The organism is Actinoallomurus oryzae, from assembly GCF_039541955.1.
GTDB classification, from domain to species: Bacteria; Actinomycetota; Actinomycetes; order Streptosporangiales; family Streptosporangiaceae; genus Actinoallomurus; species Actinoallomurus oryzae.
This window is the reverse complement of record NZ_BAABHF010000009.1, coordinates 394,696-450,313: the sequence shown is the minus strand read 5'-3', so window position 1 is coordinate 450,313 and position 55,618 is coordinate 394,696. Positions and strand designations below refer to the sequence as shown.

The following is a 55,618-nucleotide window of genomic DNA, read 5'->3' as shown; positions in this document are numbered from 1 at the left end:
ACATCGGCCGGTTTCGCGCCCATCAGGTGCCGGGTCAGCGCGGCGGCGTCTTCGAAGGCCTGGCTGGCGCCCTGACCGAGGTCGGGTGGCATGGCGTGCGCGGCGTCGCCGAGGAGCGCGACCCTGCCGGCCACGAACGAGGGCAGGGGTTCGGCCAGGCGGGTGACCGGGTCGACGTAAATGTCGGCGGGCGGGGTGGCCTCGATCAGCTCGGTGACGACGGGGTGCCAGTCGGCCATCAGGGACAGCATCTGCCGGCGTGCCTCGTCCGCGTCGGGCGGCGTGCCGTCCAAGGGGGAGTCGGTGAACCAGTACAGACGGTCCTCGCCGACCGGGAACAGGCCGAACATCGCGCCGCTGCGGCGGTCGACCAACTGACTGACGAGCAGGTCCGGTGCCATGCCGGGAGGGCGGGGCAGCATGCCGCGCAGGTCCATCCGGCCGGTCCGCCGCAGCCCGGGGTGATCGGGGAAGAGCCGCCCGCGCAGCTTGCTGCCGATGCCGTCGGCCGCGATCACGGCGTCCGCTCTCGCGACCGGCTCGCCATCACTGATCACGGTCACCCCGGTGAGGTCGGGTTCCAGGCGTTCGACCGGGGTCGTGGTTCGCACCAGGTCGGCGGGCAGCGGCGCGCGTAGCGCCCGGTGTAGTTCCGCCCGGTCGATCATGGCGGGCATCCCGACCACCTGCTGCGCTTGGGCCAGGTCGGTGACCAGCAGCGGCCGTCCGAGCCGGTCCCGCAGTCCCCAGCGGGCGGTCTGCGTATCGTGCCCGTGGACGGCCTGCATATCGTGTCCGCGGACGTCCTCAGCCAGTCCCAGCGCGTCGAGCGCGCGAAGCCCGTTGGGCATGACCACGATCCCGGTGCCCGCTTCCCGCAGCTCGGCGGCCCGTTCGAGCAGTGTCACCTCGTGGCCCGTGCGATGTAGCCCCACCGCGGCCGCAACTCCTCCGAGCCCGGCGCCGACCACCACGATCCTCATGGGACCTCCTCGCACATTCAATACGATCGTACTAGTACGGCTATTGGTATCATTGGCCCATGCCGCCCACGAATCCGGCCCGTCGCCGAGCACTGGCCGATGCCGCCATCGAGCTGCTGGCGTCCTCGGGCGTGCATGGAGTGACCCATCGCGCGGTGGAGAGGGAAGCGGACCTGCCGCCGGGAACGGCCTCGAACTACTTTCGCAGCCGGGAAGCGCTGCTGGTGGCCGCCGCGGAGCGCATCGTCGAGCTCCATCACGCCGACACCGACCGTGCCACCGAGCAGCCCGCGCCCCTGGTCGACCTGCTGACGGCTTCACTGCTCACAGCGGCGACCACCCTGCGCAACCGCTATCTGGCGATCTTCGAACTACAACTGGAGGCCACCCGCCGACCGGCGCTCGCCTCAGCGCTCGAGAGCCTGCAGGACGCCGCGCTGCAGATCACCGCCGGCCACCACGACAAACTCGGCCTCACCACCCCCCGCTCGACGATCTCCACTCTGATCGCGTTGTACGCGAGCGCCCTGTTCACCCTGGTCACCTCGCCGCCAGGGAGCGTCAGCAGGGACGTCGTCCAGGAGATGGTCCAGGTCATCATGCGGGGCTGTGGCGTACACGATGAGGGTCCCGGCCTTGGGGGACATCGGTACAGCGATCACCGGTGAGAACAGGTCGGCTAGAGCTCAGCGGCGCTGTGCGCTCCGTCGAGCTCCGACAAAAGCCTCCGAACTGTGGTGAGGCTGCGGCCTCTCCGCCGTCTTCCGGCTGCGCCCGTACTACTGGCCAGAGTTGCGGTATATATCGCGTAACGTCATATTGGGTCTTGTGGAGCCTAAGCCGATGCGGGAGCAGAGTTATCTGATCCTGCTCGCGCTCGCGCCCGAACCCCTCTACGGCTACAGCATCATCACCACCGTCGAGGAGCTGTCGGACGGCCGGGTCAGGCTCGGGCCCGGCACGCTGTACGGCGCCTTGGACCGCCTGGCCGATGAGGGCCTCATCACGCGCGACCGCGAAGAGGTCGTCCGGGGCAGGTTCCGCCGTTACTACTGCCTCACCGGTGCTGGCCGCGAGGCTCTGGCGGCCGAGACCCAGAGGCTGACCGCGTTGGCGGCGCGGGCTCGCCGGCGGCTGGCCGGCCCGAGGATCTCTGGGAGCCCTGCATGACGACACCGTACGAGCGACGCTGCCTCACGCTGCTGCGCGCCTACCCTCCGCGCTACCGCGCCGCCCGCGGGGACGAGTTGCTCGGCACCCTGCTGGACGTCGCGATGCCGGGCCGGGAGACACCCTCGATCCGTGAGTCCTGGGACGTCGTCCGCGGGGGACTGCGGACGCGCTGGCGCGCCCACCCTCCTGTGGGGCGCTGGCTGCTCTACCGCGGGTTCGGCGCCCGATTGCCCTACGCCTACCGCTGGTGGGCCCGTGATGACATCCTCGGCCGCTGGTTCGCCGTGCGCAACGGTCTCGGCTTCTTCCTGCTCGGGGGCCCTGTCCTAGTCGCCGGGGAAACCGGCGGCACGGTACTGGCGCACATCGTGGACGGCGTCCCCCTCGGATCGAACTTGCCGTTTCTCGGCGGCGGTCTGTGGTGGATGGTGGCCACGATCGTACTGATGTCGGTCATCTCGACCATGGGCAAGCGCCACCGGGCGCTGAAGAAGCATGAGTTTCACCCGGACGGCACCCCGTTCGAGGCGGCCCCGACGTGGGGGCGGCCCTGGCCGCCGCACGTCCGGCAGGGGCCCGTCGCCACGTCGGCGTATCCGCCGGTGCCCCCGCACGCTCCAGCCTCCTGGCCGCCTCTGGTGCCGCCCGTGGCCGCCCTTGCACGACGCCCAGAGTGGCTACGGGACGACTCACTCTGGCCATCAGGCCCCTGGCAGCCACCGAAGTGACGCCCCGCGCCGAGCCGCCCGCCGGCTGATTGTCCCCGCCGTGGTGCCAGAACTTCAGGTCGCGGTCGAGGTTTCCGGTGCGGGTGACCGTGATCTTGAGCGGGTACGGCGGCAGGCCGCGCGCCTCGCGCTCGTCTGCGCTGTTGCGAAGACAGCCCTCCTCCGGCAACAACCAGTGGGGGGCGTGGGGGGCGGAGCCCCTCACAGCGGGGGTTCCAGGGGGTCGCCCCCTGGGCCAGCACGAGCGGGTGACGGGAATCGAACCCGCACTACCAGCTTGGGAATCAAATGGAAATCGGCTTTCGGCGCCGCTGACCTGTGGATGCGCATGCCCGCGAGTGCCCCTTATTGACCCCTGTTCACCCCGGCTAGTTGCAGGCTAATTGCGCGCCGCGAGGTTCCCTCACGTGGGCGCGGATCACCGATCGGGGCATGGGCAAGCCGGCAGCGGGTGAGCCTTCCGACGGTGTCGTCCTACGGCAGCCCTAAAACATCGGGTGGCCTCGGGGACGCTCTGGCAATCTCGTGGGTGTGGATATACCGGGAGCGTCAGACCAGTTGGACAGGCTGGTTGGTGCAGCCAGATCGTCGTCTTGGGAGGAACGTGCCGCAGCCGGGCGGCAATTGGCGCTCCTGGCCGGTGACTATGGAGCGGACGTCGTCTTGGGCCGTCTCCTCCTAGACTCGGACACGGCGGTCACCTACGACACGGCCTTCGCTCTCCTTCGACGTGGTGACCTCCACGCCATGCGCCTTGTCCTGCTTGCGTATGGTGACGCAGACGCCGAGCATGCCGACGAAATATCCGGCGCGATCTTCCCCATCACTCGGAAGCGGGCCATTCCTCGGCCAGGATCGCGTATGAGAGACCGTCGAGCCATCCCCTGGTGCGGTGGAGAGAGTCTTTCACCGTGTGCTGTTCGCGGCGCATCCCAACCCGCTCCATGAGCCGCCACGAAGGTTCGTTGTCGTAGAAACAGTCCGCCTGCAGGCGGCGCAGGCCAAGACTCCCGAAGGCGACGTCGATGAGGGCGCGTACCGCTTCGGTGGCGTAGCCCTTGCCTCCGTAGGAGGGATCCAACGTCCACCCGAGCTCTCCTTGGACGCCTTTCGCCTGGTCAGCGACCTCCTCCTGGGCCCAAGCGTCCTGGATCTGCAGCGTCAGATCGCCGATCACCCGGCCGTCCAGCTCGACGATGAGCAGGTCTGCGAGCTGCTCATCGCGGAGAAAACGCTCACGGTAGTCGTCGTACGTCACCGTGGCGGCCCGGACCCATTCGTGAGTCTCCGGTAGTTGCCGGTAGGCCCAGGTCGCGTCCAGGTCGTCGGGGGCAGCCCGGCGCAACAGCAGTCGGTCGGTGGAAATCGGCCAGTCCAGCGTGTCAAGAGGGTGGCGCATGGGCGTCATGCTGACAGAGCCGTGGTGACACACAAAACGGATTACTGCGGGCGACGTCCCAGCAACGATGCGGCGATCGCCCTACAGGAACTGACAGACCGCTATGACTCGGCTCCCCGCCATCCGGTCCGCCGTGACTCCCTCGTCGGCGCCCTGCTTGATCTGACGTTCGAGCGGCGGGCGCCTCCGATCCTGGTCCGGTGGCTCTACGCTCTGGCCCTCGTCATGATCGGCTTCGGGACGCTGTTCGGGCTGCTGAGCACGTAGGGGCGCGTGGTCATGTCCGGGATGTCCTGTCCTTCTCTCATGGGAAGGCACGGTCCGACGGTGCGGAATCCAACCACTTCGGGGACACGCTGCCACTGTGTTAGCTGGGTGTCCATGTGGGAGAGTTCTTCACTGGTCCTGCCCGACTCAACCACGGCCGCGGCGGCAGAGCAGCGGGGCCGCTGATCCCTGGCCACAAGTCCGCGCTGGGTCGGCGGACGGTGAACACCCGGCATCGGCCCTTCCGGAAATCCGAGCTCCTGAAGGAGGCTCGCTCTAGCGACGAAGACGACGGCGGCATGGCGGGGACGATGGCCCCCGATGTGCCCAATTGCCCGCTAATAGCCCGGCGGGCGGAGGCGAAGCAGGCTGAGCGCTAGAAGGCCGAGAAACGTGCGAGCGGGCGTCAAAACGAAACGAGCCCTCCTCCGGCAACAACCAGTGGGGGGCGTGGGGGCGGAGCCCCTCACATCGGGGGTTCCAGGGGGTCGCCCCCCTGGGCCAGCGCGAGCGGGTGACGGGAATCGAACCCGCACTACCAGCTTGGGAATTAAATGGAAACTGGCCTTCAGCGGCCCTGGCCTGCGGCTGCGATGGTCCGTGAGTGACCCCTATTGGTCCCTGTTCACCCTGGCTAGTTGCACGCTAAGTGCACGCCACGAGGGTCGCCCCGCCTGGGTGCCGGCCACCGATAGCGGGCCTGTTAGCAACTCGTGTACCGGGCTATTGCCATCGAGAGCGACGCCGTGTTGGGGGTGTATCGGCTACGAGTTCGGTGGTCCATTGGCGGATGAGGTAGACGAAGCCGCGGAGCCGTTTCTGGCGGCTGCTGGAGAGCAGAGGCCAGGCGAGGACGGCGGGCAGGAGAGCGATAACGACGATGAGTGGGATGGCCAGGGCGGCAAGAAGGATGAGCCCGCGGCCTACTAGCGGGAGTAGGGGCCAGCCCATGTGAGGTTCTCCTTGTCGTGGCCAGGGGTGTTGAGTCCTGCTCGACCGTGATCCAACGCCAAACCTAATCCCTCCACGCCTGGCCACTTATCTCCGCCGCATCCACGACGACCAGAGTACGTCGAGTGTCCGAGGGCAAGCGGACCCGCAGCGCAGCCACGGCCTGAGCGCCGGAAGCCGCGCGGCAGCGATCGCCCCAACCCCAACGGCGAGAGTTATCACCGGCGATCGTCTTAGACGATAGCTGGCAAGCCCTGACCACCTAGATGCGAACTACACGCAGTCCCAGGTACGGGACGTCATTGCCGAGGTTGGACGTGTTCCGGAGGAAGCAGCTGACGGTGTCTGTGCGGCGGCGTTGCTGTACTTGTGAGCTGTACAGCAGACGACCTCAGCCGCAGTAGCACGGGACATCGGGCCGGGTGGGTCCACGCATCGGCTGTGCGACCTTCCGCTTATAAGGAAGAGCAACCACCCTGATCACGATGTCCCGCCGAGGCCGGCGCTGGTCGACTTCATGGCAGGCGGTGGTTGCTGTAGTTACTGTCAACCATACCCCACTACGCGACTCAACGTAATCGCCCGCCCTGACTCATAGGAACCGGGAACGAACCGACAACGTCGCAGCTTGTAGTGCTGTCGCAGCCGTCAGGTATTCTGAGTCCAGAGTCTCGGGCGAACCAGTCTCCGCTCTGGAGCATCTCACAACGATTAATCCGGGTAATCGAAAGGAGGCCACCTACCAACCGACGCGCGCGGCCACTGCCCGAGACGTAGATGGCCGAAGAGCGACCGGCCACAGAACAGGAGCAGTTTTCCTGCCGCCGCGTTGGTAGCTAGTAGGTGGCGCTTCTGTGCTCGAGTGCCTAGCGAGGCTTCTCGATCGCCTCATTCTGTCTGTGCAGCAGATGCACATGATCATGGCGAAAGTGGAAGTCCTGTATGCGGAGATCAAACGGCTGGCTGATGGTAGCCGAGAACGGCGGGCTGCCACCAGAAGAGCTCGACGATTCGTGGTCGGCCTCATCCGGTGGCTCGGGTGGCTGCTCTGCTGGCCTGATATCTGGCATCTGCTGCGCTGATTTAGTGTGATTAGAACTCCTGACGCAGCGCGCATTTTCCCGCTGCCGAGATTTCCCCTCCGCCGTCGTCCCACCCACCGGGAAGAGGGCCTGGCCTGCTTGGCCTTGCCTGAGACGTCGGCGGAGGGGAGATTCCGGCTTCCGTCTCAACCACCGATGGACCGCATGCCCCGAGAGAAATCGGGTCATCCCCGAGGCCCCCGCCGGAGGTACATTGTTCTGCTGCCCTATCCAAGGTCGACGGGGCCTCCCGCTCGCCCTCGCCGGGTGAACCGCAGGTCAGCGGCGGCAGAGACGTTCTGCAGCGGCTCCGCCGGCACTGCACAGGAACGAGAGGCCGCGAGGCCCCCGCCCAGGTGCTCAGGCTGCGGCTTCGCCGGGGTCCTCGTCCTCCGAGGAGTCGCTCGGGAAGAACCACCGGCGGACCAAGGTGTAGCCAGGGGGGAGGTCGTTGCCCGTCAGTTCCTTGTACCTCGCCCTGGCCTCCTCGCTGGCGTGCTGACCGGGGGGGAGCCTCCGTAGGAAGGGGTCGCGGTCAGGGTCAAGGGAGGACCGACGAGGCTCATCCGTCGTTTCAGGGTCGGAGACCGGCTCGGAATCCGCGATGTCCTCGGCGTCGTACCTCTCGGCGAGATAGGCGACCACGGCCAGGCCCACGACCAGAGTCACGCCGCCGACGGCGCGGATCTTCGGCTTGTGCTTCTCGTACCAGTTCTTCGTCTTCTCAGCGAAGGAGGTGGGCTCGCCGTCCTCGGGGGTGGGCTCGCTGGGCGTGTCGTCACTCACGCGCACACATCTACCGGACGCATCCCTCACCTGTCAGGCAATCGCCCGACATAGCCCGATCAAGTTCAGTAGCTACCTACCGGGGGCGGGTAAATCTCCGCGACTTACGGCACAGGGGACCCGGCCCCTATGGCCGCACACATCGCTGCGAAATTGTTGCGGGGGGGTCTACTGCCTAAGGGCTGTCCCGTAACTGCTGGGCATCTCCGACGGGAGACTGCGTGCGGCGGTCAGCCGAAGATGAGCTCCACGTCCTTGTCCAGGCAGAGCCGCATGACGGCGACCAGCTGGCGAGCGTCGTCGATGCGTCGTCGGAGAATGGAGTCACTGCCATCGTGCTGCCGCTGGTCGATGATTGCTTCCAGCCGGGGCAGCATCGCCGCGCATTGAGCGGGCGTGAGGTCGGGGCCGCCATCGTCCGGATGGTCGAGTAGCGGTGCCAGCGGGGTGGAAACGCTACCGACGTTTACCGAGGCCAGGCAGCCCACCCGACACGATCTGGACAGGTGCCACATGCATCCGCCGTTTCGGCGGGTCCGGGCTGGGTGTCCGCGAGCCCTTGGCGAGTTGAGGCGCCGGGTCCCCGTTGACAGGCGGCGGGGGCTTCCGCCTGACCTTGGGCGTGGACAGCTTCTTACGCGCTACCATCTGAGCCCGCTTGCGCCTCGGCGACGCCTTCCGGGGCGCGGGTGGCAGCGACGGAACTTTCTTCGGCGCCGGTGGCGGCGCGTCGTACAGCAAGTCCGGGGGCGGGGCCTCGAGTAGGTGGCTCAGCAGGCCAATCAGCTCGGCGTCCGCCGGGAACATTGCCCGCGAGAATCCCTGTGCGCCGAGCACGACGACGGGCAGGTCACCCGACCGGGGAATCACCCGGTAGGCCAGCACGGGGCGAGGGTGGGTCTCAGAAGACACCCATAAGGCCGCCTCTGCCGCCGTCACCGTCAGGATGTAACGCTCCACCTCATCGGCGGTAAGGTACGCGGCCCCGGGCCGGGCGCCGGGCGTGTCCTTGAAGCGAAGGGACTCTTTCGCGACGATCCAAACCGGTATTGGCGGCACGTATTACACCCTAAGCGGCGACGCGGGAGTCAGTAAGTGACGATTGAGATACAGCAGTAGTCGAGCCGCCAAGGGGGCTGTCATTGTCATGGCGGAGTAGAGCAACTCGGAGTGCGCGGGTCTCATAAGGCCCGAGGTTGTCGGCTCGAATCCGACTCCGGTCACAGAAGTAGCCGGTACCCAGCAGGATCCCCGCGCTGCGTCACACGAATCCAATGCTGTAGGCCGTGGCCACGGTCAAGGACAATGACCTCCCGACGCCGACCGGGAAACGAGCGAGCGGTGACCATGCCGAAGTACGAGCCTCTGGCGGACCTGCTGACGAGCGATGGCCGCGAGCGCCCGAACCCGGCCGTCTGATCCGTAGCAAGATCGGAGACGTCCAGGACCGTCCACAAACGTTCGTTGATCTGCTGCCGGACGCCCGCGCCGTTCAGATCCGTCCACGGCCATCCAGAGCCGTTAGTAGCAGAAGCGTTAGCAGCCGCCGAGCGGCGAGAAGCCCGGCATCCGGTGGCAAGCGGACCCGGAGCGCAGGGCCGGCCACGGCCTGAGCACCGGAAGCCGCGCGGCAGCGATCGCCCCCAGCCGCGACAGGCGGTGCCCCCCATGGCGATCGTCTTGAACGCTGCCGTAGGACACCCTCTCGATGCGAACTACACGCAGCCCGGCTCACCGGCGTCTCTGCCGAGGTCAGACGTGTTCCGGTGGAAACGGTTGGGGTGTCTGTGCGGCGGGGTTGCTGTACTTCTATGCGATGCGGTTTATGCGTCTCAGACAAGCGGTCGGCCAGCCCACCTTCGATAGCCCGATTCGAGAGTTGCAGTGGCGCGCACATTCGTCCACACCCGTTCCCCGACCTGCCTGGCAATCCTCCCACCCGTCGCGCAGAGCCCACCCTGGTCCAGTCCCAGCCAGCCCCGCCGTTACCACCTAAGCGTCACCGACGACGACCCCACACGTTCTACTTTTTGATCTTCAACTTCACCCGGTCTACAGGTCCCCCAAGTCGGCCATCTGGTCATTCCATGCATGTTTCGAGTCTTCTGACCTTCCGGGCTGCAAACTTCTAGTGATCGCCAACCGTGATCCGACTCCGAGGATGGCCGTACCCGCCGAGTGTCAGACGGGAGCGATACGCTCGCAGCATGTCGTCACACTCAGGTCTCAAGCCAACTGACGCTCAGTTGGCATTGTGGGGACAAGAAATCCCTCTTACCCCACCCAGCAACCCTCTTACTGTCAGCACTCTAGTTTACGATTATGCTACCATTTCGCTGAGCGACTCTACTGACGATAGAAAAGCTCGCGTAAACAAAAAGCTGACAATTAACGGAGAATTTCAGTCGCTATCTAGGTATCCGAGTTTTCAATCGCTTAAGAAACGATCGATACTCAACACTTTACCTGGACTCGACGGACTCCCGACGCTCGCCCAAGTCTGCCCGTATTGCAGGATCGAGCTCGATAAAACACAAGGATTCAAAGCTGGCACCGACGAAAGCGATCGATGCAGTGGATACTTCCTTGAATATTGCCAAAAATGCTATTACTGGCAGGTCAACGAGTTGCGCATGCAATCATGGGAGGCTCGAGGCACTCTTGTCTACGAATATGATATAGCTATACTCTCGGCAAAGCTTCGCGAATTCTCCACTGAGACCCCAAAGGGAAGTCTCAGTGAGATCTGTCAATGGTTCAAGCGCCATCCTGAACGATACCATTCGGTGTCACCTCTATATATGGAACTGCTTGTCGCTCGAGTATTTGATGAGGTTGGCACGTACGTCGAGGTGCGCCATGTGGGACGCCCTGGAGATGGCGGCGTAGATGTCTTTCTAGTCGACGCGGAAGATCGGTCCTGGCTCGTACAGGTTAAACGGCGTGAATATGCTCGCTCCACGGAACCAGTTTCGACGATTCGTAATGTTCTGGGCTCTATGGTCCTAGAACGCGCGAAGCACGCTGTAGTTGTATCCACTGCCGATCACTTCACTTACCACGCCCGTCAGGCCGCTACCCGCGCAAAGAAGGAAGGTTTCACACTCGAACTCGTCGACCGAAAAGCACTCGACCAATTGCTTGAAAAGAGCATAAGATCACTCCCCTGGAAGGGGATACTTCATATATTGGAGGAGGATCGCAACCGCTGGCTCGAGGAAGACTGGTGTTTCTGTGGCTGCGTCGAACGCCGAGACAGTATCCAACTAGGCATTAACTCGGCTGATTAGCTACTAGCAGCGAAATGGAAACTCCGAGCACTTCTCCCCACTTCCACAGACTCTCAGTTCCGGCAAGCGCTCGCCATCGGTGGGTCGACTGCTCTTGGACGGAACCGAGGGTTGTCAGTGGGCCGCCGTAGGGTCGCAGTGCAGTTGGAGTGGCTGTTGATCGCCCCGTCCCTGGTCACCACCGTCCTCGTACTGGCATTCCTGAGGACCCCGGCCCTGACCCCATTTGGCTAACCGCCACCGTCGCGTTGACGACACTGACGTGTGGCTGCCGGGACACCTACACCACAACGCAACGGCGCTGGGTGGTGACGCCTGACGGCCTCCAACCCTCCGGCCGACTCTCCTCTTCGGCGTGCGCGGACAAGGACCTGCCTCATGGCTAAGTTTCACCGACCCGGGTCGCCAGATGGGCCGACCAAAGCATCGCCGTCCTGCTTAAAGGCCTGCGCCAAGTACGTCGAGTGACCAGACGAGACTACAAAACGCCGTATCGAGGCCGCCCTATTGAGCTGACACAGAACAGCCTCATCTGTCGTCTGATGACAGATGAGGCTGTGCCGAAGATGGAAGCGCCGATCTGTGGTTATACGGTCGAGCGCTCCCACCTTGAATTCCAGCGGCTCCCAGCAGATTGGCTTTTGCTTGCGACACTAATGCCGTGTAAATCTAGTTCTTATGTACATTCATTAGGTCGACGTCTGGGTGGGGGTCACCTGCGGTGCTTCCGAGGTTCGCGGCGTAGCTTGGGCAGTCGAAGCGCTGTCCACACGTGGTGCACTGCTGCTTGAGTTCCTTAGTGATGCGCTCACCAAGCGGAAGTCCTCGCCGACGTATATCGCCGGCCTCGACGGCAAGGGGATCACGCTGCATCAAGAGTTCGGTCTTGCGGAGTTCTCCGACCTGCTCCAGCGTCCACTCCATGCTGGCGGCGACGACTTCGTCGTCGATCGGGATGACGAGCAGTCGTTTTTCGGCCCTCGGCTCGTTGGTGAAGAACAGCACGCAGCGATCCGGCCGGCGCATCCGCTCTTCAAGGAGAGCGGTATACGTTACGACCTGGCGGACATAGTCTTCCTGATATCGGCTGTCTGCTCGGACGCCTTTGTAGTCCCAGATTTCGAGGTCGTTGCGTCGAGCTACCACAGTGTCTGGGACAGGCTCGCCCTCCAGCGTACGTTTGTTGGTCCACCGCCACGTCCTGTGGTAGGTGAAATCGGACTGCTGTTGGACGACGACATCGAGAATGCCAGTGAGCAGTACTTTTTTCTTACGGTCACCCTCGCCGAGGATGGGCTCGCCATCGGTCCCGGCGCGAATCAGCTTCCGCACGGTCCGTAGTTCGTATTCCTCGTGCAGGGCCCCTTCGACGGCCGCTTTCACCTCCGGCTTAGGTTCATCGGTTCCTTTCACATAGAGGTTGTGGGCGACCCGTTCGAGCACCTCGGCCTTGGACGCGAAGCGAGTGCGGATTCCCCGCGAGTGCAGCACTTTGGAGTATCGGTCAAGCTGGGTGGTCAGTTCGGCCCTGGTGGCGTGGCGTGGTGCTCCATCTGCGGCGTGCCGCCGGTACTGGATCGTGAGCCACTCCATTGAGTGGTGGACGAGGTGTCCCTCCATCGCCTGTACTTGCTCGTACGGGTGTAGGCCGACGTGCTTCTCATAGGCCCATGATCGCGGGCAACGTCGATGGGCGAGTAGGTCACCGGTGTAGCTGACTTCAATGATGTCGCTCATACCTGCGTCTCCTGGCCGCCGACAGTGCCGGTCGTGTTGAGGCTGAATACTTGCACCGCGGGATTGCGGGGATGCAACGTGCGGGTTGCCTGGGCGAACAGTGTTTCGAGTGCCGGATTGAGGTGAGTTTGACCGGTGGTATCGCCAGGGTCGTGCAGAATTGTGAGGGTTTGCTTGGCGCGGGTGATGGCGACGTACACCTCTCGGTCACGGTCCGCTGCTGCCATCGCCAACACCCCCGGGTCGCGGGTTTGGTAGTGCCCATCCACGACCACGGCCGGGATCGCTCTGCCTGAGAAGAACTCCGTGCACAAGGCGTTGTCTGGTGAGATCGATCGGCCCGTGCACCCGACGTAGACGTGATCGAACTCCAGTCCTTTGGCCTGATGGAACGTCAGCATCGCGATCGCGTTGTCCGCGAATGCTTCGACCTCGAGGTCGTCGAGTGTGGTGCTGTTCAACAAGGCCCCGAAGTGGTTCAGGAAGTTCCAGCAGGCGTCGGGCCAGTCGATCTGGCCGGTTTCCGGATTACGAGAAGGCCTGAGCGGACTATCGAGACTTCGCATGGTTTCGCGGCTGGGGGCGACGTGGGACTCGATGAGGGAGGTGAGCAGGGCTTGGCGGAACAGTTCCGGGGTGTATCCGCAGTGTCGGAACTGGGGGAAGCTAAGCAGGCGAGCTACGAAGCCCGCCAAGGTCAGCGCCGGCGGCTTATCGCTGGCTGTGGCGGCGACGAGCCGATCGCGGATCTGGTCGACGTAGTCCAGCAACTCCGCAGTGCGGGGGTGCGGCGCGTTGAGGCCGCTGCCATTGTTCTTTCGGAATCGCTTCTGGCACTGCGCATGCCCGTCGACGATGCGAAACTTATGTAGTGAGTCGGCGTATGGCCACCGATCAGATTCTCGGCAAGTGGCGTGAACCTCTACGGCCCTTGCTCTGCCGGGAATCCTTTTGACGCGTACGGGGTCGATGAGATAGCTGATCAGGGCGAAGATGTCATGTACTGGGCTGCCGAGCACGCCGGCGGTCTTGTTGCGCGGGTTATAGACACGCAACTGCTGAGCCTCCAGCGCGCGCCGGATTTCGTCGGCTGGCTTGGTCGCGGTCCTGCTGCTCTTCTCCGAGGTAGAAAAAAGCAGTACCGCCGCGTCGACGGGCGCTTCCGGCGGGCCGCTAACTTCCGTCGAGACTCCTCCGGCGGCGAGCTCGGCTGCTACCACATCGCAAAGGTCTGCCCATGGACCGGATAGGAGCCGAACCGGATAGCCGGCGGCAGCGACAGGTGCAGGGCGTACTGTCTTGTCCATCGTGACCTGCCGCAGACTACTGAGGTTGCGGAACGCCTCGCTGCATCCGACGATCGCCCGTGTACTGCGCCAGTTCTCCTCTAGCTTCCCCGACCGGTACGTGATGCCCTCACTGAGGCAATAGTCCGCTAGCCCTCTGAAGCAATCGATGTCTGAACCGCGGAACCTGTAGATGCTCTGGTCATCGTCACCAACCACTGTCAGCCGGGTGCTCTCGTTCTGCAGCCAACTGGTGTGGATGGCGAACTGGATCGGATTGGTGTCCTGGAACTCGTCCACGAAGACGTGTGTGAAGTTGTCGAGCAACTTGTCCTGCCGCTGCAGGAACTTCTCCTGGATTGCGGTGAAGTCCAGCACGTTTTTGCGGTCGAGGTAGGCCCACCACTTGTCGTGCAGCCTGATCAGCGAGTCGGTCAGCGCGGGCTCGCGGGTGATTTCCTCTAGGCCGTTGTTGATGCGATTTTTTCCGCACCGCGGGACCCAGGTCTCGGTGTGCTGGGCGATCAGGGCCTGTACGAACTTGACCTTGTCCATGTTGGTCGACGGCCACCGGCCGCCGTCCCACGGCGGCCGGAACAGCGCGGTGACCCCGTCGATGGCAAGCAGGCTGTCGATGAGGCCGATTCCGATGTCGAAGCGGTATGCCATCGCCAACCGGACCACGGTCTCGTGTTCGTCGATCAGGCGGGTGCCGCGTTCGGTGTACTCGTCGTCGAACTCGCCGAGCAGTCGGTCGCAAAGGCTATGCAGCGTGCCGATGCGCAGGTCGTGGATCTTGGGATCCTCGACGTCGAATCCCTGGGACCGTGCGTGCGCGAGCAGTGCATCACAGCGCTCCACCAGCCGTACTTCGAGCTCGGTGGCCGCCTTCTTGGTAAACGTTGTCACCAGGATCTGGCTGGCTGGCGTCGGCTTGCCGATGCCCACGAACAACTCGAAGAGGATTCTCGAGACTAGGTTTTCGGTCTTCCCCGAACCCGGACCGGCCAAGATCTGGAGGACGCGATCATCTGGACGGACCGTGATGATGTCCCATTGAGAGTCGCCTCGCCGAACGGCAGGCCGGCCAGCTCGTCCGGGCAGACCGTTCAGGAGAGCAATGAACTCCTCAGCGTTCAACACGCCACCTTTCATCGGGCACTGCACGGCTTCGAAGAGCGCGGCAGGCCGACCAATGTTGCGGCACGAAGCTATAGGAGACCGCCGACACTTCAGGCCCCTTCGTGGCGATCGAGTCATGAGTCATCTTGCGGGCACACTGCTGCGTAGGTTTTTGCCAGGCTCTATCTATGAATTCGGTCAGGATGGACGTCTACGGCTTTCGCCAGCCGCCGTCTTCCGCTTGGCTCAACGGCTGGGGTGCCGTCGGCCCAGGTCGCCGACACGACATCGTCGACCGCGCAGTGACTCGGCCTTGATGCGCCAGACGTGGCCGGGGAACTGGGGCAGCGTCGAGGCGGAATCGGGTGACCTCTGCCGCTATTGGGTGCCTTGCTGCTGGGCGGTCGACCGGTTCGGGCCGGGTCGGCCCGCAGAGGCCGCATGCTCGGCCCGAGGGCCGGTTGACCGTCGGCGGCCCGCCTAGCGGGGCGCCCTTGATGACGTAGAGAAAGTTCTCACCGATCGGCGGACCTTCCGGTGTCCTTCCTCGGTTGATGCTTGTCCAGGCGGTGCCTTCCCGTGTCGTCCTAGTCTCGGGGGTCGTCGGCTCCTAGACTCGCGCGGCGTCGGCCACGGCTACCCATGCCTTGATTCGCTCGGTATCGATGCCGATCAGCCGGGACAGACGCTCGGCGATGTCCGTCGGTCGGGTCTGCCCGGCGATCTTCAATGCGGCTACGGCGGCATCATATTCGACTTCCCCGCTCATGCCGCGGGGATCGATGAGCATCAGTCCATTGCCACCGACCAGGACGTTGCCTGACGAGGCGTCGCCGTGGCAGAGACCATCGTTCCCACCAACACGCAGGTCTTTGAGGATGGCCAACGCGTTCCGGCGCTGGTGGAGCGGTGCGACGCTCCTGTTCGGTGCCAGGTCGGCCAGTTCGTCGTCTTCAAGCCGACCTTGTATCCAGTCGGCTAGTGACGGCATCGGGCACGGAGCCAGTTGACCGACCATCGGCCGGAGCATGGCCGCCAGAGCGCCGGAGACATCCAGGCCGGAGCGGCGGCAATTGGTGAGGCGATCACCAGGGCGAACGCGGTCCATGATGACCCACGTCCCTGTGGTCGTGGAGACGACTTCGTGCACCTTGGGTGCTATCCGGAGTGATGCGAGCGTTTGGGAGACCATCGCCTGCTGGGGGCCGGCAGGATCAGGACTCGCCCGCATGATCAATGGTCCGGTTGGGGCGTCTGATGCGACCACGAACCCGTACCTGGCGGGCATGACGGTCCGGGGGATTGCGCGGTAGCGGGTGCAGATGGCGGACAGTTCGCGTTCGGCGCTGGTGCCCCATTCCGCCGCGTTGTCTGGCCAACGGCCGGCCACGGCGCGGACCACATCGGCCGGTATTCGCAAGCGTATGTTCATCTGTCGTCCGGTGTGCCCGTGCGGTGGCCCGGCTGGACTACCTGTGCCGTCGTCCGTCAGCGGCGTTCGGATCCGCCGCCTGGTGCTCGCTTAGGTGCGGGAGGAGTTCGGCCATGTCGGTGATGATGGCGTCGGCGTCTGCCGTGGTGAAGCGCTCGTGCTTGCCGGGCTTGTTGGCGTAGCCGATGCTGAGCGTCCCAGCATTGCGGGCTCCCTCGATGTCGCTGAGGGAGTCGCCGATCAGTACGCATTCGGTGGGGTCGGCGGCCAGTCCCTTGAGGGCACGGTTGATCAGCTCTGGGTGGGGCTTGAGTAGCCGCGGGTCGGGGTCAGTGCGCCCGACGATGGCGGTGAAGTACGGAGCGAGATCGTTGGCCGTGAGGTAGTGGGTCACGGCCTGGCAAGAGTTGTTGCTGACGGCGGCGATGCTGCGGCCGGTCTCGTGCGCTGCCTCGATCACCTCGCGGGCGTGCGGTGTGGCCTCGGCTACCTCGGCGGCTCGATGCTCCATCGCGCGTAGTTCATCGTTGACCTCGCGGGTGAGTTCGGGGCTGATGGTTGCGGCGAAGCGCAGGACGTCGAACGGGTCGCGTGACGTTGCGGCTCCGGCGGACAGTTCGATGCCGCGGTCGATTACCAGCTCGCGTAGGTGTGCGGCGACCTTCGGGGCGGGGAGGCCGGCGAAGATGCTGCAGATGGGGCCGTCGAAGTCGAACAGCAGGTAGCGGCTGCGGTTCATGACGTCGGCCAGGGTGGTGCCGTGGGTCATCCGGTGAACTCCCGGCTGATGGTCTCCCACACGGTGGTGAACCACTGGCGGGCTTGGGTGACGTACTGTGCGCCGACCGGTGAACCGTCACGGGTGGTGTAGCGGAACAAGCTGGCTTCCTTTCCCATCAGGTCGTACACGGGATGGGTCGTGCCCTTGATCTTCACCTCATGGTGCCGGATCGGGTAGAAGCCGAAGAATGCTTCCTCGTTGTTGAGGACGTACAGCTTGAACAACGGCGGGACGCCGTGAACCCGGATTTCCGCGCGGGCGTTCTCGACCATGCCCAGGTCGGACAGCTCCTCGATCGAGTCCAGGATGGCTTGGCCGTGGCGGAGCATGATCCGGCCAGCGCGTTGGCGGAACTCCGGGTCATCGGACAGGTCCTCACTGCTGCACGGGACCGCCATCGGCGCCGAGGTGTCCGGGACCAGCATCCGCACGGTCAGGCTGCGCGGCTTGAGCTGACCGGCACGGATCTTGTCCAACGGCTCCTGGATGACACCGTGCAGGGTCTCGCCGGAGAAGCCGAAGAAGTCGATCACGACGTGTTCGCGGTCGAAGGCCTTCTCAACGTACGGACGGATGCTGATCGGCGACGACGCGATCGCCGTCTCCGGCAGGGCCATAGCAGCGGGCACCATCGGGCTGGCTTCGCCGGCGGACGATTCGGTCTCCGCGCTGCCGGGGTCGAAGAGCTGGTCGGCGGTCCAGCCGGGGCACATCTTCTCCAGCACCCGGCAGTGATGCGGGTACGGCAGGCCCTTCAACTCCCCCGAAAGCCAGCGGTGGAACTGGGCGCGGCTCGGCCAGGTGCCCACCAACTGAGGGTCTATCTTGCGGGCGACTCGGTCGTACTCGCGACAGAAGGTGCTGTGGGTCTGTAGGTGTTTCTGGCGGAGTACGGCTTTTAGGCGTACCGGCTCCATGACGGTGTCTTCGCTGGCCTGACCCTGCGGCATTTCGCGACGGTAACACAGACGAGCACTAGACGAGACAAAGCGAGCACAAGAAGCCTCGGCGGGGCCTTGGGCGGTATCGAGACGTGACACCACACGTCGGCAGTGTCGTTCCCGTAAGAACCGGCAGGGCCGATGACACGACGCGAGCGAGTCACCGCTGAGGCTCCCCGACTTCCCCCCGGGGGGAGCCGGCGATCCGTGTCCCCGTGTCATCGGTGCTGCCACCACCACCGGGAGGCAGACGTTGGGCTGGGAAGTCGGGCCGGAGCTACGCGCTCTGGCCGAGCTGTGCAAGGAACTGCAAGCGATCGGGGTCGGCTCGGAGATGCGCGACAGCTATCCGGGGCTGGCCGTCCGGACCTCCACCCCCGGCGCGTACGTCTACGTCCTCATCAGCCCCGACGGGGAGCGCTACGTGTGGGACAGCGAGCCTCACCACCATCCGGTCAGCGACGTTCCCGGGGCGGCCGAGCAGATAAAGGCGTACCTGCGTGCGGAGGGATGCCTGTGAATCCCCGCGACGACCTGACCAGCGGTTCCCCGATGAGAAAGAAGCCGATGGCACTTACCGAACGCGAGCGCCAGATTCTCCTTGCTGAACTGTGCGAACTCGCCGACGAACTCACCGAGATCGCCACACAGCTCGAAGCACTGCACAAGCGGACGAGCCAGATCATCGATCGGGTCGCCCCTCGCTCGTCTGTCCGTCTGGTGCGTCCGGCATGAGCAGTAGAGACACTGCGGCTGGGCCGGCGGGGGACTCGCAGAGGCTCCAATATCGGTTCCCTCTTCCTCCGCACCCGATCGCCGCTGAACAGGCGCGCATCGTGGCGCGGCTCGCGCTGGCGGACTGGGGCATGGACGGTATCGCCGACGACGTCTTACTCATCGCGGTGGAACTTGCGGCGAACGCCGTGAAGATCGGCGAAGTCTTCCAGCTCACCTTGTCCCGCCATGTCGGCGGGGTCCTGGTCGAGGTGTCCGACAGCAGTGAAGCCGCACCCGAACGTCAGCGGTGCTCCTTCGATCGGGTCGACGGGCGGGGCCTGCTGCTGGTCGAGGCGTGTTCGAAGGACTGGGGCTGGCGGCTGGAGACGACCGGCGGCAAGACGGTCTGGGCGCTAATCGGCGACGTCGGACCCTGCACCCCTCCGGCCGAGTCACTGTCCCCCGCGAATGTGACGGCGGCTGGCCCCTCATGAACTCCCGGCCCTGAGTACGACGATCACCACCGGTGTCCCCCGACGCCTCCGGCGATCAGGCGCCTCGGCTCAGGGCCGGGTCCACCCCTGCAAGATTCGCTTCGAAGATCAAGGTTGTTCATGCACGACGTCTCCCCCGTACCTGATGAGCTGCTCAAGCCGCGCGAGGTGGCCGAGTTGTTCGGCGTCCGTACGACGACGATTGCCCGGTGGGCTCGTGAAGGGAAGCTCTCGCCCCTGCGAACGCCTGGCGGGCATCGGCGCTATAGCCGTGCCGACATCCGGCGAATCCTGGCCGAAGAGGCGACCCCACATGAGGCCGAACAGCAGATCGCCGAAGACGCGGTCCGGCTGTACGCGCAGGGCTGGAGCATCCGCCAGGTTGCCAGCAAGTTCGATTACAGCTACGGCGCGATGCGCCGTCTGCTGGGTAAGCACGTGACCTTACGCAACCGCGGCGGCCTCTACGCCGACATCTATCCCGAAGACAAAACCTGAGTGCCAGACACGAAGCAGGGGCCTGACCGAACCGCGGCAGGCCCCTCTTTCTTGTCGTCGCTCCGGCTCAGGCGTCGCCGAGGTGCCTCGTGCGCTCGTCCAAGTCGTTCAGGCGGGTGCTCATGTTCTTGATGGCGGCTCTCATCTCCTGGAGTTGGGCGGAGATGATTTGGAACTCCTCGCTCGGCCCCTGCGCCTCTTCGCCGGCCTCCTCCGGGGTGGCCAGGACGATGCTCGGACTCCCCTGCCGGGTCTGGATGAGTCCTTCGTCCCGCAGGGCGGCGATGGCGTTGCTGATCGTCATCTTCGCCACGCCGAACCGTGTCGCCAGCTCTGCGACGGAAGGCAGCGGGTCTCCTACCGCGTACCGCCCGGACGCGATGTCGCGACGGATGTCGTCGGCGATGCGGACGTACTGCTTGCGGCGGTCTACGGGCCGGGGATTTCCCATGTCAGACAGTGTACGCCGTCCGTCTAGGTCTCTAGGTGCATAGGAAAGATTCGGCCAACCGCTTGACTGGCTCACCTATCTAGCTATCCTAGGTAACTAGAACGCATAATCCACTGGAGGACAGCACATGCGCAACATCCTGATCCCGATCGACACCACCAAGCTCACCTTCGTCTGCGTCTCCGCACCCCGCCCCCGACTGCTCGACAAGGACACCGGCGAGGTCAAGGTCGACAAGCAGGGCCAGACCGTCTTCCAGGTCGGCCTGTCCGTCTCCGAAAACGACTCGGGGCGGGTCGAGCTGATCAACGTCAACGTCTCCGGCGACCCCGGTCTCTCCGTGGGCCAGGTCGTCGAACCGTCCGGGCTGGTCGGCTTCGCCTGGCAGCAGACCCGCGGCGGCGAGACCCGCTGGGGCATCTCCTACCGAGCCGCCACCTTCGCCCCCGTCGCCATCCCGGCAGCTGCCTGAGCCGGGGTGACGGTGACCAACGCGATGTACGCCACGCTCGGGTTCTCGGTCGCTGCGGCGGCCGGGGCCTGGGCCTGGCGCCACTGGCTCCCGCGCTCCTTCTGGTACGCGGTCGGCTTCCCGCTCAAGGCCGCGCGGGTCTATCTGACCTGGCGGCGTGTCGCCTACGGCTGCACGCTCACCCGCAAGCGCCGCGCCTGGCGGCTGTCGCTGGAAGCCGTCCCCGGCCTGCGTACGGCCTCGGCCGTCATCCACGAACGGCGGCGCGTCCGGCGGGTCGACATCGAACGCGCACCCCGGCTCGGGCTGCTGCGGCCGACCGGCCTGGGCTGGCGCGTGCGAGTTCGTCTGCATGATGGGCAGATCCCGGAGGACTACGTGAAGGTCTGCGACCGGCTCGCGCATGCATGGCGCGTGTACGCGGTCCGCGTGGTCGACTCCGCGCCCGGCTCTGTCACGCTCCTGGCGACCATGAGCGATCCACTGATCGGCGTGGATGTCTCGCCCGAGACGGGAGAGTTGTTGACGGTGCGGCCGGGCCGGCTGGAGAACGGCCGCGACTGGGTCATCGACTTCCGTACGGTGCCGCACTGGCTGAACGCGGGCGCGACGCAGTCCGGGAAGTCCAACCTGGCCAACGCCATCATCAAGGGTCTGGCGCCCCAACCAGTCGCGATCGTCGGCTTCGACCTCAAGGGAGGAGTGGAGTTCACCCCGTACGCCCCACGCCTGTCCGCGCTGGCCACCACCCGCACCGAGTGCGTGCGGCTGCTCGATGACCTGGTGGGCGTGCTGACCGACCGGATGCGGATCTGCCGTGAGGCGGGCGCACGCAATGTGTGGAGGCTCCTAGAGCAGGTGCGGCCGGTGCCGATCGTGGTCCTGGTGGACGAGGTCGCCGAACTGTTCCTGATGGCCGACAAGAGCGAGAAGGACGAGATCGCCAAGACCGCGACCGCGCTCCTGCGGGTGGCGCAACTCGGCCGGGCCTTCGCCGTCTACCTGATCGTCTGCGGCCAACGCATCGGCTCCGACCTCGGTCCCGGCGTGACCGCGCTGCGCTCGCAGTTGTCCGGGAGGATCTGCCACCGCGTCAACGACCCCGAGACCGCCAACATGACCCTCGGCGACATGGACCCCGACGCCCTCGACGCGGCACGCGCCATCGCCGCCGAGACACCCGGCGTCGCCATCATCGCCGGACAAGACGGCACCTGGCACCGCGCCCGCTCGGTCTACGTGAGCGAAGAAGAAGCCGAAGCCGCCGCCCGCCAGCACGCCGCACTCACACCCGCGTGGGCGGACCTCGTCGCCGTCGACACCGTGCCGCTCAAGGCCGCATAACCCTCACCCGTTCCACCGGCGCCCTGCGCCAAGTCCTTAGCCGAGCCATGCCTGAAACCGAGGTGATCGCCATGACCAACGTGATTCCGCTCCGTCCCGTCCGCCGTCCCCGCCGTCCTGCTGCTCGTCCTGGCCTCGTCCTGGTGAGTGTCGAGTGGGACGAAGGACGCGGCCTGTACGTCACCGCGTGCGCGCGCTGCTGCGAGTCCGCGACCCTGCACCACCTCGCCGACGCGGACACCTGGGCCGAGACGCACCACTGCGACCCCGAACTGGCCGCGCTCCTGGCGGTCGTCCTGGACCAGGTGGCCGCGTGAGCACCCGCCGAAAAGCCGCCGCGGTGACGGTCGACTCCGGGCCGGTCGCCGTCCTGGCCGGCATCGCCGGAGCAGGCTCGTTCACCCACATCCGCGACACCGCCAACGAACACGGCCAGCACGGCCCCATGGCCTGGGCCATCGCCGTGTGCATCGACCTGACCTGCGTCATGGCCGCCCGCGAACGCCAACGCGACAAACGCACCGGCCGCACCACCCGGCGGGTGTCCTGGCCTGCGCTCGTCCTGACGGGCGGGGTGCTGCTGTCGCTGGCGGCCAACCTCGCCCAAGCCGAACCGACCGTGTGGGGCTGGCTGACAGCAGCGACACCCGCCGGGGCGTTCCTGGTGGCGGTCTCAATGCTCGAACGCCGCTCGACCGGCCGCCGTCCCGCACCGTCCCCGGTCGTCCTGACGTCCCCCATCCCGCCGTCCTTCGGCAAACCCCAGGACGAACAGCAGGACGAGCCCGAGCCGGAGATGCCGCGTCCGGGCGAACTCGTCCCCGTACCCGACCAGCCGTCGTCCTCCGCGGCTCCGGCCGACTCGCTGGTCGCCTACGCCCGCCGGGTCGCCGACGAACACCAGACCCGCCACGGACGCCCCATCACCCGCGACGCACTCCGCGCCCGGCTCGGGGTGTCCAACCAACTCGCCTCCGACCTACTCCGCCAGATCCGCACCGCCTGAAAGGAACACCGTCCATGACGCACCGCACCGAGTTCATCGTCGGCCTGCAGGCCCTCGCCGACTACCTCGACACCAACCCCGCCGTCCCGGTTCCGGAGTTCAGCATCGAGGTCCTGGTGCACGCACGCGGCACCGATGAGGTCGCCTCCGCCGAGGTCGATCGGGTCGCCGCACTGCTCGGCGTCGCCGTCCGCGACGACACCGCCCGGGGCGGCCACTACAAGGCCATCCGCACCTTCGGCCCGGTCGAGTACCGCTGCCTCGCCATCCCGGCCGCCGTCATGGCGGTGCACCGGGCCGGCCAGTCCTACGCCGAATCGGTCGTCCCGGACACCGAGGCGGCCTGATGGAACCCGAGCACTACCAGTGCTGCACCTGCGGCGGCACCGGCCTCGACAGCTACGGCGAAACCTGCGGCCACTGCGAGGGCCTCGGGTTCTGCTGACCCGCTAAGTGCCCCCGGCGTGGTCGTACAACCGCCAAGCCGTCCGCCACGTCGGGGGCCATCCCATACGCATCACCACTGCGAGAGGACTCGCCCATCTTGCCGAACCCGCTGACCCGACACGCCATCAACGGAATGGTCGCCCGCTACAACGACCCGCACTATGACCGCTGGGCCGCCCAGGTCCGCCGCACCGGAGGATGCGCCCAACCCGTGCACCTGCGCGGCAAAGTCGAATACCGCGACCCGCTCAACGGAACCCTGCTCCACCGCTACACCACCGCCAACGAACCCGGCGGCGTCTTGCGTGTCGCCTGCAAGACCCGGCGCGCGTCACGCTGCCCGTCCTGTGCGGAGACCTACCGGGCCAACACCTACCAGCTCATCCGCGCGGGCCTGATCGGCGGCAAAGGCGTCCCCACAGAGGTCGCCGAACACCCGGCCGTCTTCCTCACCCTGACGGCACCATCCTTCGGGGCTGTCCACAGCCTGTGCATGAAAAGCGGCCAAGTTCTGCGCTGCCGCCCACGGCGGAAGGGTGGCACCTGCCCACATGGTCGATCGGTTGCCTGCAACGAACGGCACAGCGCCGACGATCCGCAGCTCGGCGAGCCGATCTGCCCGGACTGCTACGACCACACCGGCTCCGTGCTGTTCAACGCCCTCGCACCGGAGTTGTGGCGGCGGTTCACCATCCGTCTCCGCCGCGTCCTTGCCCGCAACTGCGGCCTCAGCGTCAAGGAACTCGGCCAGGTGCTGAAAGTCTCCTTCGCCAAAGTCGCCGAATACCAGCGACGCGGCGTCGTCCACTTCCACGCCATCATCCGCCTCGACGGCCCGAACGGACCCACGACACAACCGCCCGGCTGGGCCACCCTCGACCACCTCGCCTCGGCCATCACCGAGGCGGCACGCCACATCACCGTGGCAACACCCGATGCCGCCGAACAACCCTCGATCACGCTCGCCTGGGGCACTGAGCTGGACATCCGACCTATCACCGCCAGCGGCGACCTCACCGAACAAGCCGTCGCCGGCTACGTCGCCAAGTACGCCACCAAAGCCGCCGAATGCGTCGGCACCCTCGACCGTCGCCTACGGCCCACCGACGACCTCGATCAGCTCGACATCAGACCTCATGCTCGACGCCTCATCGCCGAATGCCTACGTCTAGGCGCGCTACCCGAACTGGAGGGACTGCGGCTGACCGCCTGGGCTCACATGCTCGGCTTCCGCGGCCACTTCTCCACCAAGAGCCGGGCGTACTCCACCACGCTCGCCACACTCCGCGCGGCTCGCGCCGAGTACCAACGCACCGAACACCCCGTCACCACCGGACGCCTGCCCTTCGAAGACGACACCGTTCTCGTCACCTCCCACTGGGCCTATGTCGGCCAGGGCCTGACCACCGGGGAAGCACTCCTCGCCGCAGCCATCACCGCCACCCGACTACCCACCACCGGCCAGCCAGAAGGGCACGCGGCATGAGCAGCCGTCTAGATGAAGACCCGCTTCTCGACGTCAAGCAGGCGGCGAAGCTCCTCGGCACGTCGGAGCGTTTCCCGCGCCGACTCATCGCCGAACGCCGCATCCGCTTCGTGCGTGTGGGGCGCTTCGTGCGCATCCCGCTGTCCGCGATCACCGAGTTCCTCGAACCCGTCGAGCCCATGACCGCATCCGACATCTGGAAGGCCGCGTAATGGCACGTGGAAGCAAGGACGGACGCCGTCGGTTCGGTCTGATCCGGCAACTCCCCTCGGGCCGGTATCAGGCGAGTTACCTCGGCCCGGACGGCCAGCGAAAGTACGCGCCCGAGACATTCGCCCGTAAGTCCGAGGCCGACCGGTTCCTGAACATGACCGAAGTGCAGCTTGCCCGAGGCGACTGGACCGACCCGGACCGCGGCAAGATCAAGCTCGCCGACTACGGCGAGACCTGGATTGCCCAGCGTCCCAACCTGCGAATCCGGACCCGCGAGTTGTACGCCTGGCTCTTCGAAAAGCACATTAAGCCTGGTCTCGGCGCTATCTCTCTCGCCAAGCTGTCGACGTCGGCCGTCCGCGAGTGGCGGGCCGGCCTTATCGCCGCTGGGGTCTCGGAGTCCACGGCGGCGAAGGCGTACCGCCTGCTGCGCGCCATCCTCATGACAGCGGTGGAAGAAGACGGCATCCTGCCGCGCAATCCCTGTCGAATCAAAGGCGCGGGCACCGAAAAGGCGCCGGAGCGTCCCGTCCTGAACGTCGCGCAGGTCATCGCTCTGGCCGACCTGGTCGGCCGTCGGCCAGTAGGGAACGTCCATAAGAAGGACGATGGCTATCGCCTCCGCTACAGGGAGAAGGACGGGCTGATGCGGGCCTTCTCGCGGCCGTTCGGCACTCGCGCGCAGGCGGAGCGGACCCTCTTTCAGCTCATGAACGACGGGAGGGCCGACCACACCCGTGACGACCGGTATCGCGCGCTCGTCCTGCTCGCCGCGTTCGCGAGTCTGCGGTGGGGTGAGGTCACCGCGCTCCACCGCCAGGACCTCGACCTCGACAACGCCACCGTCCGGGTCCGGTTCGCCTACACGGAGCAGAGCAACGGGACCATGGTCCTCGGCCCACCGAAGTCCCGCGCGGGCGTCCGTACGGTGAACATCCCGCGCTCGCTCATCCCCGACCTACGGGCGCACCTGGACAAGTACACCGAGAACAGGCCGGATGCCCTGGTCTTCCGCGGCCTCAAGGGCGGGCCGCTGCGCCGGAGCAACTTCAACAAGGCCACCCGGTGGGTCCACCTGGTGGCCGTGCTGGGAGTGCCCGGCCTGCACTTTCACGACCTGCGGCACACGGGCAACATGCTGGCCGCCGCGACCGGTGCGACGACCAAGGACCTGATGCGGAGGATGGGCCAGGACAGCGAACGGGCCGCGCTCATCTACCAGCACGCGACCAACAAGGCGGACCAAGTGATCGCCCAGGGCCTCGACGTACTTCTCAAAGCACAGCGAGACGACGGCGATGACGGGCCGGCGGGAGCGCTGGTGCCGGTGGCGTAGTTGCACGCTAGTTGCACGACGGCGCACCACGGTGCCTAGAAACGATCAAGGCCCAGGTCGGGAAAACTCTCTGACCTGGGCCTTCCTCATGCGAGCGGGTGACGGGAATCGAACCCGCACTACCAGCTTGGGAAGCTGGAGTTCTGCCATTGAACTACACCCGCAGTGGTCCGGAGACCGTTCGCACATGCTACCGGAACCTGCGACCCGGTGGTTCCCATCATCCCGGCCTCGTACGCGTCGTAGCGCGGTAACCGGTAGTTTCAGCCTGTGCTGCTCTCCGATCGGGATCTCAAGACCGAGATCGAGTCCGGGCGTATGAAGATCGATCCGTACGACCCCGCGATGGTCCAGCCGTCGAGTGTCGACGTGCGGCTGGATCGGTACTTTCGGGTTTTTGAGAACCACAGGTATCCCCACATCGATCCCGCCGTCGAGCAGCCCGATCTCACCCGGCTCATCGAGGTGGCGTCCGATCAGCCGTTCATCCTGCATCCCGGGGAGTTCGTGCTGGCCTCCACGTACGAGGTGTTCGGGCTGCCCGACGACCTCGCGGCGAGGCTCGAGGGCAAGTCGTCCCTCGGGCGGCTCGGGCTGCTCACGCACTCCACGGCCGGCTGGATCGACCCCGGGTTCTCCGGGCACGTCACGCTCGAACTCTCCAACGTCGCCACGCTGCCGATCAAGCTCTGGCCCGGGATGAAGATCGGGCAGATGTGCCTGTTCCGCACGAGTTCGCCCGTCGAGCATCCGTACGGGTCCGCGGTGCACGGGTCGCGCTACCAGGACCAGCGGGGGCCGACGCCCTCGCGGTCCTACCTCAACTTCCACCGCACCCAGGTCTGACAGAACAAACGCGCACCGTGGTCGTATGGCCACTCACCGCTCAATAATTGTACAGAGCAATTAACCTCTCGGTAACCTCGCCAGACGTCTGGCCCGAGAGTTCGGTTTGCGAAGTCGCGTATGGCGTGCGTCACACCGAGCGTCCCGGGTAGTACAGGCGAGCCATCGGTGCGCAGCGGAGCCGGCGGCTCGCGCCACTTGCCGCGCGGCCCCCGGGCGCGGCCCGGCTCGGCTCGACCGCGCCTGTCCTGCCCGGGGCGATGCGGCCGGACCGGAAGGACGATGTGTCCAGACTGCGCGTACGAGGGGTCTCCAAGGTCTTCGGCCGGAAATCCGCCGAAGCCCTGCGCAAGATCAGTCAAGGTGCCGAGCCGGCGGAGGTACGCCGGCTGGGCGCGACCGTGGCGGTGGCCGACGTCTCCTTCGAGGTGGGGGACGGTGAGATCTTCGTTGTCATGGGCCTGTCGGGCTCGGGCAAGTCGACGCTGATCCGGATGCTCAACGGCATCCTCGAACCGAGTGCCGGCAGCATCGAGGTCGACGGCGCCGACGTCGCCCAGATGAGCGGCAAGGAGCTCCGTGAGCTCCGCCAGCAGAAGATCAGCATGGTCTTCCAGCACTTCGCGCTGTTTCCGCACCGTACGGTGCTGGAGAACGCCGCGTACGGGCTGGAAGTACGGAACGTTCCACGTCAGGAGAGGCTGGCCAAGGCCAAGGAGTTCCTGGACACCGTCGGGCTGGACGGCTGGGAGGACCGCTACCCCGACCAGCTGTCGGGCGGCATGCAGCAGCGGGTGGGGCTCGCCCGCGCGCTGGCCGCCGAGACCGACATCCTTCTGATGGACGAGGCGTTCAGCGCCCTCGACCCGCTGATCCGCCGTGAGATGCAGGACCTGCTGCTCGACCTGCAGGGGCGGCTCAACAAGACGATCGTGTTCATCACGCACGACCTGAACGAGGCCATGCGGCTCGGCGACCGGATCGCGATGCTGCGCGACGGGCGGGTCATGCAGATCGGCACCGCCGAGGAGATCCTCACCGACCCCGCCAACGACTACGTCGCCCAGTTCGTGGCGGACGTCGACCGTACGCGGGTCCTCACCGCCCGCTCGGTCATGGAGAACCCGGTCGCCGTGGTCGACGCGAACGGCGGGCCCCGCGCGGCCGTACGCGTCATGCGTGAGACCCAGTCGTCCGCGGCGTTCGTCCTCAGCCGTGAACGCCGGCTGGTCGGCGCCGTCCACGCCGAGCCCGCCGCCAAGGCCGTACGCGAGGGGCGGACCGACCTGGAGGGCCTGGTCGACGAGGACGTTCAGCCCGTCGATCCGGACACGGCCGTCGCCGACCTGTTCACCCGATGCGCCGAGAGCCCGTTCCCGGTGCCGGTCGCCGATGGGGACGGCAAGCTGCTCGGCGTCATTCCCCGGGTCACCCTGCTCGCCGCGCTCGGCAACCTGAACGGCAACGGCAACGGCAACGGCAACGGCAACGGCAACGGGCAGAGCGAGGAGGTCGCAGCCGGTGTTTAGGCTCCATCTCGGTGACTGGGTCACCGATGTCGTCAACTTTCTCACCAAGCACTGCAAACCGGTCTTCACCGCGATCAGCGACGTCGTCGACGGTGTGGTGCACGGCCTGAACCACCTTCTGGGCGCGCCGCCGTCGCTGGCGCTCGCCGCCCTCGTCGCGATGGCGTGCTGGTGGCTGCGCGGGCTGGCCGCGGGTGTGCTGACCTTCGGCGGGTTCGTGCTGATCGACGCGCTCGGGCAGTGGACCGCCGCGATGGAGACGCTCTCCCTCGTGCTCGTCTCCAGCGTCGCGGCGCTGGTGATCGGGATCCCGCTGGGCATCCTGAGCGCCCGCGCCCCGACGTTCAGTGCCGTGGCCCGGCCCGTGCTGGACTTCATGCAGACGATGCCGGCGTTCGTCTACCTGATCCCGGCGATCTCCTTCTTCGGACTCGGGGAGGTGCCGGGCGTCATCGCCACGATGGTCTTCGCGATCCCGCCCGGCGTACGCCTGACCGAGCTCGGCATCAAGCAGGTCGACCGGGAGACGGTCGAGGCCGCCGAGGCGTTCGGCACGCCGCCGGGACGCGTGCTCACGCGCGTGCAGCTTCCGCTGGCGCTGCCGACGATCATGACCGGCGTCAACCAGGCCATCATGCTGTCGCTGTCGATGGTCGTCGTCGCGGGCATGGTCGGCGCCGAGGGTCTGGGAGCGAACGTCTTCGGCGCGATCACCCAGTACAACCTGGCGGCCGGCGCGGAGTCCGGTCTGGCCGTCGTCGTCCTGGCCATCATCCTCGACCGGATGACGGGTGCGCTCGGCGCGAGGCTGGCTCCGGCCGCACGGCGCGCGGCCGACCGCGCCGCACGCGGCGGCGCCGTGGCGGTGCTGCGGTACCGCCCGCGTCCGGCGCTGGGCCTGTCGGGCATCGTCGTGTTCGCGCTGCTCGCCACCACGCTGGGCATCGTGGGCTCGGGCGGCGGAAGCAACGGCAAGCCGATCACCATCGGCTACATCCCGTGGGACGAGGACATCGCCGTCACCCAGCTGTGGAAGACCGAGCTGGAGAAGCACGGGTACAAGGTCACCCTGCGGCAGGTCGACGCCGGCCCGCTGTTCGCCGGCCTCGGTCAGGGCGACATCGACCTGTTCTTCGACGCGTGGCTGCCGACCACCCACGCCGACTACTACAACAAGTACAAGGGCCAGATCGAGGACATCGGCATCTGGTACGACAACGCCAGCCTGCAACTCGCCGTGCCCAAGGACGACCCGGCCAATTCCATCGCCGACCTCAAGGGGCAGAGTTCGCGCTACAAGGGCCGCATCGTCGGCATCGAGCCGGGCGCCGGTGAGATGAAGACCGTCGACAAAAAGGTGATGCCGGCGTACGGCCTGGGCGACTACAAGCTGGTCGCGAGCAGCACGGCGGCGATGCTCGCCGAGCTGAACCGCTCGATCCAGGGCCACCAGCCGATCGTCGTGACGCTGTGGAAGCCGCACTGGGCGTACACCAAGTTCCCGATCAAGCCGCTCGCCGACCCGCAGAAGGCCTTCGGTTCGGCGGAACAGGTTCACACGCTGGGACGCAAGGGGTTCGCGAAGGACTTCCCGGAGGTGAACGGCTGGCTGAAGAAGTTCACGATGGCGGACGCGCAGCTGTTCCCGCTGGAGGACCTCGTGGTGAACAAGTACAAGGGCAACGAGGCGCGGGGCGTCGCCGAGTGGGAGAAGCAGAATCCGGCGGTGGTGAAGAAGCTGACCGGCTGACGGGCACTTCCGACAAGCCGCAATCGGTCGCACTGAGTGGCCGTCAGGTAGCGCAGACGGTAATTCTCGGTACGAGGGGTGGATAACTCCCCGCCAAAGGCGGTAACGTCGGCCTCGACGCGTTACTGGTCGATTCGGTTGACGAGAGTCGTTGTGACCTTCGTCACACGGATTGGCTAGGACGTTGACGGCGCCATCGCACTCCCCGCTCCCCCCGCGATGGCGCCGTCAGTCATTTCCGGGCCGTTTCGCACGAGGACGGATTCGCATGACTCTGCCGCATGTCACCGATCCCGACGCGAGACTCGTGCTCGTCGGCGAGTGGGGTACCACCGGCGCCGAACACCAGCGTGCCGCCGCCGACGCCGCCCTCGGCGCGTGGGAGGCCGTACCCGCTCCGGAGGGGCTGCTGTCGTACGGCTGCCTGCTCGGCGAGGACGACCGGACGCTGCTCCACTACGTTCAGTGGTCCGGCGAGGACGCGGCCCGCGCGTTCGTCTCGACGGACCGCCCGCGGTGGGTCGCGGCGGTCGACGACGCCGTCGGCGGCGTCGAGCACCGGCGGGTCGTGCCCTACCGGCGTTACCGCAGCGTCGTTCCGGACGTTCCCCCGCACGCCGCCGGATGCGTCGTGACGGTCACCTTCGAGACCGAGAGCCTCGACCGGGCGACGGCCTGGATCGACGCGCTCGTCGCAGCCGACGCCGCCGCGCCGCCCGGCATGCTCTCGGCGCACTTCCACGTCGCCGTCGACGGATCGCGCATCCTGAACTACGCCGAATGGGTCGACGCCGCCGCCCACCAGGACTCGGTCGACCGCCGCCCCGAACGCGCCCGGTCCTCGGCGTCCGCCGGGCAGGCGGTGAAGGTCGTCGACGAGACCCCCGGCGTACGCTTCCTGGGCTTCGCGCGCTACCGCCCCTACCGAACCCGGCGCTGGTCCGAGTGAAGCCGCGAGGCCGCGCCCGCGGCGTTCGACCGCGGCCCGCGCCGGATGAAAAGCGCACGTCCGTGGCGATGTTCGCCCGGACCGGCGGGCTCGTCGCGGTTCGGCCGTGACGTACAGTCCCAGGCATGGAGATCACGTGGCTCGGTGCGGGAGACGAGGATCGGTTCCGGGAGATACGGCTGCGGGCCCTGGCCGACGCGCCGGAGGCGTTCGCCTCGACGTACGAGGATGAGAAGGCCTTCTCTCCCGAGGTCTGGACCGCCCGCCTGATCGGCGACCGGAGCGTCAACCTCCTCGCCGTCGAGGACGGTGCGACCCTGGGCATGACCTCCGCGCTGGTCGAGGACGGCGGTGTCGCCCACATCGTCGGCATGTGGGTCGCCCCCGAGGCACGCGGCCGTGGTGTCGGCCGGTACCTCATCGAGACGGTCGCCGACTGGGCACGTGACCAGGGCCTGCGTGAGCTGGCCCTCTGGGTGGCCGAGCCCAACGCGGCGGCTCGTGCCCTGTACGAACGATGCGGGTTCCACCCGTCCGGCGAGCGGCAGCCGCTGCCCTCCGACACGTCCGTCATGGAGCGCAGGCTCGTACGGGAGGTCGGGCGGGGGCTGCTGGCCGACCGGTCCCCGCTGCCGGACGGCCTGGACGCGCGGATGGCCGAGCAGCTCACCTTCGTCATCGAGATCGACCGGCTCAAGGCGATCGTCCGGCAGTCGCCGCTCGCCGCCGCGCCGCGCCGCGAGAACGACGCCGAACACTCCTGGCACCTGGCCATGATGGTGCTGCTCCTGGCCGAGTACTCCGACGAGCCCATCGACGTCGGCCACACCCTCCGGCTCGTCCTCGTCCACGACCTCGTGGAGATCTACGCCGGCGACACGCCGCTGTACGACACCGCCGCAGGCGTGGACCAGCGCGAACGCGAGGTGGCCGCCGCGGAGAAGCTGTTCGCGCTGCTTCCCGACGACCAGGCCGGCCACCTGCGCGCCCTGTGGGACGAGTTCGAGGACCGCCGCACGCCCGAGGCGCGGTTCGCCAAGGCGATGGACCGTTTCCAGCCGATTCTGCTCAACTGGATGGCGCGCGGCGGCACCTGGCAGACCTTCGACGTCACGGCCGACGAGGTACGCGCGCGCAAGGCCGTGATCGGCGACGGCTCCGCGGCACTGTGGAAGACCGCCCGCCAGCTCATCGACGAGGGGCAGCGCCGCGGCTGGGTCCGGTGACCGCCCGGACACCCCCGGCCGGGGACGTCCAGGCGAGAGACGGGGTCAGAGGCACGCGGGAAGGTGCATCGCCTCGACCTAGCCCCAGCGGACGGACGACGGAGAAGGAGCCTCATCCATGGACCGGCCGGTACGCATCGCCAACTGCTCGGGTTTCTACGGCGACCGGATGTCCGCGCTCGCCGAGATGGTGGAGGGCGGTCCGGTGGACGTCATCACCGGCGACTACCTGGCCGAGGTCACCATGCTCGTGCTGGCCAAGAACCGGCAGAAGAGACCGGGCGGCGGCTACGCGAGCACCTTCCTGCGCCAGCTCGCTCCGGTCGTGACCCGGATCGCCGAACGCCGCATCAAGGTGGTCGTGAACGCCGGCGGCCTCGACCCGGCCGGCTGCGCCGACGCCACCCGTACGCTGCTGGCCGAGGCGGGGGTGGACCTCGCGGTCGCGCACGTGGAGGGCGACGACCTCGCCGCGCGGGTCCCCGCCCTGCTGGCCGACGGCCACGACCTGGCGCATCTCGACACCGGCGAACCGTTCACCCGCGACCCCCTCACCGCCAACGCCTACCTCGGCGGCTTCGGCATCCAGGCCGCGCTCGCCGCCGGCGCCGACATCGTCATCACCGGCCGGGTCGCCGACGCCTCGCTGGTCTCCGGCGCCGCCGCCTGGTGGTGGCGCTGGACCCCGGCCGACCTCGACGCGCTGGCCGGCGCGGTGGTCGCCGGGCATGTGATCGAGTGCGGCGCGCAGGCGACCGGCGGCAACTTCTCCGGCTTCCGGGAGATCGCCGATCTCACCCACCCCGGCTTCCCGCTCGCCGAGGTCGACCGCGACGGCGCGAGCGTGATCACCAAGCACGAGGGCACCGGCGGCGCGGTGACCGTCGACACCGTCACCGCGCAGCTGCTGTACGAGATCGGCGCGCCCGGCTACCTCAACCCGGACGTCGTCGCGCACCTCGACTCGGTCCGCCTCGACCAGGAGGGACCCGACCGCGTGCGCGTCAGCGGCGTACGCGGGTCGGCGCCCCCGCCCACCACCAAGGTCGCCATCACCGGGCTCGGCGGCTGGCGCAACGAGTCCACGTTCGTGCTCACCGGCACCGACGTCGACGCCAAGGCCGCGCTCGTGGAGCAGGCGATCCGCGCCCGCCTCGACGGCGACCCGGGCATCGCCGACCTGCGTTTCACCCGCATCGGCACGCCCGCCGAGGACCCGGCCGACCAGATGGCGGGTTCGAGCCTGCTGCACGTGGCGGTCGACGGTGAGCAGGGCAGCGCCGGGCGCGCCTTCTCGTCGCTGTGCGTCGAACTAGCCCTGGCCAACTACCCGGGCATCTACGGCATGGGCGTGCCCGGCCCCGGCGCGGCGTACGGAACCTACTGGCCGGCGCTCGTGCCGCAGGACCTGCTCGACCACACCGTCGTGCACGCCGACGGCCGCCGCGAGGTGGTGCCGCCTCCGTCCGTCACGGCATCGCAGGAGACCGCGGCCCCGCCGGAGCCGGAGCCGGAGCCGTACGACGAGGGCGTGACCGTGGACGGGCCGCTCGGCCGCATCGTACGGGCCCGGTCCGGCGACAAGGGCGGCAACGCCAACGTCGGCCTGTGGGTCACCGACCCGGAGGCCTGGCCCTGGCTGCGCGCCACGATGACCACCGACCGCCTGCGCGCGCTGCTGCCCGAGGCCGCCGGCCTGCCCGTCGACCGGTACGAGCTGCCCAACCTGCGCGCGGTGAACTTCGTCGTCCGCGGGCTCCTCGACGGCGGCGCCACGGAGGCCCGCCGTTTCGACAAGCAGGCCAAGGCGCTCGGGGAGTGGATCCGCGCCCGTCACGTCCCGATCCCGGAGCGGCTGCTTTCCGGGTATCACCGGGAGTGATGGATCAGGAGACCTCCCGGGAGACCATGGCGTCGCTGCAGCTCGGCGTGCTGCTCGCGTTCGCCGGCGGGTTCCAGGACGCGTACTCCTTCATCGGCCTCGGCGGGGTGTTCGCCAACGCCCAGACGGGCAACGTGGTGCTGCTCGGCGTGGACGCCGGGCGGCAGCACTGGACCGAGGCGCTGCGGCACGTGCCGCCGCTGCTGGCGTTCATCCTCGGCGTGGCGGTCGCGGAGACGCTGAGCCGTCCACGCGTCGCCGCGGCGCTCCGCTGGCCGGCCCGGTTCGCGCTCGTCCTGGAGATCATCGTGCTGGGTGTCGTGGGCGCCCTGCCCGGCGGCGTGTCGCACAGCCTGGTCGTCGTGATGATCGCCTTCACCGCGTCGGTGCAGGTCGCGACCTTCCGTACGCTGATCATCTGGCCGTACAACACGGCGATGGTGACCGGCAACCTGCGCACTGCGGCGCAGGCCGCGTACCAGGCGGTCGCCGACCGCGACCCGGAGGCCCGGCGGAAGTCGCGCAGCTTCGCGACCGTCATCGTGAGCTTCATGGCCGGCGCGATCGCGGGCGGCCTGCTCACCCTGGAGCTCGGCCGGCACGCGATCTGGATCTCGGCGGGCGTCCTGCTCGGCGCGCTCGGCCTGTTCGTGGTCGACGAGCACCGCGGCGTGGTCCGCGACCGGCTTCGCGGAGGCCGCCGCGACCGCGACGCGGAGTGACGCGGCCTCTCGCGGGTCAGGCGAGGAGGCGTGTGACGGCCTCGCGGGCGAGGGCGCGCGTCGCGGCCGGGTCGTCGAGGTCGCCGGCGACGACCAGTCCGTCGCGGAGCATGGTGAGCATCGTGGCGGTGCGGTCGGCGTCCGCCTCCGAGCGGCCCGCCTCGGTCAGCAGGTCGCGGAGGATGCCGTGGAACCACGCGCGGTGCTCGGCGACGACGCGGCGTACGGGATGGTCGGGGTCGGGGTACTCCGCCGCGGCGTTGACGAACGCGCAGCCGCGGAAGCCCGGACCGCAGATGAAGTCGCCGAGGTCGTCGAAGACCGACAGGATCCGTTCCTGCGGCGTGTCGCCCCGCACGACGGTCGTCGCGTGTACGCGGTCGCTCTGTTCTTGCACGTAGGCGCGGACGAGCTCGTCCTTTGACGGGAAGTGGTGGTAGAAGGTCGCCTTCGCCACGCCCGCCTCGGCGATGACCCGGTCGATGCCGACCGTGTGGATGCCCTCGGCGTAGAAGAGGGCGCCCGCGGTGTCGAGAATGCGCCGCCGGGCCGGGCTCTCCGCGCGTCGCCGGGCCGGGCTCTCCGCGCGCCGGCGCTCCGTCGTCTCGGTCGTGGCCATGCGTTGACATTACCAGACAGATCTGTCTACCATCGGCCCCACGACGAGACAGACAGGTCTGTCTGGACAGGAGATCCTCATGAGCGCCCTCTACACCGCGACCGCCACCGCGTCGGGCCGTGACGGCCGCGCCGTCAGCTCCGACAAGAAGCTCGACGTCACTCTCGCCATGCCGAAGGAGCTCGGCGGCAGCGGAGAAGGCACGAACCCCGAGCAGCTCTTCGCGGCCGGCTACTCCGCCTGCTTCGCCAGCGCGCTGGGGCTCGTGGCGAGCAAGAAGAACATCGACGTGGCCGACGCCTCCGTGACCGGCGAGGTGGGCCTGCACCCGAACGGCTCGGGCGGCTTCAGCCTCAGCGTCACGCTGCGCGTCGAGCTGCCGGACCACGTGGATGACGAGACCGGACGCGAGCTGCTCGAGGCCACGCACCAGGTGTGCCCGTACTCCAACGCGACCCGGGGCAACATCCCGGTCGAGCTGGTCAGGGAGTAATGGTCAGCAGGGGGTGACCGTCACCGGCACGGTGAGCACCCGCCCGGCGTCGAGGACACGCTTGGCGCCGGTGAGGACGAACTCCCCGCGCAGCGGCAGGTCCTCCGAGGACGAGCCGACCGCCACCTCGATCGTCCCCGGCTCGACGATCCGGCGCAGGTCCGCGCCGGTGAACCCGGTGCGGTCGGCGTGCACCGAGAAGGTCACCCGGGCCGCCGTTCCCGGCGCGAGCCGCACCCGCGCCCAGCCCACCAGCAGGCGCACCGGCCGTACGACGGAGGCCACGGGGTCGGACAGGTACAGCTGCACGACCTCGGTGCCCGAACGGTCGCCGAGGTTGCGCACGGTCACCGCCACCTCGACCGTGCCGTCCGTCGGCGCGGAGGGGTCCACGCGCAGGTCCTCGTAGCCGAACTTCGTCCACGTCAGGCCGTGCCCGAACGCGAACAGCGGCTCGGGGTCCACCGCGCTCCACCGCGACGACGCGCCCGTACGGGGTCGCAGGTAGGTGCCCGGCTGGCCGCCCGGGTGGCGCGGCACGCTCACCGGCAGCCGGCCCGACGGCTCGACCCGGCCGGACAGCACTCCGGCGATCGCCGTGGCGCCCTCCTCGCCGGGGAAGAAGGCCTGCACCACGGCGGCGGCCCGCTCGGCGATGCCGCCCAGAGCGTACGGCCGGCCGGTCAGCAGGACCACGACCGTGGGAGTGCCGGTCGCCAGCACCGCCTCCGCGAGCGCACGCTGCCGGCCGGGCAGGGCGAGCGTCTCGGCGTCGCATCCCTCGCCGGAGGTGCCGTGGCCGAAGATCCCGGCCCGGTCGCCGAGGGCGAGCACGCACACGTCGGCGTCCCGCGCCGCCGCGACCGCCGCCTCGATGTCGCCGTCGCCGGTCACCATGACGTCGCCGCCGCCGGCCGTCGTCAGCTCGGTGCCGGGCAGCGCGGCCCGCAGCGCCTCGGCGAGCGTGGGCACCTCCACGCCGATCGGCAGCTCCGGATATCGCGCGGCCATGTGGTTGGGAAAGGTGTAGCAGCCCATCATCGCCCGCGCGTCGTCGGCGAGCGGGCCGGCCACGGCCACCCGCCGCGCCCGCAGCGGGAGCACGCCGTCGTTGGCCAGCAGCACGACCGACTCCTGCGCGACGCGGCGCGCGAGGTCGCGCAGCTCGGGCGGGTCCAGATCGACCGCCTCGGCCTCCTCCGCCTGCCCGTCCAGCAGCCCCAGCTCGCACTTGAGCGCGAGCACCCGGGCGACGGCCCGGTCGAGATGCTCCTCGGGCACCACCCCTCGCCGGACTCCTTCGACGAGCGGAGCGCCGTAACAGCGCACGGTGGGCAGCTCGATGTCCATTCCGGCGCGCAGCGCGAGCGCCGCCGCCTCCCCGGGCGAGCCCGCGACCCCGTGCATGTCCTCCAGGTGCGAGATCGCGAAGTAGTCCGACACCACGATGCCGGTGAAGCCGAGCTCCTCGCGGAGCAGCCCGGTGAGCAGGCGCTCGTCGGCGGCCGCAGGAACGCCGTCGACGTCGGCGTAGGAGTTCATCACCGAACGGGCACCGCCTTCGCGGAGCGCGAGCACGAAGGGTTCGAGGATGACGTCGGCGAACTCCCGCGGGCCCATCGGCACCGAGGCCATGTTGCGGCCCCCGCGCGAGGCGGAGTATCCGGCGAAGTGCTTGAGCGTCGCGACCAGGCCCGAGCGTTCGAGCCCGCGGACGTAGGCGGTGCCGACGACGCCGACGAGGTAGGGGTCCTCGCCGATGGTCTCCTCCGTACGCCCCCAGCGGTAGTCGCGGGTGACGTCGAGGACCGGGGCCAGGCCCTGGTGCACGCCTGCGCGCCGCATCGTCGCCCCGATGGCGCCCGCCATCTCCTCGACCAGGTCGGGGTCGAAGCTCGCGCCCCAGGCGAGCGGGCAGGGGAACACGGTCGCGGTCCAGGTCATGAAGCCGGTCAGGCACTCCTCGTGCGCGATCGCGGGGATGCCGAAGCGGTTCGCCGCCACGACCCGCGCCTGGAGCTCGCGCAGCCGGGCCGCGCCGTCGGCCGGGCGTACCGGCGCCGTGCCGAAGACGCGGGTGAGCTGGCCGAGCCCATGCTCGAGGATCTCCTCGAGCGGCGGCGGCTCGCCGAAGTCGTCGGGCATCGGCGCCACCTCCTCGCCCTTGCGCGCGGACTCGGCCCAGTAGCCGGCGAGCTGCCCGGCCTTCTCCTCGATGGTCATCCGGTCGAGCAGGTCGGCGACCCGTTCGGCCACGGGAAGCCGGGGGTCGCGCCACGACTCGTGGGTGCGGAGCGTTTCGGCCATGGACGGCCCTCCCTAGGCGGCGGGCGGCGGCGCGGTGGACAGCCGGACCCGCAGATCGGTGGCGAGCTCCATGCGAGGACTCACGAGGGCCTCGCCGTCGAGCTGCTGGAACAGCATGCGGGCCGCGAGCCGGCCCATCTCTTCCAGGGGCTGGCGGACCGTGGTCAGCGGGGGTGACAGCCACTGGCACAGGGGAAGGTCGTCGAAGCCGACGACGCTGAGGTCGTCGGGTATCCGCAGCCCGGCCTGCCGGGCGGCCTCGTACGCGCCCATGGCCTGCTGGTCGCTGCCCGCGAAGATCGCCGTCGGCCGGTCGTCCAGGGCGAGCAGCTCGCGCGAGGCGCGGAACCCGCCCTCGTGCCGGAAGTCGCCGTACAGGACGAGCCGGCGGTCGAACTCGACGTCGGCGCGCTCCAGCGCGGCCCGGTAGCCGTCGATGCGGGCCTGGGTGCAGAGCATGGTACGCGGCCCGCCGATGGCCGCGATGCGCCGGTGGCCGAGCGACAGCAGGTGTTCGGTCGCGGCCAGGCCGCCCGCCCAGTTGGTCGCGCCGACACTGGCCACGTCGGTGTCGGGCAGGTCGACCGGGTCGATGACGACGAGGGCGACGCCCGCGCGTTCGAGCTGCTCGCGCTGCTGCGGCGTCATGCGGGAGGTCACGAGGATCACGCCGTCGCTGTCGTGCATGGTCGTCATGGAGGTCCAGCTGGGCGGGCGTGCGTCGTCGTCGCGTACGAGGGAGACGACGGTGCCCGCGCCCCGCTCGGTGCACTCCGCCTCGACGCCGCGCAGGATCTCCACCGCCCACGGGCTGTCCAGGCCGCCGATGACCAGGTCGACCAGGCCGGAACGGCGCGCGCGGCGACCGCCCGGTGCGAGGTAGTTGTGCGTCCTCAGCAGGTCCGCGACCCGCTCACGCGTGGCGGGCGCCACGTCGGTGCGGCCGTTCAGCACCTTGGAGACGGTGGCCTGGGAGACGCCGGCCTCCGACGCGATCAGGGCAAGCGTGGGTCGTGTGGGCTGCTCGCTGATGGCACTACCTTCCTTCGCTCTGCCGACCAGTGATCACGAATGCTATCGCAAACTTTCGAACCGGCACAGGCCATCGTATCCAGCGGGTTCACCGAGGACAGTTCACGAATCGGTGACAAGGGGTTGACCCCCGTACCCGCCTTTTCTAGGGTACGGCAGCAATAGATATCGATAACTTTCGAAAATCTATCGCCCGCGTTCTCGGACCGTTCCCCCACCCCCAGTCAAGGAGGTCCTGATGGGCGAGACGCCCCTCTCCCGGCGCACCTTCCTGTCCGCTGCCGCGATCACCGGCCTGTCCGCGCCCCTCCTCAGCGCCTGCGGCACCTCGGGCCCGGCCGGAGCGAAGGGAGGCGGGAAGACCGTCCAGGCCTGGGTCCTGGTCGACCAGGCGCAGAACAGCGTGCAGAAGGTGGCGATCGACGACTTCAACAAGGGCTCCTCCGGCAAGGTGAAACTGCTGCCGATCTCCAGCGACGGCGAGGTCTACACCGACAAGCTGCGGGTGAGCATGGGGTCGCCCAACCCGCCCGACCTGCTGTTCAACTGGGGCGCCGGCAGCATCCGCAACTATGTGCAGACCGGTGGCCTGGTCGACCTGAGCTCGCAGCTGAACGCCGACCCGACCTGGAAGAACTCCTTCCTGCCCTCGGTGCTGAACGCCGGGCAGATCGACGGGAAGTACTACGGCATTCCGATGCGCGGCATGCAGCCGGTCGTGCTGTTCTACAACAAGACGCTTTTCGCCGAGCAGGGTCAGAAACCGCCGGCGACCTACGACGACCTGCTCAAGCTGGTCGACTTCTTCAAGAGCAAGAAGATCCAGCCGTTCGCCCTCGGCGGCCTCGACAAGTGGCCCGAGCTCATGTGGCTGGAATACCTCGTCGAGCGCGCCGGCGGCCCGACGGTCTTCGCCAACATCGCGGCCGGCCGGCCCGGCGCCTGGCGTGACCCGGCGATCACCACGGCGCTCGGCCAGATCCAGGACCTGGTGCACCGCGGCGCGTTCGGCACCAACTTCAACTCCGTCAACTACGTCAACGACGGTGCCGGACTGCTGTTCGCCAAGGGCAAGGCGGCCATGCACCTCATGGGCAGTTGGGAGATCTCCAACCAGGTCTCGCGGCACCGCAAGTTCGCCGACAAGGACCTCGGGTTCGCGCCGTTCCCGTCGGTGACCGGCGGCAAGGGCGACCCGAACGCCGTCGTCGGCAACCCGACCAACTACTTCTCGATCAGCACCAAGTCCGTCGACAAGGACGCCGCGATCGCCTTCCTCAAGAAGGAGATGGCCGCGCCCGCGTACGTGGACGCGCTCATCAAGTCCGGCGACGTGCCGGCCGTGACCGGCATCGAGGCCAAGCTGTCCGCCTCGCCCCAGCCGGAGTTCGCCCGCTACGTCTACCAACTCGTGCAGAAGGCGCCGAGCTTCACGCTCTCGTGGGACCAGGCGCTGTTGCCGCAGTTCAAGACGCCGCTGCTGGCGAACCTGCAGAAGGTCTTCTCCGGCAAGCAGACCCCGCAGCAGTTCGTCACCGCCCTCGAGTCCGTCAATTGACTACTCCCTGCCCTGGAGTGCGGGGATCCCAGCCCTCGCGGGCTGGGGTTCCTGCTTCAGCGGCGACTGCGCCCGAGGGGACCCCGGGTGTCTGACGTCACCTCCGAGCCGGCGGTTACGGACCATGCTCTTGATGTTCAGGTCTTCGATCACGATGACGTCGTGGTCACGGACCAGCCGGGCACTGGTCTTGTGCAGGAAGTCCGCCCGGGATGCGGCGACCTTACGGTGGGCGCGGGTCACCTTCACCTTCGCCTTGGCCCGGTTGTTCGACCCACGTTGTTCACGAGCCATCTGCCGCTGACAGCGAGCGAGATTCCGTTCCCGTCTGGCAAGGCGGCGGGCATTGGCGATCTTGTACCTGGGATAGCGGGCACGCCCGGTGAAGAAGTTGACGAACGCTTTGTGCTGGTGCCGCAGCGTCTGTTGGAGCGGCACGCAGGACACCTCGGACAAGAACGCCAGGTCCGGGTCGCGTTTCAACTCGGTCAGGTAGCGATCGGTCTCGGCGTAGGAGGCCCTGAGCCCCGTTTTGCAGTGCCACAAGATCTGCAACCGACGAACGGAAGAAAGGGACGGAAAGACGGTTATGAACGCTTCATGTCGGGAGTTGTCCCGGCTACGCCGCGCCATGCCTTCCGGGAACCAGTGTTCTTCCGGCCCTGGCCTGCGAGGTTACCGGTGACCGCCGCGCTCCCGGTCGCGCGCCAGGGAGGCGTCCGTACGGCCGAGAAGGGCACCGACCAAGCGGCGCGGCCGGGCGTGCTGTGGGTCGTGCCGGCGACGCTGTTCTTCATGGTGTTCGCCGGGCTGCCGCTCGTGCTGGTGGCGGTGCTGTCGTTCACCTCCTGGAACGGCCTCGGCACGCCGAAGTTCAACGGCCTGGACAACTGGAGCCGCCTGCTGTCCGACTCGTCGGTGTGGCAGTCACTGCGGATCAGCGCGATCCTCACCGTCCTGTGCTGGGCGGTGCAGACCCCGCTGGCGCTGCTGCTCGGCGTGTGGGCGGCCGGACGGCAGCGCAACCGGGCGGTGCTGTCGTCGATCTTCTTCCTGCCGCTGCTCATGTCGACGGCGGCGATCGCCATCACCTGGCTGACGCTCCTGGACCCCAACTTCGGGCTCGCCGCCAAGTGGGGGCGCTACATCGGCTTTCCCGACGGCAACATCATCGGCAGCCCGCGCGGCGCGCTGGGATGCGTCGTGGTGGTCGTCGCCTGGCAGTTCGTGCCGTTCCACACCCTGCTCTACCAGGCGGCCACGCGGCAGATCCCCCAGTCGCTGTACGACGCGGCCACCGTCGACGGCGCCGGGCGGGTGCTGCAGTTCCGGCACATCACGCTGCCGCAGCTGCGCAACACCATCGTCACCTCGTCGGTGCTGATGCTGGTGGGGTCGCTCACCTACTTCGAGACGGTGCTGATCCTCACCGGAGGCGGGCCGGGGAGCGCGACGAACATCCTGCCGCAGCACATGTACGTGACCGCCTTCCGCGACTACCAGATGGGGTACGCCAGCGTGATCGCGCTCGCCCTGGTCGCGCTCGGCACCGCCCTGTCGCTGCTCATCGTCCGTTTCTCCGGGTTCGCCAAGATGCGCAGCACGCTGGAGGGGATCTGAGGATGGCCGAGCTCAGGCTGGGGGGCGCGCACCGCGCCCAGCGGGGAGCGCGGCCGGGCGGTGCGCCGGGTGTCCGGCGGGGCGGCCGCCGTCCGACGGAGCGGCCGAACTGGGCGGCGGGCGTCGCGGCCGTCGTCTGGCTGGCGTTCGTGATCATCCCGATCTACCTCATGGTCAAGGACGCCCTGCAGACCACCGACTCCTACCTCGACGGCGGTCCGCTGTCGCTGCCGCGGCACGTCACCGGGCACAATTTCGCCGACGTCTTCGACCGCGGCTTCACGCGCTACCTGATCAACACGGCCGTCGTCACGGTCGCGAGCGCCGTGCTGACCGTGCTGCTCGCGTTCCCGGCCGCGTACGCGATCGTGCGGTCCCGCAGCCGGGCGGTCTCGGGGATCTTCCGGCTCTTCCTCGCCGGCCTGGCCATCCCGGCCCAGGCCACGATCATCCCGGTGTACCTGCTGATCACGCGGATGCACCTGTACGACTCACTGACCGCGATCGTGCTGCCGACTGTCGCGTTCGGGCTGCCGCTCAGCATCCTCGTGCTGGCCTCCGCGCTGCGCGACGTGCCACGGGAGCTGTACGAGGCGATGACGCTCGAGGGCGGCGGGTCGGTGCGGCTGATGTGGAGTCTCGCGCTGCCGCTCAGCCGCGCGTCGCTGACGACCGTGTCGGTCTACTGCGCGCTGAACGCCTGGAACGGCTTCCTGTTCCCGCTGATCCTCACCCAGTCCGACGAGCAGCGGGTGCAGACGCTCGGCCTGTACAACTTCCAGGGCCAGTTCAGCTCGAACATCCCCGGCCTGATGGCGGCGGTGCTGCTGTCCGCGCTCCCGATCTTCGTGGTCTACCTGTTCGCCCGGCGCTGGCTGGTCGCCGGCATGGCCGGCGTCGGCGGGAAGTGAGCTCAGGCGCCGTTCGGTCGCGGATCACCGGGCCGGCCATCCGGGAACGAGGAGGCCGGCCCGGTGGATACCGGGTCTCAGCCGCAGTACGCGTTGACGATCTGGGAGGGCCCTCTCGCCTGTGCCCGGCCGGGCTCAGCAGAACCGGCCGGCGCCGGGGGAAGTGCGCTCAACGACCGCCCGTACGGTGCTCGCGCAGGAACGCCGCGATGCGCCGCGCGGCCCCCGCGGGGTCGCCGACCGGATGGCGCATCGCGGCGTTGTGCCAGTCGAAGTGGGTGCCGGACTCGCTGACGAAGACGTAGAGCGGGACACCGGGGACGTCGGTCGTGACGGTAAGGCCGGGCAGCGCGTCGCGAAAGCCGATGTTCAGCCCGAGGCCGGTCAGCTCGCCGTACAGCTCACCCAGGAGCCGCAGCTCTTCCTCGTGACGAATCGCGTGTCGCACCGCCTCGCCCCTCTCTGGTCGCCGGAGGTGCGGCGATCCGGGGACCGCCACATCTCCTCATACGCAGAGCGCGACAAAAAGTTCATTTCGGTCGGTGCTCGACCGAAACCGGCCGCCGGGCGGTGGCGAGCCGGTCGCTTGGGGCCTGTTCGCTCGGGAGACCGGGGCGCTCAGGAGACCTGGTCGACGGCGCGGCGCGGCGCGCGGAAGACGCGGACGACCTCGCTGACCCGGTCGGTCAGGATCTCCTCGGTCCGGTCGTCGTACGTCCCGCGGCCGGCGCGGCGCTGCGCCCAGCGGGGCACCGGCGTGGCCGTACGGTTGGCCGCGTGCCAGCGGTCGGTCAGCTCGCCCAGGCTCTGCCGCGCCTGCGCGAACGTCAGGCCGGGCAGGTCCACCTGCCGCGACTGGCGGGCGGCCGTCTCCGCCGACTGGTAGGCCTTCGCGGCCTCCACGGCCTGGCTCTCCTTGCGCGCCGGCCCGACCATGCTGATCACCGTGGTCAGCATCGCGGCCACCAGGGCGAGCCCACCGGCGATCACGGGGAACCGGTCCCCGGCGAGCACCACGCTGCCGGCCACTCCGGCCGACACGACGGCGGACGCGCCGAGCCCGAGGTTGATGAACCGCCAGATCCGGACGGTCTCCCACTGCGCCCGCGCGGCCCGCGCGCAGACCTCCTCGATCCGGCAGAACTCGGCCGCGACCGCGACGCGCCACGTGGGCTCGATCCCGCCGAACAGCTCCTTTTCGGCCATGGGGCTTCTCCGATCACCTCGCCGACGATGAGCCAGATGATCCAGCGGTCGCCGGCCGTCCGTGGCCGCGACAACGGAAACCGGGAATGCCCTTGACCGATGTATTGGCTCGCCGGGGAAGCCTGACCGACGCTCTGTGCCGTACGGGCGGAACGGGGCAGCGCGGGGCCTGCCCGGCCTGCCGTCATGGTTCGGCAGGGAGCCCGTCACCCGCCTCGATGCCGCACCCCACCCTCGACCACACGGCCTTGGGGCTAGAGCTGGAGCTTCAGTCCCTCGTGGGTGGGCTCGAAGCCGAGCGACTCATAGAAGCGGATCGCGTCGGAGCGGCGCTTGTCGGAGGTCAGCTGGACCAGGCCGCATCCCCGCTGCTTCGCCTGGTCGATCGCCCAGGCGATCATCTCGCGGCCGAGGCCGCGGCTCCGGTGGGCGGAGGCGACGCGTACCGCCTCGATCTGGGCGCGTTCGGTGCCCATCCGGCTGAGCCCGGGGATGTAGGTGAGTTGCAGTGTGCCGGCGACCTCGCCGCCGATGTCGGCGACCACCAGGTGGTTGCGGGGGTCCGCGTCGATCTCGCGGAACGCGTCCAGATAGCGGTCGGACGCGCCCTCGCGGCCGGCGCCGATCACGTCGTCGGCGAGGAGGGCGACGATGGCGGGCACGTCCTTCTCGGTGGCGGTGCGGAAGATCACTTCGGTCGGCACGTGAATCACCTTAGTGCGGATTGACACGACCTCCCGTAGTACTACAGTTGGTAGTACTACAATATGTCAATACGTCGATGGAGGCGGCAGTGACCGCACCGCCCGTGCTGGTGTCTCCGACTCGCCTGCTGGACCACCGTCTCGAGGAACTCATCGCCACGGAACTGGCCCGGCTGGCGCGCCGGGCGCCCGCACTGGCCGACGACCACCTAGGTCTCGTCGAGGCGTCGCTGCAACAGATCATCAACCGGCTGCTGCCGGCCCGGGGACGCGCCAGCGCCTCACCCGAGGCCGTGGCCGCCCTGTTCAACCTGGAGTGGGTGTGAACATCGAGCACTGGACCGATCTCGCGGCCTGCCGCGGCGAGGACCCCGAACTCTTCTACCCGGTCAGCGCGGCCGGCCCGGCCGTGACGCAGGTCGAAGAGGCCAAGCGCGTGTGCGCACGATGCCCGGTCACCGAAGACTGCCTGAAGTGGGCCCTCCGCGCCGGCGAGCCCGCCGGAATCTGGGGTGGCACGACGCCGGAGGAGCGCCGCTACCTGCGCCTCAAGCCCCTGCCGACCGCGCCGGCCTGGTACTGAGCCTCGGGGACCGGACAGAACTTATTTCGCGGACACCCCAGGCGACGTACCGTTGCCGCATGAACGACGGCTCCCTCCCCACACGCTCACCGGGTGACGGGCTCCCCGGGCATGCCTCGCGTGTGGTCGGTGCTCTCTTCATGACGTTCCTGCTGCTCGGCGCGTGCTGGGCGGTGGAAGTGATGAACTACGCCGACGACGGCGCGCTCAGCGCCCGGTACGGCATCCGGCCGCACGACACGGGCCAGATCTGGCACATCTTCACCGCGCCCTTCCTGCACGCCGGCCTCGACCACATCATGGCCAACTCCGTGCCGCTCGCCATCTTCGGCTTCCTGGCCGCACTGCGCGGGGTGTCCCGCTTCATCTCGGTCAGCCTGATCATCATCGTGGCGAGCGGTCTCGGCGTCTTCTTCCTCTCCGCGCCCGACAGTGTGACCGTCGGCGCCAGCGGCCTGATCTTCGGGTACTTCGGCTACCTGCTCGCCCGCGGCTTCGTCGAGCACCGGGCGTCCGACATCGTGGTGGCCGTCATCATCGCCGTGTTCTACGGCACGATGATCTTCGGTGCGCTGCCGGGACAGCCCGGGATCTCCTGGCAGGCGCACATGTTCGGCCTGATCGGCGGCATCCTCGCCGCCTGGATGACCCGGCAGCGGAGCCACGCCTAACCTCGTACGCTGATGTCGGTGACGGTCGCGTCGCGCGGGGTCCGCAGGGCGTTCACGATCACCGTGGCGACCGTCCGCGGGGACATGAACTCGTCCGGGTCGTACTCCCCGCCCTCCAGAGCGCGCACCTGACGCTGCATCTCACTCGCCGTACGGCCCGGGAACACCGACGTGACCCGCAGCTCCGGCTCCTCCGCGCGCAGCGAGTCGGCCAGCGCGCGCAGCGCGTGCTTGCTCGCCGCGTACGCGGCCCAGGCCGGTTTGGACCGCAGCCCCGAGCCGGAGTTGACGAACACCACGTGTCCGCGTGCCGCGCGCAGCGACGGCAGCAGCAGGCGGGTCAGCTCGGCGGGCGCGGCGGTGTTCACCAGGAGCTGGTCGAGCCAGTCGTCCGGCCGCAGCTTCTCGACGGTGCCCAGCCGGATGCCGCCGGCGCTGTGCACGAGGCCGTCCAGCGGCGGGAGCTCCGCTTCGCCGAGCGACGGTTCGATCCGCCGGGGGTCGGCGAGGTCCAGGACGAGGGTGCGCACCCGTTCGTCGCCCGTCTCACCGGCGATCCGGCGGGCGGTGGCGTGGAGGTGTTCGGCCGAACGCCCGCTGAGGATGACGTGGTCTCCGGCCTCGTGCAGGATCTCGGCCACGGCCGCACCGATGGCGCCGGTGGCCCCGGTGATCAGGTAGGTGCCCACGTCACCATCCTTACGTACGGCGGAGTACGCGGGCGACACCGGCGATGAGCGCGGTCGCCAGGATCCAGCCCGTGCCGGTGAGGCCCCACGCCAGCCAGTCCGTCCACCCGGCCGGGTCCCACGCGCTGCGCTGCCCGAACGTCTCCAGCGGCAGCATCAGATCGAGCGTGTAGACGAACGCGTGGAAGTGCGGGCGTTCGCCCGCCTGCCGGATCGTGTGCGGGTGGTAGACGCTGAAGACGATCGTGCCCACGGCGACGAGCAGCACGAGCCACAGCCCGGAGATCCACGGCCGGTAGCCGTACCCGACCGTCCAGTCGAGCAGCACGCCCCACGTACGGCTGACCGGGTTCAGGTGCCGCCGGCGCGCCCGCTGCTTGACCAGCTGGCAGCGGCGTGCGAGGTCCTCGCGGCCGATCTGGCGCAGCCAGGTGGCGAGCTGCTCGTACGGCTGCGGGCGGAAGCCGGCCGGGTCGCGGCCCACCCAGCCCAGCCGCTTGGCCTCCGGCTCGCCGCGCAGCGTCTGGTAGACGAGGCCGTTGAGGCTCAGCGTCTCCGGCCAGACGTCCTCGCGGTCGAGGATGACGTCGATCGTGGAGTACCCGAGCGACACCTCACCCTCGATCGCGGCGCGTGGGGTGAGGATCAACTCCTTGATCTGCGCGTGGGACAGGTGGAGCGCCCGGCGCTCACGGGCGCCCATCATGGCCTCGTGGAAGGACAGCGTGCCGTTGATCCGGGCGCCGCGCAGCCGTACCGTTCCCTCGGCGGTGAAGCCGCTGCACTCCAGCCGGTCCTCGACGACGATGTTCTCACCGTCGAGGGCGAAGCCGTCGGGGTCACGCAGCGTCGTGCGTTCGAGGAAGAGCCCGCCGGTCATCCGCGCGCCGGTCAGCCGTACGCCGCCGGTGATGTCGGAGTCGCGCATGAACGCGCCGGCGTCGACCGTGAGCCCGCCCCCGAACAGCGCGTACCCGCCCGGGTTGCGGATCGTCGCCCCGTTGAGCCGGAAGCCGCCGGAGATGTAGCCGCGGATCAGCCGTACCTCGCCGTCGATCTCCGATCCGGACAGGCTGAAGAACCCGTCGACGCGCAGCCCGCCGCCGTCGAAGCCGGGCATCGAGCAGTCACCGAACCGCATCTGCCGGGCCTGGGCGTTGGAGAAGTCGGGCGCCTGTTCGAGGACGCAGTTCCGCAGGCGGAGCTCGCACCCGACTTCGCCGCCGGACACGTTGAGCGCCCCGGTGATCCGGGCCCCGCTGAGCCGTACGGCCGGCACCCGCCCGGGTGCGCGGTCGTGGGCGCCGAGCAGCAGGGCCGCGATCACCTCGGCCCGTACGACCCGCGCCGGATCATTCGTGCCGTCGGGCCGGTCGTCGCCGAGGACGACGGGCGCACCGGTGGGGTAGGCGTCCCAGAGCCGCCGTTCGACCGGGGTCAAGTCGGGCCGGTCACGCCTGAGCCAGGCCACGACGGAATCCCAAGCATCGGCCACAGCCCGTCATCGTAGGGGTTCCGGCGCCGTACGTGTCATGGCAACAGGCGATATGAACGACTCGCGAAATCAGCCCTGCGTCACGGGGGCGAGGTGGGGCGGAACGGGCATACCTCGTGCATCCCGTGCTCGGTCACGATGTACGTCGACTCGGGTACCTCGTTCCACGCGCCGGGCAGGTTTCGCAGCGGTTCGGAGACGACGATCCGCGCGTCGTCGGACAGCCGCTCCAGGGCGAAGACCTCCGGGTGCAGTTGCCGCAGGGTGCGCACCTCGGTGCTGTAGAACAGGGACCGCGAGCGGTTCTGGCTGGAGTACCGGAACGACCACACCCGCTCACCGTCGGAGGTCGCGACGGTCATCTGGACCGCGTGTTCGACGCCGTACCGCCGCCCGGTCCACTCGACGAAGCCCACCATCCGCTCGACCGCCGCGGGCGGGTCCTGGCGCAGTCCGAAGGTCAGCGCGAGGAAGAACATCACCTCCGAGTCCGTCGAGCCCTCGATCGCCGGGTAGAGCTCCGGATCGACCGCGAACACGAGATCGCGCTTCAGCCGGGCGAAGTCGGTGATCGCTCCGTTGTGCATCCACAGCCACCGGCCGTACCGGAACGGGTGGCAGTTGGTCTGCTGTACCGCCGATCCGGTGGAGGCGCGGATGTGCGCGAAGAACAGGCGCGATCGGAAGTGGCCGGCGAGCTCACGCAGGTTCAGGTCGCTCCACGCCGGGATCGTGCTGCGGACCACCGTGGGCGGGTCGTCACCGTCACCCTCGTACAGGCCCAGGCCGTATCCGTCGCCGTTGGTGGTCTCCGCTCCCAGCCGGGCGAAGCGGCTCTGCTCGATCAGCGAGTGCTCCGGCTCGTAGAGGAGTTCGTCGAGAAGGATCGGAGAGCCGGTGTAGGCGAGCCATCGGCACATGTTGTGCTCCCTACCCGTGATGGCCGCCGCCCACGACACCGACCGGATTCACGGGCCACGGGCCGGATCCCGCCCCGTCTCGCATGGCCGCCTCGGCCGGGCCACCCCGGCACCGCCGGGCTGGTTGCCCAAAGCAACGGAAAATTGGCGTCTGATGTTTGTATGTCCGGTTACCCGCGGGTAGCATCAGACGTGTTACTAGCCGGTACGTAAGGGCATCACCCGCCCGCCCGAGAGCTACGGGGTGCTTCATGGGCCATTACAAGAGCAACCTGCGTGACATCGAGTTCAACCTCTTCGAGGTGCTCGGTCGTCAGGACATCCTGGGCACCGGACCCTTCGGTGAGGTCGACGAGGCGACCGCGCGCAGCGCTCTGGAAGAGGTGAACCGCCTCGCGACCGGCGTGCTCGCCGACTCGTACGAGGACGCGGACCGGCACCCCCCGGTCTTCGACCCGGCCACCAACGCGGTCACCATGCCGGAGGGCTTCAAGAAGTCCTTCAAGGCCTACTTCAACGACGCCGAGTGGTGGCGGCTCGAGCTGCCCACCGAGCTCGGCGGCATGCACGCGCCCCGTAGCCTGCACTGGTCCGTCGCCGAGCTCGTCCTCGGCGCCAACCCGGCCGTCTGGATGTACTCCAGCGGCCCCAGCTTCGCCCAGCTCCTGTGGGAGATCGGCACCCCCGAGCAGAAGAAGCTCGCCGAGCTCGCGATCGAGAAGCACTGGGGTTCGACCATGGTGCTCACCGAGCCCGACGCGGGCTCCGACGTCGGCGCCGGCCGTACGAAGGCGATCGAACAGCCCGACGGCACCTGGCACATCGAGGGCGTCAAGCGCTTCATCACCAGCGCCGAGCACGACATGGCCGACAACATCCTGCACTACGTGCTGGCCCGTCCCGAGGGCGCCGGGCCGGGCACCAAGGGCCTGTCGATGTTCATCGTGCCCAAGTACCTCGTCGACCTCGAGACCGGTGAGCTCGGCGAGCGCAACGGCGCGTACGTCACCAATGTCGAGAAGAAGATGGGCCTGAAGGTCTCCACGACCTGCGAGCTCACGTTCGGCGAGAAGCAGCCGGCGGTCGGCTACCTCGTGGGCGGCGTGCACGAGGGCATCAAGCAGATGTTCATGATCATCGAGCAGGCCCGCATGATGGTCGGCACCAAGGCGATCTCCACGCTGTCCACCGGCTACCTCAACGCGCTGGCGTACGCCAAGGAGCGCGTGCAGGGCTCCGACCTGACCAAGATGGCCGACAAGACCGCGCCGCGCGTCACCATCACCCACCACCCCGACGTACGCCGCCTGCTCATGCTGCAGAAGGCCTACGCGGAAGGCATGCGGGCACTGGTCCTGTACACCGCGACGTACCAGGACAAGATCCAGATCGCCCGCGCCGAGGGCAAGCGCGACGAACTGGCCGAGAAGGTCAACGACCTGCTGCTGCCGATCGTCAAGGGCGTCGGCTCCGAGCGGGCGTACGAGGTGCTGACGCAGTCGCTCCAGACGCTGGGCGGCTCGGGCTTCCTCCAGGACTACCCGATCGAGCAGTACATCCGGGACGCCAAGATCGACTCCCTGTACGAGGGCACGACGGCGATCCAGGGCATGGACTTCTTCTTCCGCAAGATCCTGCGCAACAACGGCGAGGCGCTTCAGCACCTCGCCGCGCAGATCAAGGAGTTCGCCGAGAGCGAGGCGGGCAACGGCCGCCTCAAGCAGGAGCGCGCCCTGCTCGCCAAGGCCCTGGACGACGCGCAGGGCATCGTGACGCCGATGGTCGGCTGGGCGATCGAGTCCATGGAGAAGCCGGAGGAGATCTACAAGGTCGGCCTCAACACCACCCGCCTGCTCATGGTGCTCGGCGACGTGGTCATCGCCTGGCTGCTCTGCCGGCAGGCCGAGGTCGCGCTTAACCGGCTCGGCGAGGAACTGTCACCCGCCGACCAGGCGTTCTACACCGGAAAGGTGGCCGCCGTGCAGTTCTTCTGCGCGACCCAGCTGCCCAAGGTCGCCGCCGAGCGGGCCATCGTAGAGGCGACCACCACCGATCTGATGGAACTCCCCGAAGACGCTTTCTGAGCCGATGGCCTAATACGCCGTCAACGGCACCATCTCGTATGTCCCGCCGCTCTGGTTCGAGCGGCGGGGCATACGTCATCATCGGTGTCGATAGGGTGGTGTGCCGCAGCAGTCGGGTGTTTACTCGAAGTGAATTTCGGGCCCGGTGTGGGTTCCGGAGGTCGGAGGCATGGTGGGCTTTGGCGTCAGCATCTTCCTGATCACACTTGGGGCCATCTTCAAGTGGGCCATCAAGGCGCACCTCAGCGGCATCGACCTGCCCGCCCTCGGCGTGATCCTGATGGTCGTCGGCGCCGCCTCGTTCCTGCTACAGATCGTCATGATGAGCCGCACCCGCGCCCCGCGCAACAACGCCCAGGTCACGGGCGACGACCGCAACCAGCCGCCGGCCTGAACGCTTGGACCTCGAGTCCCACCGCGGTGAGCTGGTCGCCTACTGCTACCGGATGCTCGGCTCGTTCCACGAGGCCGAGGACCTGGTGCAGGAGACCATGCTGCGCGCGTGGAAGGCCCGCGACCGGTACGACCCCGCCCGCGCGTCCGTACGGACCTGGCTCTACCGCATCGCGACCAACGCCTGCCTGACCGCGCTCGACGGCCGGGCGCGGCGGCCCCTGCCGTCCGGGCTGGGCGCGCCGAGCGACGACCCCGGAGCGCCGCTCACGCCGGCGCTCGACATCCCCTGGCTCCAGCCGTTCCCCGACGCGCGATTCGACCCGGGCGCACGCGCCGGCCTGCGGCTCGCGCTGGTGGCGGCGACGCAGGTCCTGCCGCCACGACAGCGCGCCGTCCTCGTGCTCCGCGAGGTGCTGGAGTTCAGCGCCGCCGAGGTCGCCGCGCAGCTCGGCACCACGGTCCCGGCGGTCAACAGCGCCCTGCAGCGGGCCCGCGCCGCCCTCGCCGGAGTAGGGGACATCGGCGAGGTCCCCGAGCCGGACGACCCGGAGGTGCGCGCGGTCGTCCGGCGGTATGCCGAGGCGTTCGAGGCGGCCGACGTCCCCGCGCTCGTCCGGCTGCTCACCGACGAGGCGGTCCTGGAGATGCCGCCGGTGCCGCTGTGGTACCGGGGCAGCGCCGACTACGGCCGGTTCATGCACCGTGTGTTCGCGATGCGCGGTCCGGGCTGGTGCCTGCGGCATCTGACCGCGAACGGCCAGCCCGCGCTCGCCGCGTACGCCCCGGAGCCCGGCGGCGGACACCGGCTGCACACGCTCCAGGTCCTCACGGTCACCGGCGGCCGGGTGGCGCACAACGTGGTGTTCGCCGACCCGTCCGTGTTCCCGGCCTTCGACCTGCCCGAAGGATTTTCTCCTCGGCAGCGATGAGTCCGGCCGGGCCCGCCGGTATGTACGGCGAGCATCGACCGAAAGGACCTCATCGTGAGCGTCATCGTCATTCAGTTCGTCACTCTGGACGGGATCGTCTCCGACCCGGACGGATCCGCGGGCACGCCGTCCGGCGGCTGGGCGTTCCGGCACGGGCCCGAGACCGTCGCCGGGGACAAGTTCCAGCTCGGCGCCACGCTGGACGAGGGTGTGATGCTGCTGGGGCGCAGCACGTGGGAGCTGTTCTCCCGGCTGTGGCCGGGCCGCGACGACCCGTTCTCCACGCGGATGAACGCCGCCTCGAAGCTGGTCGCCTCCCGTACGCTGACCGACCCGTCGGCGTGGGTGAACTCCCGGGTCATCGAGGGTGACCTCGTCGAGGTCGTCAAGCGTGAACGGCGCGATGTGGTCGTCACCGGCAGCCTCAGCGTCGTGCGCGCGCTGATGGGCGAGGACCTGATCGATGAGTACCGGCTGCTGACCTTCCCGACGATCCTCGGCAGCGGGGAGCGGCTGTTCCCCGCCGGCGGCCCGCCCGCCCACCTGGAGTGCCGTTCGGCCGAGATGAACGGCGCCGCCGTTTTCACCCGGTACGTCAGGGAGCGTCGATAGCACGTCCTCGCCCCGGGATGACGACGTCCCCGTTCTTGTCGGAGATATCGGCCAGTGCCGCCATCAGCGGCCCCCTCTGGGCCGGCCCTCTACGCGAGGACGGCTGAGAGCTCCGGGTGAGCGTCGAGGGCCCTGGCGGTGACGTCGGAGGGAGCGGCGGCGATGACGCGGTCGAGGGCGGCACGTGAGGTCTGCAGATCGGTGATGGCCCGGGTGATCCGGTCACGCTCCCGGGCCAGGTCGGCGAGCAGGTCCGGGCAGGTGGGCACGAGGTGCTCCTCCTCGTCGCGCAGGCACGGCAGGACCGTGGCGATGGCGGTGGTGTTCAGCCCGGCGGCCAGCAGGCCGCGGATGCGGCGGACCGTGACAACATCCGCTTCGTCGTACTCCCGGTAACCGCTGGAGCGGCGCCGGGGCCGGAGGAGGTCCTGCTCCTCGTAGTAACGCAGCAGCCGCTCGTGCACGCCGGTCCGCCTGGACAGTTCGCCGATCCGCACCCGGTCCTCCGGTGAAGACTTGACTCTCACATCTATGTGAGAGTTTAGCGTCCAGGCATGTCGAAGAAGACGTCCGCCAGGACGCGATGGTCGGCCCTGACCGCGCTGACCGGATGCGTCTTCACGGTGGGCACGGCGGAGTACGTGATGGTGGGCCTGCTGCCGACGCTCTCGGCCGGCCTGCGGGTGCCCGTGCCGTCCGCCGGACTGCTCGTGTCCTGGTACGCCCTGACGGTGGCCGTCGGCGGGCCGCTCGTGACCGCGCTGACCCTCCGGCTGCCGCGCAAGGCGCTGCTCCTGGCCCTGCTGGTGGTGTTCGCGGGCGCCAACGCGGTCGCGGCGACGGCCGCCGGCTTCGGCATGCTGGTGGCGGCCCGGATGGTCACGGCTCTGACGCACAGCACGTCGTTCGCGGTCGCCGTCGTGCTCGCCGTCGGAATGGCCCCGCCGGCGCGCCGAGGTCAGGCGATCGCGGTGGTCTCGGCGGGCTGGAACCTCGCCACCGTGCTCGGCGCGCCGTTGGGCACCTGGCTCGGGCAGACGTACGGCTGGCGGACGACGTTCTGGGCCATCGTCGCCCTGAGCGCGCTGATGTTCGCCGCCGTCGCGGCGCTGACGGCCGGGCCCGCCGAGGAAGCCTCCCGTCCGTCGCGCGCCGAACTCTCGACGCTGCGTGAACGGCGGGTCGTGACGCTCCTCGGAATCATCGTCGTGTCCCAGGCCGGCCTGTTCGTCTTCTACACCTACATGTCTCCGTTCCTGGGCCTGCGCGGCTTCTCACCCCGGGCCGTCGCCCTCCTGCTCGCCGTGCTGGGCGCCGGGGGGCTCGTCGGCAACTTCGCCGGCGGGCGGCTGGCCGACCGCGCGCCGTGGGGCTCGCTGTTCACGACCCTCCTCGCCCTGGCCGGGACCCTCGCCGCTCTCACACTCGCCGGACGGCTCCACGCGACAACGGTCGCGACCGTC

The 55,618-nt window shown here is 68.3% G+C and carries 57 protein-coding genes and 1 tRNA gene (2 of these 58 running past the window's edge); 36 read left to right on the top strand and 22 right to left on the bottom strand.

The features are described from left to right. Positions 1–983: the 5' portion of an FAD-dependent oxidoreductase gene (locus ABEA10_RS03885; protein ID WP_345457498.1), read on the bottom strand. It extends 187 nt beyond the left edge of the window; the window shows 983 of its 1,170 coding nt (coding positions 1–983); the start codon lies at positions 981–983; its stop codon lies beyond the left edge, outside the window. A gap of 59 nt (positions 984–1,042) precedes the next feature. On the opposite strand from ABEA10_RS03885, the gene ABEA10_RS03880 reads away from it, so the two are divergent. From ABEA10_RS03880 to ABEA10_RS03870, 3 genes are all read left to right on the top strand, one after another. Next, positions 1,043–1,651 (top strand): TetR/AcrR family transcriptional regulator, encoded by a 609-nt coding sequence (locus ABEA10_RS03880; RefSeq protein ID WP_345457495.1) that lies wholly within the window; start codon positions 1,043–1,045, stop codon positions 1,649–1,651. A 175-nt stretch (positions 1,652–1,826) separates the two neighbouring features. Next, positions 1,827–2,153 (top strand): PadR family transcriptional regulator, encoded by a 327-nt coding sequence (locus tag ABEA10_RS03875; RefSeq protein WP_345457492.1) that lies wholly within the window; start codon positions 1,827–1,829, stop codon positions 2,151–2,153. Next, positions 2,150–2,884, top strand: a complete 735-nt coding sequence (locus tag ABEA10_RS03870) for a hypothetical protein (RefSeq protein ID WP_345457489.1) — start codon at positions 2,150–2,152, stop codon at positions 2,882–2,884. Before ABEA10_RS03875 ends, ABEA10_RS03870 begins: the two co-directional genes overlap by 4 nt. A gap of 823 nt (positions 2,885–3,707) precedes the next feature. On the opposite strand, the gene ABEA10_RS03865 is transcribed toward ABEA10_RS03870, so the two are convergent. Further along, the gene (locus tag ABEA10_RS03865; RefSeq protein ID WP_345457486.1) at positions 3,708–4,292 is read right to left on the bottom strand and encodes a GNAT family N-acetyltransferase; all 585 of its coding nucleotides are present in this window, start codon (positions 4,290–4,292) and stop codon (positions 3,708–3,710) included. Positions 4,293–4,307: 15 nt separating this feature from the next. On the opposite strand from ABEA10_RS03865, the gene ABEA10_RS03860 reads away from it, so the two are divergent. Further along, positions 4,308–4,550: a hypothetical protein gene (locus ABEA10_RS03860; protein ID WP_345457483.1), complete on the top strand. Its 243-nt coding sequence runs from the start codon at positions 4,308–4,310 to the stop codon at positions 4,548–4,550. Between the two features lie 2,393 nt (positions 4,551–6,943). Here ABEA10_RS03860 and ABEA10_RS03855 read toward each other — a convergent pair. Next, entirely contained in the window at positions 6,944–7,369 is a 426-nt protein-coding gene (locus ABEA10_RS03855; RefSeq protein WP_345457480.1) for a hypothetical protein, read from the bottom strand. A 230-nt stretch (positions 7,370–7,599) separates the two neighbouring features. Further along, positions 7,600–7,884, bottom strand: coding sequence for a hypothetical protein (locus ABEA10_RS03850; RefSeq protein WP_345457477.1), 285 nt, complete (start codon positions 7,882–7,884; stop codon positions 7,600–7,602). Between the two features lie 1,692 nt (positions 7,885–9,576). Here ABEA10_RS03850 and ABEA10_RS03845 point away from each other — a divergent pair. After that, a complete protein-coding gene (locus ABEA10_RS03845) occupies positions 9,577–10,659 on the top strand; it encodes a restriction endonuclease (protein ID WP_345457474.1) in 1,083 nt (360 codons plus the stop codon). Between the two features lie 669 nt (positions 10,660–11,328). On the opposite strand, the gene ABEA10_RS03840 is transcribed toward ABEA10_RS03845, so the two are convergent. From ABEA10_RS03840 to ABEA10_RS03820, 5 genes are all read right to left on the bottom strand, one after another. Then, positions 11,329–12,396 carry a PD-(D/E)XK nuclease family protein gene (locus ABEA10_RS03840; RefSeq protein WP_345457471.1) on the bottom strand — a complete coding sequence of 356 codons (1,068 nt, stop codon included), beginning with the start codon at positions 12,394–12,396 and terminating at the stop codon, positions 11,329–11,331. Then, a complete protein-coding gene (locus ABEA10_RS03835; protein ID WP_345457469.1) occupies positions 12,393–14,822 on the bottom strand; it encodes a UvrD-helicase domain-containing protein in 2,430 nt (809 codons plus the stop codon). Before ABEA10_RS03835 ends, ABEA10_RS03840 begins: the two co-directional genes overlap by 4 nt. A 592-nt stretch (positions 14,823–15,414) precedes the next feature. Then, positions 15,415–16,236 carry a phosphotransferase gene (locus ABEA10_RS03830; RefSeq protein WP_345457467.1) on the bottom strand — a complete coding sequence of 274 codons (822 nt, stop codon included), beginning with the start codon at positions 16,234–16,236 and terminating at the stop codon, positions 15,415–15,417. A 37-nt stretch (positions 16,237–16,273) separates the two neighbouring features. Further along, on the bottom strand, positions 16,274–17,005 hold the full coding sequence (locus tag ABEA10_RS03825) for an HAD family hydrolase (protein ID WP_345457465.1): 732 nt from the start codon (positions 17,003–17,005) through the stop codon (positions 16,274–16,276). After that, positions 17,002–18,060 (bottom strand): hypothetical protein, encoded by a 1,059-nt coding sequence (locus tag ABEA10_RS03820; RefSeq protein WP_345457462.1) that lies wholly within the window; start codon positions 18,058–18,060, stop codon positions 17,002–17,004. The genes ABEA10_RS03825 and ABEA10_RS03820 overlap by 4 nt, the downstream gene beginning before the upstream one ends. 151 nt (positions 18,061–18,211) lie before the next feature. Here ABEA10_RS03820 and ABEA10_RS03815 point away from each other — a divergent pair, with 151 nt between their 5' ends. The 4 genes from ABEA10_RS03815 to ABEA10_RS03800 all read left to right on the top strand — a co-directional run bounded on the left by ABEA10_RS03815 (position 18,212) and on the right by ABEA10_RS03800 (position 19,667). After that, positions 18,212–18,478, top strand: coding sequence for a hypothetical protein (locus ABEA10_RS03815; RefSeq protein ID WP_345457459.1), 267 nt, complete (start codon positions 18,212–18,214; stop codon positions 18,476–18,478). Continuing rightward, positions 18,475–18,693 carry a hypothetical protein gene (locus tag ABEA10_RS03810; protein WP_345457456.1) on the top strand — a complete coding sequence of 73 codons (219 nt, stop codon included), beginning with the start codon at positions 18,475–18,477 and terminating at the stop codon, positions 18,691–18,693. The genes ABEA10_RS03815 and ABEA10_RS03810 overlap by 4 nt, the downstream gene beginning before the upstream one ends. After that, positions 18,690–19,169 (top strand): ATP-binding protein, encoded by a 480-nt coding sequence (locus ABEA10_RS03805; RefSeq protein ID WP_486303794.1) that lies wholly within the window; start codon positions 18,690–18,692, stop codon positions 19,167–19,169. Before ABEA10_RS03810 ends, ABEA10_RS03805 begins: the two co-directional genes overlap by 4 nt. Before the next feature lie 120 nt (positions 19,170–19,289). Further along, positions 19,290–19,667 carry a helix-turn-helix domain-containing protein gene (locus ABEA10_RS03800; RefSeq protein WP_345457451.1) on the top strand — a complete coding sequence of 126 codons (378 nt, stop codon included), beginning with the start codon at positions 19,290–19,292 and terminating at the stop codon, positions 19,665–19,667. A gap of 67 nt (positions 19,668–19,734) precedes the next feature. On the opposite strand, the gene ABEA10_RS03795 is transcribed toward ABEA10_RS03800, so the two are convergent. Next, positions 19,735–20,118, bottom strand: coding sequence for a GntR family transcriptional regulator (locus ABEA10_RS03795; RefSeq protein WP_345457449.1), 384 nt, complete (start codon positions 20,116–20,118; stop codon positions 19,735–19,737). A 127-nt stretch (positions 20,119–20,245) separates the two neighbouring features. Here ABEA10_RS03795 and ABEA10_RS03790 point away from each other — a divergent pair, with 127 nt between their 5' ends. From ABEA10_RS03790 to ABEA10_RS03755, 8 genes are all read left to right on the top strand, one after another. Further along, the gene (locus ABEA10_RS03790) at positions 20,246–20,590 is read left to right on the top strand and encodes an SCO3933 family regulatory protein (protein ID WP_345457447.1); all 345 of its coding nucleotides are present in this window, start codon (positions 20,246–20,248) and stop codon (positions 20,588–20,590) included. A 24-nt stretch (positions 20,591–20,614) separates the two neighbouring features. Beyond that, the gene (locus tag ABEA10_RS03785; RefSeq protein WP_425550864.1) at positions 20,615–21,934 is read left to right on the top strand and encodes an FtsK/SpoIIIE domain-containing protein; all 1,320 of its coding nucleotides are present in this window, start codon (positions 20,615–20,617) and stop codon (positions 21,932–21,934) included. A gap of 71 nt (positions 21,935–22,005) precedes the next feature. Then, positions 22,006–22,251, top strand: coding sequence for a hypothetical protein (locus ABEA10_RS03780; RefSeq protein WP_345457442.1), 246 nt, complete (start codon positions 22,006–22,008; stop codon positions 22,249–22,251). Further along, on the top strand, positions 22,248–22,940 hold the full coding sequence (locus tag ABEA10_RS03775; protein WP_345457439.1) for a DUF2637 domain-containing protein: 693 nt from the start codon (positions 22,248–22,250) through the stop codon (positions 22,938–22,940). Before ABEA10_RS03780 ends, ABEA10_RS03775 begins: the two co-directional genes overlap by 4 nt. A gap of 14 nt (positions 22,941–22,954) precedes the next feature. Then, complete coding sequence (locus ABEA10_RS03770; RefSeq protein WP_345457436.1) at positions 22,955–23,287, top strand: hypothetical protein; 333 nt, start codon at positions 22,955–22,957, stop codon at positions 23,285–23,287. Positions 23,288–23,484: 197 nt separating this feature from the next. Next, entirely contained in the window at positions 23,485–24,873 is a 1,389-nt protein-coding gene (locus ABEA10_RS03765; protein WP_345457433.1) for a replication initiator, read from the top strand. Then, positions 24,870–25,085, top strand: a complete 216-nt coding sequence (locus ABEA10_RS03760; protein WP_345457430.1) for an excisionase family DNA-binding protein — start codon at positions 24,870–24,872, stop codon at positions 25,083–25,085. The genes ABEA10_RS03765 and ABEA10_RS03760 overlap by 4 nt, the downstream gene beginning before the upstream one ends. Next, positions 25,085–26,422, top strand: a complete 1,338-nt coding sequence (locus ABEA10_RS03755) for a tyrosine-type recombinase/integrase (protein ID WP_345457427.1) — start codon at positions 25,085–25,087, stop codon at positions 26,420–26,422. Before ABEA10_RS03760 ends, ABEA10_RS03755 begins: the two co-directional genes overlap by 1 nt. 93 nt (positions 26,423–26,515) lie before the next feature. Here the strand turns inward: ABEA10_RS03755 and ABEA10_RS03750 are convergent. Further along, positions 26,516–26,586, bottom strand: a tRNA-Gly gene (locus ABEA10_RS03750). A gap of 106 nt (positions 26,587–26,692) precedes the next feature. On the opposite strand from ABEA10_RS03750, the gene dcd reads away from it, so the two are divergent. From dcd to ABEA10_RS03715, 7 genes are all read left to right on the top strand, one after another. Beyond that, positions 26,693–27,268, top strand: coding sequence for a dCTP deaminase (dcd, locus tag ABEA10_RS03745; protein ID WP_345457424.1), 576 nt, complete (start codon positions 26,693–26,695; stop codon positions 27,266–27,268). Between the two features lie 284 nt (positions 27,269–27,552). Further along, on the top strand, positions 27,553–28,797 hold the full coding sequence (locus ABEA10_RS03740; protein ID WP_425550858.1) for a quaternary amine ABC transporter ATP-binding protein: 1,245 nt from the start codon (positions 27,553–27,555) through the stop codon (positions 28,795–28,797). Further along, a complete protein-coding gene (locus ABEA10_RS03735; RefSeq protein WP_345457418.1) occupies positions 28,790–30,547 on the top strand; it encodes an ABC transporter permease/substrate binding protein in 1,758 nt (585 codons plus the stop codon). The genes ABEA10_RS03740 and ABEA10_RS03735 overlap by 8 nt, the downstream gene beginning before the upstream one ends. Before the next feature lie 268 nt (positions 30,548–30,815). Further along, the gene (locus ABEA10_RS03730; RefSeq protein ID WP_345457415.1) at positions 30,816–31,496 is read left to right on the top strand and encodes a hypothetical protein; all 681 of its coding nucleotides are present in this window, start codon (positions 30,816–30,818) and stop codon (positions 31,494–31,496) included. A 125-nt stretch (positions 31,497–31,621) separates the two neighbouring features. Further along, a complete protein-coding gene (locus ABEA10_RS03725; RefSeq protein WP_345457413.1) occupies positions 31,622–32,722 on the top strand; it encodes a GNAT family N-acetyltransferase in 1,101 nt (366 codons plus the stop codon). A 118-nt stretch (positions 32,723–32,840) separates the two neighbouring features. Next, complete coding sequence (locus tag ABEA10_RS03720; protein WP_345457410.1) at positions 32,841–34,604, top strand: acyclic terpene utilization AtuA family protein; 1,764 nt, start codon at positions 32,841–32,843, stop codon at positions 34,602–34,604. Next, a complete protein-coding gene (locus ABEA10_RS03715) occupies positions 34,604–35,326 on the top strand; it encodes a YoaK family protein (RefSeq protein ID WP_345457407.1) in 723 nt (240 codons plus the stop codon). The genes ABEA10_RS03720 and ABEA10_RS03715 overlap by 1 nt, the downstream gene beginning before the upstream one ends. 16 nt (positions 35,327–35,342) lie before the next feature. On the opposite strand, the gene ABEA10_RS03710 is transcribed toward ABEA10_RS03715, so the two are convergent. Further along, complete coding sequence (locus tag ABEA10_RS03710; protein ID WP_345457404.1) at positions 35,343–35,945, bottom strand: TetR/AcrR family transcriptional regulator; 603 nt, start codon at positions 35,943–35,945, stop codon at positions 35,343–35,345. Between the two features lie 79 nt (positions 35,946–36,024). On the opposite strand from ABEA10_RS03710, the gene ABEA10_RS03705 reads away from it, so the two are divergent. After that, the gene (locus ABEA10_RS03705; RefSeq protein ID WP_345457401.1) at positions 36,025–36,438 is read left to right on the top strand and encodes an organic hydroperoxide resistance protein; all 414 of its coding nucleotides are present in this window, start codon (positions 36,025–36,027) and stop codon (positions 36,436–36,438) included. A gap of 3 nt (positions 36,439–36,441) precedes the next feature. On the opposite strand, the gene ABEA10_RS03700 is transcribed toward ABEA10_RS03705, so the two are convergent. Continuing rightward, positions 36,442–38,745 (bottom strand): beta-xylosidase/alpha-l-arabinosidase, encoded by a 2,304-nt coding sequence (locus ABEA10_RS03700; protein WP_345457398.1) that lies wholly within the window; start codon positions 38,743–38,745, stop codon positions 36,442–36,444. Positions 38,746–38,757: 12 nt separating this feature from the next. Next, on the bottom strand, positions 38,758–39,741 hold the full coding sequence (locus ABEA10_RS03695) for a LacI family DNA-binding transcriptional regulator (RefSeq protein WP_345458063.1): 984 nt from the start codon (positions 39,739–39,741) through the stop codon (positions 38,758–38,760). Between the two features lie 274 nt (positions 39,742–40,015). Here ABEA10_RS03695 and ABEA10_RS03690 point away from each other — a divergent pair, with 274 nt between their 5' ends. Beyond that, positions 40,016–41,335, top strand: coding sequence for an ABC transporter substrate-binding protein (locus tag ABEA10_RS03690; protein WP_345457395.1), 1,320 nt, complete (start codon positions 40,016–40,018; stop codon positions 41,333–41,335). Here the strand turns inward: ABEA10_RS03690 and ABEA10_RS03685 are convergent, their stop codons facing one another. Next, entirely contained in the window at positions 41,336–41,968 is a 633-nt protein-coding gene (locus tag ABEA10_RS03685) for an RNA-guided endonuclease InsQ/TnpB family protein (protein ID WP_345457392.1), read from the bottom strand. 162 nt (positions 41,969–42,130) lie between these two features. Between ABEA10_RS03685 and ABEA10_RS03680 the strand changes: the two genes are divergently transcribed. Next, positions 42,131–42,955, top strand: coding sequence for a carbohydrate ABC transporter permease (locus tag ABEA10_RS03680; RefSeq protein ID WP_425550863.1), 825 nt, complete (start codon positions 42,131–42,133; stop codon positions 42,953–42,955). Between the two features lie 2 nt (positions 42,956–42,957). Beyond that, positions 42,958–43,866, top strand: coding sequence for a carbohydrate ABC transporter permease (locus ABEA10_RS03675; protein WP_345457386.1), 909 nt, complete (start codon positions 42,958–42,960; stop codon positions 43,864–43,866). Between the two features lie 169 nt (positions 43,867–44,035). Here the strand turns inward: ABEA10_RS03675 and ABEA10_RS03670 are convergent, their stop codons facing one another. From ABEA10_RS03670 to ABEA10_RS03660, 3 genes are all read right to left on the bottom strand, one after another. Continuing rightward, a complete protein-coding gene (locus ABEA10_RS03670) occupies positions 44,036–44,314 on the bottom strand; it encodes a hypothetical protein (protein WP_345457383.1) in 279 nt (92 codons plus the stop codon). Between the two features lie 170 nt (positions 44,315–44,484). Next, entirely contained in the window at positions 44,485–45,072 is a 588-nt protein-coding gene (locus tag ABEA10_RS03665) for a hypothetical protein (protein ID WP_329249916.1), read from the bottom strand. 254 nt (positions 45,073–45,326) lie between these two features. Then, a complete protein-coding gene (locus ABEA10_RS03660) occupies positions 45,327–45,776 on the bottom strand; it encodes a GNAT family N-acetyltransferase (protein WP_345457379.1) in 450 nt (149 codons plus the stop codon). A gap of 89 nt (positions 45,777–45,865) precedes the next feature. Between ABEA10_RS03660 and ABEA10_RS03655 the strand changes: the two genes are divergently transcribed. Genes ABEA10_RS03655 through ABEA10_RS03645 form a run of 3 tightly spaced genes read left to right on the top strand, consistent with a single transcriptional unit; the run spans position 45,866 to position 47,030 of the window. Beyond that, positions 45,866–46,102: a hypothetical protein gene (locus ABEA10_RS03655; RefSeq protein WP_345457376.1), complete on the top strand. Its 237-nt coding sequence runs from the start codon at positions 45,866–45,868 to the stop codon at positions 46,100–46,102. After that, a complete protein-coding gene (locus ABEA10_RS03650; RefSeq protein WP_329249923.1) occupies positions 46,099–46,359 on the top strand; it encodes a WhiB family transcriptional regulator in 261 nt (86 codons plus the stop codon). Before ABEA10_RS03655 ends, ABEA10_RS03650 begins: the two co-directional genes overlap by 4 nt. Positions 46,360–46,418: 59 nt before the next feature. Further along, a complete protein-coding gene (locus ABEA10_RS03645; protein ID WP_345457371.1) occupies positions 46,419–47,030 on the top strand; it encodes a rhomboid family intramembrane serine protease in 612 nt (203 codons plus the stop codon). Here the strand turns inward: ABEA10_RS03645 and ABEA10_RS03640 are convergent. From ABEA10_RS03640 to ABEA10_RS03630, 3 genes are all read right to left on the bottom strand, one after another. After that, a complete protein-coding gene (locus tag ABEA10_RS03640) occupies positions 47,027–47,719 on the bottom strand; it encodes an SDR family oxidoreductase (protein WP_345457368.1) in 693 nt (230 codons plus the stop codon). The two genes, ABEA10_RS03645 and ABEA10_RS03640, sit on opposite strands and share 4 nt — an antisense overlap. 10 nt (positions 47,720–47,729) lie before the next feature. Then, positions 47,730–49,214, bottom strand: a complete 1,485-nt coding sequence (locus tag ABEA10_RS03635; RefSeq protein ID WP_345457365.1) for a hypothetical protein — start codon at positions 49,212–49,214, stop codon at positions 47,730–47,732. An 80-nt stretch (positions 49,215–49,294) separates the two neighbouring features. Then, positions 49,295–50,134 (bottom strand): class II glutamine amidotransferase, encoded by an 840-nt coding sequence (locus ABEA10_RS03630; RefSeq protein WP_345457362.1) that lies wholly within the window; start codon positions 50,132–50,134, stop codon positions 49,295–49,297. A 251-nt stretch (positions 50,135–50,385) separates the two neighbouring features. Here ABEA10_RS03630 and ABEA10_RS03625 point away from each other — a divergent pair, with 251 nt between their 5' ends. The 4 genes from ABEA10_RS03625 to ABEA10_RS03610 all read left to right on the top strand — a co-directional run bounded on the left by ABEA10_RS03625 (position 50,386) and on the right by ABEA10_RS03610 (position 54,155). Then, positions 50,386–52,218, top strand: a complete 1,833-nt coding sequence (locus tag ABEA10_RS03625) for an acyl-CoA dehydrogenase (protein ID WP_345457359.1) — start codon at positions 50,386–50,388, stop codon at positions 52,216–52,218. 169 nt (positions 52,219–52,387) lie between these two features. After that, entirely contained in the window at positions 52,388–52,612 is a 225-nt protein-coding gene (locus ABEA10_RS03620; protein ID WP_345457356.1) for a DUF6458 family protein, read from the top strand. A 4-nt stretch (positions 52,613–52,616) separates the two neighbouring features. After that, positions 52,617–53,543, top strand: a complete 927-nt coding sequence (locus ABEA10_RS03615; protein ID WP_345457353.1) for a sigma-70 family RNA polymerase sigma factor — start codon at positions 52,617–52,619, stop codon at positions 53,541–53,543. A 54-nt stretch (positions 53,544–53,597) separates the two neighbouring features. Beyond that, on the top strand, positions 53,598–54,155 hold the full coding sequence (locus ABEA10_RS03610) for a dihydrofolate reductase family protein (RefSeq protein ID WP_345457350.1): 558 nt from the start codon (positions 53,598–53,600) through the stop codon (positions 54,153–54,155). Between the two features lie 89 nt (positions 54,156–54,244). On the opposite strand, the gene ABEA10_RS03605 is transcribed toward ABEA10_RS03610, so the two are convergent. Next, positions 54,245–54,682 (bottom strand): MerR family transcriptional regulator, encoded by a 438-nt coding sequence (locus ABEA10_RS03605; RefSeq protein ID WP_345457347.1) that lies wholly within the window; start codon positions 54,680–54,682, stop codon positions 54,245–54,247. 27 nt (positions 54,683–54,709) lie between these two features. Between ABEA10_RS03605 and ABEA10_RS03600 the strand changes: the two genes are divergently transcribed. Further along, positions 54,710–55,618, top strand: partial view of an MFS transporter gene (locus ABEA10_RS03600; RefSeq protein ID WP_345457344.1) — the 5' portion only. Its footprint extends 294 nt past the window's final position; 909 of the gene's 1,203 nt are visible here — the first part of the coding sequence; it begins with the start codon at positions 54,710–54,712; its stop codon lies off the right edge, out of view.

Excerpts from the sequence above, each read along its gene's own strand:
- ABEA10_RS03880 (WP_345457495.1), top strand. The coding sequence starts at position 1,043 with ATGCCGCCCACGAATCCGGCCCGTCGCCGAGCACTGGCCGATGCCGCC.
- ABEA10_RS03875 (WP_345457492.1), top strand. The coding sequence starts at position 1,827 with ATGCGGGAGCAGAGTTATCTGATCCTGCTCGCGCTCGCGCCCGAACCC.
- ABEA10_RS03870 (WP_345457489.1), top strand. The coding sequence starts at position 2,150 with ATGACGACACCGTACGAGCGACGCTGCCTCACGCTGCTGCGCGCCTAC.
- ABEA10_RS03865 (WP_345457486.1), bottom strand. The coding sequence starts at position 4,292 with ATGACGCCCATGCGCCACCCTCTTGACACGCTGGACTGGCCGATTTCC.
- ABEA10_RS03850 (WP_345457477.1), bottom strand. The coding sequence starts at position 7,884 with ATGTGGCACCTGTCCAGATCGTGTCGGGTGGGCTGCCTGGCCTCGGTA.
- ABEA10_RS03845 (WP_345457474.1), top strand. The coding sequence starts at position 9,577 with ATGTCGTCACACTCAGGTCTCAAGCCAACTGACGCTCAGTTGGCATTG.
- ABEA10_RS03840 (WP_345457471.1), bottom strand. The coding sequence starts at position 12,396 with ATGAGCGACATCATTGAAGTCAGCTACACCGGTGACCTACTCGCCCAT.
- ABEA10_RS03830 (WP_345457467.1), bottom strand. The coding sequence starts at position 16,236 with ATGAACATACGCTTGCGAATACCGGCCGATGTGGTCCGCGCCGTGGCC.
- ABEA10_RS03825 (WP_345457465.1), bottom strand. The coding sequence starts at position 17,005 with ATGACCCACGGCACCACCCTGGCCGACGTCATGAACCGCAGCCGCTAC.
- ABEA10_RS03805 (WP_486303794.1), top strand. The coding sequence starts at position 18,690 with ATGAGCAGTAGAGACACTGCGGCTGGGCCGGCGGGGGACTCGCAGAGG.
- ABEA10_RS03800 (WP_345457451.1), top strand. The coding sequence starts at position 19,290 with ATGCACGACGTCTCCCCCGTACCTGATGAGCTGCTCAAGCCGCGCGAG.
- ABEA10_RS03795 (WP_345457449.1), bottom strand. The coding sequence starts at position 20,118 with ATGGGAAATCCCCGGCCCGTAGACCGCCGCAAGCAGTACGTCCGCATC.
- ABEA10_RS03790 (WP_345457447.1), top strand. The coding sequence starts at position 20,246 with ATGCGCAACATCCTGATCCCGATCGACACCACCAAGCTCACCTTCGTC.
- ABEA10_RS03785 (WP_425550864.1), top strand. The coding sequence starts at position 20,615 with ATGTACGCCACGCTCGGGTTCTCGGTCGCTGCGGCGGCCGGGGCCTGG.
- ABEA10_RS03780 (WP_345457442.1), top strand. The coding sequence starts at position 22,006 with ATGACCAACGTGATTCCGCTCCGTCCCGTCCGCCGTCCCCGCCGTCCT.
- ABEA10_RS03770 (WP_345457436.1), top strand. The coding sequence starts at position 22,955 with ATGACGCACCGCACCGAGTTCATCGTCGGCCTGCAGGCCCTCGCCGAC.
- ABEA10_RS03760 (WP_345457430.1), top strand. The coding sequence starts at position 24,870 with ATGAGCAGCCGTCTAGATGAAGACCCGCTTCTCGACGTCAAGCAGGCG.
- ABEA10_RS03755 (WP_345457427.1), top strand. The coding sequence starts at position 25,085 with ATGGCACGTGGAAGCAAGGACGGACGCCGTCGGTTCGGTCTGATCCGG.
- ABEA10_RS03730 (WP_345457415.1), top strand. The coding sequence starts at position 30,816 with ATGACTCTGCCGCATGTCACCGATCCCGACGCGAGACTCGTGCTCGTC.
- ABEA10_RS03725 (WP_345457413.1), top strand. The coding sequence starts at position 31,622 with ATGGAGATCACGTGGCTCGGTGCGGGAGACGAGGATCGGTTCCGGGAG.
- ABEA10_RS03720 (WP_345457410.1), top strand. The coding sequence starts at position 32,841 with ATGGACCGGCCGGTACGCATCGCCAACTGCTCGGGTTTCTACGGCGAC.
- ABEA10_RS03715 (WP_345457407.1), top strand. The coding sequence starts at position 34,604 with ATGGATCAGGAGACCTCCCGGGAGACCATGGCGTCGCTGCAGCTCGGC.
- ABEA10_RS03710 (WP_345457404.1), bottom strand. The coding sequence starts at position 35,945 with ATGGCCACGACCGAGACGACGGAGCGCCGGCGCGCGGAGAGCCCGGCC.
- ABEA10_RS03705 (WP_345457401.1), top strand. The coding sequence starts at position 36,025 with ATGAGCGCCCTCTACACCGCGACCGCCACCGCGTCGGGCCGTGACGGC.
- ABEA10_RS03700 (WP_345457398.1), bottom strand. The coding sequence starts at position 38,745 with ATGGCCGAAACGCTCCGCACCCACGAGTCGTGGCGCGACCCCCGGCTT.
- ABEA10_RS03690 (WP_345457395.1), top strand. The coding sequence starts at position 40,016 with ATGGGCGAGACGCCCCTCTCCCGGCGCACCTTCCTGTCCGCTGCCGCG.
- ABEA10_RS03685 (WP_345457392.1), bottom strand. The coding sequence starts at position 41,968 with ATGGCGCGGCGTAGCCGGGACAACTCCCGACATGAAGCGTTCATAACC.
- ABEA10_RS03680 (WP_425550863.1), top strand. The coding sequence starts at position 42,131 with ATGGTGTTCGCCGGGCTGCCGCTCGTGCTGGTGGCGGTGCTGTCGTTC.
- ABEA10_RS03675 (WP_345457386.1), top strand. The coding sequence starts at position 42,958 with ATGGCCGAGCTCAGGCTGGGGGGCGCGCACCGCGCCCAGCGGGGAGCG.
- ABEA10_RS03665 (WP_329249916.1), bottom strand. The coding sequence starts at position 45,072 with ATGGCCGAAAAGGAGCTGTTCGGCGGGATCGAGCCCACGTGGCGCGTC.
- ABEA10_RS03645 (WP_345457371.1), top strand. The coding sequence starts at position 46,419 with ATGAACGACGGCTCCCTCCCCACACGCTCACCGGGTGACGGGCTCCCC.
- ABEA10_RS03630 (WP_345457362.1), bottom strand. The coding sequence starts at position 50,134 with ATGTGCCGATGGCTCGCCTACACCGGCTCTCCGATCCTTCTCGACGAA.
- ABEA10_RS03625 (WP_345457359.1), top strand. The coding sequence starts at position 50,386 with ATGGGCCATTACAAGAGCAACCTGCGTGACATCGAGTTCAACCTCTTC.
- ABEA10_RS03620 (WP_345457356.1), top strand. The coding sequence starts at position 52,388 with ATGGTGGGCTTTGGCGTCAGCATCTTCCTGATCACACTTGGGGCCATC.